Annotated in this window: 49 protein-coding genes (1 of these 49 running past the window's edge); 22 read left to right on the top strand and 27 right to left on the bottom strand. The window is 65.4% G+C overall.

The window, feature by feature from the left end; all coding sequences use genetic code 11:
• Positions 1-83: the 5' portion of a YajQ family cyclic di-GMP-binding protein gene (locus E8M83_RS23090; RefSeq protein ID WP_137175702.1), read on the bottom strand. 403 nt of this gene lie to the left of the window's left edge; 83 of the gene's 486 nt are visible here — the first part of the coding sequence; the start codon lies at positions 81-83; its stop codon lies beyond the left edge, outside the window.
• Between the two features lie 304 nt (positions 84-387).
• On the opposite strand from E8M83_RS23090, the gene murB reads away from it, so the two are divergent.
• The 5 genes from murB to bla all read left to right on the top strand — a co-directional run bounded on the left by murB (position 388) and on the right by bla (position 5,921).
• Positions 388-1,416: a UDP-N-acetylmuramate dehydrogenase gene (gene murB / locus E8M83_RS23085; RefSeq protein ID WP_137175701.1), complete on the top strand. Its 1,029-nt coding sequence runs from the start codon at positions 388-390 to the stop codon at positions 1,414-1,416.
• Positions 1,417-1,426: 10 nt separating this feature from the next.
• Complete coding sequence (locus E8M83_RS23080; RefSeq protein WP_137175700.1) at positions 1,427-2,149, top strand: SDR family oxidoreductase; 723 nt, start codon at positions 1,427-1,429, stop codon at positions 2,147-2,149.
• A 62-nt stretch (positions 2,150-2,211) separates the two neighbouring features.
• Positions 2,212-2,595 (top strand): BlaI/MecI/CopY family transcriptional regulator, encoded by a 384-nt coding sequence (locus E8M83_RS23075; RefSeq protein ID WP_137175699.1) that lies wholly within the window; start codon positions 2,212-2,214, stop codon positions 2,593-2,595.
• Entirely contained in the window at positions 2,592-4,307 is a 1,716-nt protein-coding gene (locus E8M83_RS23070; RefSeq protein ID WP_137175698.1) for a M56 family metallopeptidase, read from the top strand. Before E8M83_RS23075 ends, E8M83_RS23070 begins: the two co-directional genes overlap by 4 nt.
• Before the next feature lie 21 nt (positions 4,308-4,328).
• On the top strand, positions 4,329-5,921 hold the full coding sequence (gene bla / locus E8M83_RS26150; RefSeq protein ID WP_206077510.1) for a subclass B3 metallo-beta-lactamase: 1,593 nt from the start codon (positions 4,329-4,331) through the stop codon (positions 5,919-5,921).
• 9 nt (positions 5,922-5,930) lie between these two features.
• On the opposite strand, the gene E8M83_RS23055 is transcribed toward bla, so the two are convergent.
• The 4 genes from E8M83_RS23055 to E8M83_RS23040 are packed head-to-tail and all read right to left on the bottom strand — an operon-like array spanning position 5,931 to position 9,671.
• Positions 5,931-6,845: an amidohydrolase family protein gene (locus E8M83_RS23055; protein ID WP_137175697.1), complete on the bottom strand. Its 915-nt coding sequence runs from the start codon at positions 6,843-6,845 to the stop codon at positions 5,931-5,933.
• A 9-nt stretch (positions 6,846-6,854) separates the two neighbouring features.
• A complete protein-coding gene (gene ligK, locus E8M83_RS23050; RefSeq protein ID WP_137175696.1) occupies positions 6,855-7,550 on the bottom strand; it encodes a 4-carboxy-4-hydroxy-2-oxoadipate aldolase/oxaloacetate decarboxylase in 696 nt (231 codons plus the stop codon).
• Positions 7,551-7,557: 7 nt separating this feature from the next.
• A complete protein-coding gene (locus tag E8M83_RS23045; protein WP_137175695.1) occupies positions 7,558-8,583 on the bottom strand; it encodes an amidohydrolase family protein in 1,026 nt (341 codons plus the stop codon).
• On the bottom strand, positions 8,580-9,671 hold the full coding sequence (locus E8M83_RS23040) for a 4-oxalomesaconate tautomerase (RefSeq protein WP_137175694.1): 1,092 nt from the start codon (positions 9,669-9,671) through the stop codon (positions 8,580-8,582). Before E8M83_RS23040 ends, E8M83_RS23045 begins: the two co-directional genes overlap by 4 nt.
• Positions 9,672-9,778: 107 nt before the next feature.
• Between E8M83_RS23040 and E8M83_RS23035 the strand changes: the two genes are divergently transcribed.
• The 3 genes from E8M83_RS23035 (at position 9,779) to E8M83_RS23025 (ending at position 12,902) form a co-directional block, all read left to right on the top strand.
• Positions 9,779-10,678 carry a LysR substrate-binding domain-containing protein gene (locus E8M83_RS23035; RefSeq protein ID WP_137175693.1) on the top strand — a complete coding sequence of 300 codons (900 nt, stop codon included), beginning with the start codon at positions 9,779-9,781 and terminating at the stop codon, positions 10,676-10,678.
• A 145-nt stretch (positions 10,679-10,823) separates the two neighbouring features.
• Positions 10,824-11,795: a tripartite tricarboxylate transporter substrate binding protein gene (locus E8M83_RS23030; protein ID WP_137175692.1), complete on the top strand. Its 972-nt coding sequence runs from the start codon at positions 10,824-10,826 to the stop codon at positions 11,793-11,795.
• 99 nt (positions 11,796-11,894) lie between these two features.
• The gene (locus tag E8M83_RS23025; protein ID WP_170976900.1) at positions 11,895-12,902 is read left to right on the top strand and encodes a porin; all 1,008 of its coding nucleotides are present in this window, start codon (positions 11,895-11,897) and stop codon (positions 12,900-12,902) included.
• A gap of 96 nt (positions 12,903-12,998) precedes the next feature.
• Here E8M83_RS23025 and E8M83_RS23020 read toward each other — a convergent pair whose 3' ends face one another.
• The 5 genes from E8M83_RS23020 to E8M83_RS23000 form a co-directional block, all read right to left on the bottom strand.
• A complete protein-coding gene (locus E8M83_RS23020) occupies positions 12,999-14,231 on the bottom strand; it encodes an argininosuccinate synthase (RefSeq protein ID WP_137175690.1) in 1,233 nt (410 codons plus the stop codon).
• Positions 14,232-14,345: 114 nt separating this feature from the next.
• Positions 14,346-15,269: an ornithine carbamoyltransferase gene (gene argF, locus E8M83_RS23015; protein WP_137175689.1), complete on the bottom strand. Its 924-nt coding sequence runs from the start codon at positions 15,267-15,269 to the stop codon at positions 14,346-14,348.
• A gap of 73 nt (positions 15,270-15,342) precedes the next feature.
• Positions 15,343-16,257, bottom strand: a complete 915-nt coding sequence (gene rsgA / locus E8M83_RS23010) for a ribosome small subunit-dependent GTPase A (protein ID WP_137175688.1) — start codon at positions 16,255-16,257, stop codon at positions 15,343-15,345.
• Positions 16,254-16,586 carry a 4a-hydroxytetrahydrobiopterin dehydratase gene (locus E8M83_RS23005; protein WP_137175687.1) on the bottom strand — a complete coding sequence of 111 codons (333 nt, stop codon included), beginning with the start codon at positions 16,584-16,586 and terminating at the stop codon, positions 16,254-16,256. Before E8M83_RS23005 ends, rsgA begins: the two co-directional genes overlap by 4 nt.
• On the bottom strand, positions 16,583-17,845 hold the full coding sequence (locus E8M83_RS23000; protein WP_137175686.1) for a M48 family metallopeptidase: 1,263 nt from the start codon (positions 17,843-17,845) through the stop codon (positions 16,583-16,585). Before E8M83_RS23000 ends, E8M83_RS23005 begins: the two co-directional genes overlap by 4 nt.
• A 59-nt stretch (positions 17,846-17,904) precedes the next feature.
• Here E8M83_RS23000 and orn point away from each other — a divergent pair, with 59 nt between their 5' ends.
• From orn to E8M83_RS22980, 4 genes are all read left to right on the top strand, one after another.
• A complete protein-coding gene (gene orn, locus E8M83_RS22995) occupies positions 17,905-18,489 on the top strand; it encodes an oligoribonuclease (protein WP_137175685.1) in 585 nt (194 codons plus the stop codon).
• A gap of 53 nt (positions 18,490-18,542) precedes the next feature.
• Positions 18,543-21,038: an ATP-binding protein gene (locus tag E8M83_RS22990; RefSeq protein ID WP_229491838.1), complete on the top strand. Its 2,496-nt coding sequence runs from the start codon at positions 18,543-18,545 to the stop codon at positions 21,036-21,038.
• 117 nt (positions 21,039-21,155) lie between these two features.
• Entirely contained in the window at positions 21,156-22,226 is a 1,071-nt protein-coding gene (locus E8M83_RS22985; protein ID WP_137175684.1) for a glycoside hydrolase family 43 protein, read from the top strand.
• A gap of 96 nt (positions 22,227-22,322) precedes the next feature.
• Complete coding sequence (locus E8M83_RS22980; protein WP_229491837.1) at positions 22,323-23,453, top strand: HPP family protein; 1,131 nt, start codon at positions 22,323-22,325, stop codon at positions 23,451-23,453.
• 60 nt (positions 23,454-23,513) lie between these two features.
• Here the strand turns inward: E8M83_RS22980 and E8M83_RS22975 are convergent, their stop codons facing one another.
• Positions 23,514-24,206 carry a UPF0149 family protein gene (locus E8M83_RS22975; protein WP_137175683.1) on the bottom strand — a complete coding sequence of 231 codons (693 nt, stop codon included), beginning with the start codon at positions 24,204-24,206 and terminating at the stop codon, positions 23,514-23,516.
• Between the two features lie 174 nt (positions 24,207-24,380).
• On the opposite strand from E8M83_RS22975, the gene E8M83_RS22970 reads away from it, so the two are divergent.
• Positions 24,381-25,388 (top strand): serine/threonine protein kinase, encoded by a 1,008-nt coding sequence (locus E8M83_RS22970; RefSeq protein WP_137175682.1) that lies wholly within the window; start codon positions 24,381-24,383, stop codon positions 25,386-25,388.
• Between the two features lie 119 nt (positions 25,389-25,507).
• Positions 25,508-27,892: a hypothetical protein gene (locus E8M83_RS22965; RefSeq protein WP_137175681.1), complete on the top strand. Its 2,385-nt coding sequence runs from the start codon at positions 25,508-25,510 to the stop codon at positions 27,890-27,892.
• 75 nt (positions 27,893-27,967) lie between these two features.
• On the opposite strand, the gene E8M83_RS22960 is transcribed toward E8M83_RS22965, so the two are convergent.
• Both E8M83_RS22960 and E8M83_RS22955 read right to left on the bottom strand, forming a co-directional pair.
• On the bottom strand, positions 27,968-28,393 hold the full coding sequence (locus E8M83_RS22960; protein WP_137175680.1) for a hypothetical protein: 426 nt from the start codon (positions 28,391-28,393) through the stop codon (positions 27,968-27,970).
• 125 nt (positions 28,394-28,518) lie between these two features.
• Positions 28,519-29,577 carry a DUF475 domain-containing protein gene (locus E8M83_RS22955; protein WP_137175679.1) on the bottom strand — a complete coding sequence of 353 codons (1,059 nt, stop codon included), beginning with the start codon at positions 29,575-29,577 and terminating at the stop codon, positions 28,519-28,521.
• A 133-nt stretch (positions 29,578-29,710) separates the two neighbouring features.
• Between E8M83_RS22955 and E8M83_RS22950 the strand changes: the two genes are divergently transcribed.
• The 4 genes from E8M83_RS22950 (at position 29,711) to E8M83_RS22935 (ending at position 39,179) form a co-directional block, all read left to right on the top strand.
• Entirely contained in the window at positions 29,711-30,133 is a 423-nt protein-coding gene (locus E8M83_RS22950) for a divergent PAP2 family protein (protein ID WP_137175678.1), read from the top strand.
• A gap of 228 nt (positions 30,134-30,361) precedes the next feature.
• On the top strand, positions 30,362-31,501 hold the full coding sequence (locus E8M83_RS22945) for an efflux RND transporter periplasmic adaptor subunit (protein WP_137175677.1): 1,140 nt from the start codon (positions 30,362-30,364) through the stop codon (positions 31,499-31,501).
• A gap of 28 nt (positions 31,502-31,529) precedes the next feature.
• Positions 31,530-34,736, top strand: coding sequence for an efflux RND transporter permease subunit (locus tag E8M83_RS22940; RefSeq protein ID WP_137175676.1), 3,207 nt, complete (start codon positions 31,530-31,532; stop codon positions 34,734-34,736).
• A 270-nt stretch (positions 34,737-35,006) separates the two neighbouring features.
• Complete coding sequence (locus E8M83_RS22935; protein WP_229491836.1) at positions 35,007-39,179, top strand: ATP-binding protein; 4,173 nt, start codon at positions 35,007-35,009, stop codon at positions 39,177-39,179.
• A 112-nt stretch (positions 39,180-39,291) separates the two neighbouring features.
• Here E8M83_RS22935 and E8M83_RS22930 read toward each other — a convergent pair whose 3' ends face one another.
• From E8M83_RS22930 to E8M83_RS22915, 4 genes are all read right to left on the bottom strand, one after another.
• The gene (locus E8M83_RS22930) at positions 39,292-39,678 is read right to left on the bottom strand and encodes a hypothetical protein (protein WP_137175675.1); all 387 of its coding nucleotides are present in this window, start codon (positions 39,676-39,678) and stop codon (positions 39,292-39,294) included.
• A 256-nt stretch (positions 39,679-39,934) separates the two neighbouring features.
• Positions 39,935-40,936, bottom strand: a complete 1,002-nt coding sequence (locus tag E8M83_RS22925) for an NAD(P)H-hydrate dehydratase (protein ID WP_229491835.1) — start codon at positions 40,934-40,936, stop codon at positions 39,935-39,937.
• A gap of 9 nt (positions 40,937-40,945) precedes the next feature.
• On the bottom strand, positions 40,946-41,710 hold the full coding sequence (locus tag E8M83_RS22920; RefSeq protein WP_137175674.1) for a histidine phosphatase family protein: 765 nt from the start codon (positions 41,708-41,710) through the stop codon (positions 40,946-40,948).
• Positions 41,711-41,819: 109 nt separating this feature from the next.
• Entirely contained in the window at positions 41,820-43,220 is a 1,401-nt protein-coding gene (locus E8M83_RS22915) for an L-cystine transporter (protein ID WP_137175673.1), read from the bottom strand.
• A 257-nt stretch (positions 43,221-43,477) separates the two neighbouring features.
• Here E8M83_RS22915 and E8M83_RS22910 point away from each other — a divergent pair, with 257 nt between their 5' ends.
• Positions 43,478-45,211: a methyl-accepting chemotaxis protein gene (locus E8M83_RS22910; RefSeq protein WP_137175672.1), complete on the top strand. Its 1,734-nt coding sequence runs from the start codon at positions 43,478-43,480 to the stop codon at positions 45,209-45,211.
• Between the two features lie 121 nt (positions 45,212-45,332).
• Here E8M83_RS22910 and E8M83_RS22905 read toward each other — a convergent pair whose 3' ends face one another.
• The 5 genes from E8M83_RS22905 to E8M83_RS22885 form a co-directional block, all read right to left on the bottom strand.
• On the bottom strand, positions 45,333-46,685 hold the full coding sequence (locus E8M83_RS22905) for a DUF3526 domain-containing protein (RefSeq protein WP_137175671.1): 1,353 nt from the start codon (positions 46,683-46,685) through the stop codon (positions 45,333-45,335).
• A complete protein-coding gene (locus tag E8M83_RS22900; protein WP_137175670.1) occupies positions 46,682-48,118 on the bottom strand; it encodes a DUF3526 domain-containing protein in 1,437 nt (478 codons plus the stop codon). The genes E8M83_RS22905 and E8M83_RS22900 overlap by 4 nt, the downstream gene beginning before the upstream one ends.
• Positions 48,115-48,855: an ABC transporter ATP-binding protein gene (locus E8M83_RS22895; protein WP_229491827.1), complete on the bottom strand. Its 741-nt coding sequence runs from the start codon at positions 48,853-48,855 to the stop codon at positions 48,115-48,117. Before E8M83_RS22895 ends, E8M83_RS22900 begins: the two co-directional genes overlap by 4 nt.
• A 160-nt stretch (positions 48,856-49,015) precedes the next feature.
• Positions 49,016-49,330, bottom strand: a complete 315-nt coding sequence (locus E8M83_RS22890) for a hypothetical protein (RefSeq protein WP_137175668.1) — start codon at positions 49,328-49,330, stop codon at positions 49,016-49,018.
• 75 nt (positions 49,331-49,405) lie between these two features.
• A complete protein-coding gene (locus E8M83_RS22885) occupies positions 49,406-49,600 on the bottom strand; it encodes a hypothetical protein (protein WP_137175667.1) in 195 nt (64 codons plus the stop codon).
• 797 nt (positions 49,601-50,397) lie between these two features.
• Here E8M83_RS22885 and E8M83_RS22880 point away from each other — a divergent pair.
• Genes E8M83_RS22880 through E8M83_RS22870 form a run of 3 tightly spaced genes read left to right on the top strand, consistent with a single transcriptional unit; the run spans position 50,398 to position 53,341 of the window.
• Entirely contained in the window at positions 50,398-51,567 is a 1,170-nt protein-coding gene (locus tag E8M83_RS22880; RefSeq protein WP_137175666.1) for a CmpA/NrtA family ABC transporter substrate-binding protein, read from the top strand.
• A 28-nt stretch (positions 51,568-51,595) separates the two neighbouring features.
• Positions 51,596-52,513 (top strand): nitrate ABC transporter permease, encoded by a 918-nt coding sequence (gene ntrB / locus E8M83_RS22875; protein ID WP_137175665.1) that lies wholly within the window; start codon positions 51,596-51,598, stop codon positions 52,511-52,513.
• 15 nt (positions 52,514-52,528) lie between these two features.
• Entirely contained in the window at positions 52,529-53,341 is an 813-nt protein-coding gene (locus E8M83_RS22870; protein WP_137175664.1) for an ABC transporter ATP-binding protein, read from the top strand.
• Between the two features lie 62 nt (positions 53,342-53,403).
• Here E8M83_RS22870 and E8M83_RS22865 read toward each other — a convergent pair whose 3' ends face one another.
• The 5 genes from E8M83_RS22865 to E8M83_RS22845 all read right to left on the bottom strand — a co-directional run bounded on the left by E8M83_RS22865 (position 53,404) and on the right by E8M83_RS22845 (position 55,770).
• Positions 53,404-53,682: a PAAR domain-containing protein gene (locus E8M83_RS22865; RefSeq protein WP_137175663.1), complete on the bottom strand. Its 279-nt coding sequence runs from the start codon at positions 53,680-53,682 to the stop codon at positions 53,404-53,406.
• A 561-nt stretch (positions 53,683-54,243) separates the two neighbouring features.
• Positions 54,244-54,420 (bottom strand): PAAR domain-containing protein, encoded by a 177-nt coding sequence (locus E8M83_RS22860; protein ID WP_137175662.1) that lies wholly within the window; start codon positions 54,418-54,420, stop codon positions 54,244-54,246.
• A 143-nt stretch (positions 54,421-54,563) separates the two neighbouring features.
• The gene (locus E8M83_RS22855) at positions 54,564-54,839 is read right to left on the bottom strand and encodes a hypothetical protein (RefSeq protein ID WP_137175661.1); all 276 of its coding nucleotides are present in this window, start codon (positions 54,837-54,839) and stop codon (positions 54,564-54,566) included.
• 94 nt (positions 54,840-54,933) lie between these two features.
• Positions 54,934-55,173 carry a hypothetical protein gene (locus E8M83_RS22850; protein ID WP_137175660.1) on the bottom strand — a complete coding sequence of 80 codons (240 nt, stop codon included), beginning with the start codon at positions 55,171-55,173 and terminating at the stop codon, positions 54,934-54,936.
• A gap of 138 nt (positions 55,174-55,311) precedes the next feature.
• Positions 55,312-55,770, bottom strand: a complete 459-nt coding sequence (locus tag E8M83_RS22845) for a hypothetical protein (RefSeq protein ID WP_137175659.1) — start codon at positions 55,768-55,770, stop codon at positions 55,312-55,314.
• Positions 55,771-56,699: the final 929 nt, after the last annotated feature.

The raw sequence follows: 56,699 nt of genomic DNA, 5'->3' as shown, positions 1-56,699 counted from the left end.
GTCGTGATCTCCTTGTTCGATTGCTCGACCGCGTTCTTGACTTCGACCATGTCTGCTTCGCAGACGACATCAAACGATGGCATGGAGTGTGTCCTTAATTGATACAGTGTGGAGAGCCTGTCCCGATAGGTGGGAGTCGCTCCTGGCGCGCCTGGCGAGCGTGTACTGCGTTGCTCGTCGTTGCATGGCTCGCCATGCGGCCTCCTCGCGCCTTGCCCACGCCCGCCATGCATCGCCATGAGCTTCCCCCCACCTACCGGCACAGGCTCTAGATTAATCCCTCTATTTTAACGGACAACGGCCCGGATCGCGACCGTTTTGCCAGGCTGGAAAGTCGGGAATGCGTGAACCACTATAATGAAACGACATTTTTTTATCCGTTAAGTCATGCACCCAGACCTGCCCATCGTCCACGACCAGCCGCTCGCCGGCTTGAACACCTTCCGCATCCCCGCCGTGGCGCGTCAATACCTGCGCGTCACCGGCGCCGGGCAATTGACGGCGGTGCGCGCCGATCCCGCCCTCGCCGCCTTGCCGCGCCTGGTGCTTGGGGGCGGCAGCAACCTGCTGTTCACGCAAGACTTCGATGGCCTGGTGCTGCACATGGCCGGCCAGGGGCGCGAGGTCCTGGGCGAGCAGGGCGGCAAGATCCTGGTGCGGGCCCAGGCTGGCGAGAATTGGCACGCCTTCGTCCAGTACACGCTGGAACAGGGCCTGGGCGGTCTCGAAAACCTGTCGCTGATCCCCGGCACCGTGGGCGCCGCGCCTATCCAGAACGTGGGGGCGTATGGCGTAGAAACCAAGGATGTATTCCACAGCCTCACGGCCTTCGACATGGCCAGCGGAGAGATCCGTACCCTGGACGCCGCCGCCTGTCGCTTCGGCTACCGCGACAGCATCTTCAAGCAGGCCGACGGCCGCGAGCTGATCGTGCTGGATGTGACCTTCGCCCTGCCGGCGGCTTGGCAGCCGAACCTGCGCTATGCCGAACTGGCCAACGCGGTGCAAGAGGCGGGTCTGGCCGCGCCCACGCCCCGCGATGTCGGCGCCATCGTCGAAGCGATCCGCCGCCGCAAGCTGCCCGATCCGCTCGAGATCGGCAATGCCGGCAGCTTCTTCAAGAATCCGGTGGTGTCGGGCGAGGAATGCCGGATCCTGCTCGAGACGTATCCGAACCTCGTCCACCATGCCCAGCCGGACGGCAGCGAGAAGCTGGCGGCGGGCTGGCTGATCGACCAGTGCGGCTGGAAGGGGCGCCATATCGGCCCGGCCGGCGTCTACCACAAGCAGGCGCTGGTGTTGGTGAACCTGGGCGGCGCCGAGGGGGCCGACGTGGTGCGCCTGGCACGGGCGATCCAGTCCGACGTGGCGGCGCGCTATGGCGTGGCGCTCGAACCCGAACCCGTATTCATTTGAGGAACCCAGGATGAAGAAAGCCATCGTCACCGGCCACACCCGTGGCCTCGGGGCCGCGATCGCGGCCGAATTGCAGGCGCGCGGCGTTGCCGTGCTGGGCCTGGCGCGCGGCCGTTCGCCACTGGCGGGCATCGACCAGGCCGAGGTCGACATGGCCGACCCGGCCGCCTTGCAGGCATGGCTGGCGGGCGCCACCTTGCGCGAATTCCTGGCCGACGCCAGCCAGGCGCTGCTGGTGAACAATGCCGGCGTCGTCACCCCGGTCGGCCCGCTCGCCGCGCAAGATCCCGCAGAGGTGCTGCGCGCGGTGTCGCTCAATGTCGGGGCGCCGCTGGCGCTGGCCGCCGCCTTCGTCCAGGCCGCGCCCAAGGCCGAGCGGCGCATCCTGCACGTCTCGAGCGGCGCGGCGCGCAATGCCTATCCCGGCTGGGCCGTGTATTGCGCGACCAAGGCCGCGCTCGACCAGCATGCGCGCGCGGTGCTGCTCGATGGCGGCATGCGCGCAGGCGGCGCGCGGGTGCTTGCCTGCAGCCTGGCGCCGGGCGTGATCGATACCGATATGCAGGCCGCGATCCGCGCCACGCCGGATGCGGACTTCCCGCTGCGCGAGCGATTCGTTGCGCTGAAGGAGGGCGGCGCCCTCGACTCGCCCGCGGTTTGCGCGAAGAAGCTGGCCGACTACCTGCTGGCGCCGGGCTTCGGCAGCGAACCGGTCGACGATTTGCGCAACTAGTTGACAGGCATGCGACAGTTGTCGCATGATTGCGTCAATAGTCGCAAGATGGAGTCGTACCCATGCCTGTCCCCTCGATGTCCGAACTGAGTCTGCTCAAGGCCTTGTGGCGCCGGCAGCCGCTGAGCGCCCGCGAAATCCACGATGCCGTGGTCGGGGAACTGGCGTGGTCGTATTCGTCGACCCGCAAGACGCTCGAACGCATGCTGGAGAAAAACATGGTGCGCCAGGAGCTGCGCCATGGCGTGCAGGTCTACGAGGCGGCGAGCGACAAGGTCGACACCCTGGCCGCCTTCGCCCATGATTTCGGCCGGCGCGTGATGGAGATCGATACACCGCTGCCGGTCAATATGTTCACTGGCAGCAAACTGGTCGACGATGCCGAGCTGGCGCGCCTGGAGCAGCTCCTGAACGACTGGCCGGACGAGAAAGACGGCGCGCCATGACCGCGCTCGACCAGCTCGCGATCCGCTTCCTGTTCGCCAGCGCCGGCTGCCTGGCGGCCGGGCTGGCGGTATGGGGCGCGGCGTGGCTGGCGCGGCGCTGGCTGCCGGCGCTGGGCATGCAGCGCTCGACCTGGCTGCTGGCGCAAGTCGCGATCGCGGCCACTTTCGTGCTGCTGCTGATGCCGCCTGCCCAGCAGGCGCCCATGCGGCCGGTGTTCGAAGTCGATGTGAGCGCCGCGGCGGCGAATCAGTCCGTGGCTTCGACGGCGCCCGAGGGCGTCGCCGGCATGCTGGCCGACACCGTCCACCGGCGTTCGCCGCTGGCGTGGCTGGCCTGGACCTGGGTGCTGGCCTATGCGGCCGGCCTGGCGTGGATGCTCGGCCGCCTGTGGCGCGGCCAGCGGACGCTGGATCGGCTGATACGGGGCGGCGCGCACCAGGCGCATGCAGCGCAGCCGGCCATCGTCGAAGTCGACGCCCCGATCCCGCCGATGCTGGTCGGCCCGTTCAGGCCATGCCTGTTGCTGCCACGTGGCTTGCGCGACATCGACCCGCTGCAGCGCGAACTGATCGTGGCCCACGAACTGACGCACTGGCGCCGCGGCGACCTGTGGTGGCTGACCTTGGGCGCCATGCTGCAGGCGCTGTGCTGGTTCAATCCGGCGATGCGCAGCTTGCGCGAAAAACTCAGCTGGGCGCAGGAACTCGGCTGCGACCGCGACGTGTTGCGCGGCCGGCCGCCGCGCGAGCGCCGCGCCTACGCTGCGGCGCTCGTCGCCCAGCTGCGCATGCAGCACCACGCGGTGCACGGGGCGCTGGCGTTTGGCGGCGTCACCCCGGATACCCTGGCGGCCCGGGTCGAGCTGATCCGCGCCCCAGGCACCGCGCGCCATACGGCCCTGGCCCGCGGTGCGGGATGCGCGATCCTGGCGCTGGCCTTCGGCGCCAACCTGGCGCTGCAGCCGGCGCTGGCCTGGACCAGCCAGCCTTCGAGGCTCGATTGCACCCTGATGCTCGACGCCGCGAGCGGCGCGCGCCTGGTCGAGCAGGGCGACTGCGGCGTGCGCGCCACGCCGGCCTCCACCTTCAATATCGTCGTCAGCCTGATGGGTTATGACGCCGGCATCCTGGTCGACGCCCACACGCCGGCGCTGCCGTTCAGGCAGGGCTATATCGACTGGCTGCCGGCCTGGCGCACGACCACCGATCCCACCGGCTGGATCCGCAATTCGACCGTGTGGTATGCGCAGCAGGTCACGTCGCGGCTCGGTCTAGCCGCCTTGCAGTCCTACCTGGGGCGCTTCGACTACGGCAACCGCGACCTGTCGGGCGGCGTGACCGATGCCTGGATCGGTTCCTCGCTGCAGATCTCGGCAGGGGAGCAGGCGGCTTTCCTGCGCAAGGTCGTGAACCGCGAACTGGGCCTGTCCCCGCAAGCCTACGACACGACGGCGACCCTGCTGCGCCTGCCCACGCTGCCGAACGGCTGGGACGTGTATGCCAAGACCGGCACCGCCGTGCTCGAGCAGCCGGCCGGCACGCAAGAGCCGGCGCGCTCCTATGGCTGGTTCGTCGGCTGGGCCAGCAAGGGAGGGCGCACGATCGTGTTCACACGCATGACCCTCGACCGCCAGCACCCGGAGCGCGCGGCCGGGCCGCTATTGAAAGAAGCCTTCCTGCGCGAACTGCCGTCAAGGCTGGACGCGCTCTAAACTCCCACACAAGGACATCCCATGAAGATCACAAGCCTGGCATTGGCCGCGGCTGGCCTCGTCGCGTGCGTACATCCGGCAGCGGCCAGCGACTGGAATACGCCACAGGAACCGTTCGCGCTCTCCAGCGACAGCTATTACGTCGGCACCCGTGGGCTCAGCGCCGTGCTGATCACCTCGAAGCAGGGCCATATCCTGATCGATGGCGCCATTCCGGAAGCCGCAAGCCAGATCGCGGCCAATGTCCGCAAGCTCGGTTTCAAGGTCGAGGACATCCGCTTCATCCTCAACTCGCACGAGCATTTCGACCACGCGGGCGGGATCGCCGAACTGCAGCGCCTGTCCGGCGCCGAGGTCAAGGCCAGCCCCGCCGCGGCGCCGGTCCTGCGTACCGGCAAGGCCAGCCGCGGCGATCCGCAATACACGTCGCTGACCGACATGGCGCCGGTGAATCATGTCGGCATCGTGCGCGACGGCGAAACGATCGAGGTCGGCCCGCTGGCCGTCACCATGCACGCGACGCCTGGCCACACGCAAGGCGGCTCGACCTGGACCTGGACCTCGAACGATGGCGGCAAGCGCATCAATATGGTCTACGCCGACAGCCTGAATGCCATCGGCTCCGGCGGCTTCCGGTATGGCGGCGACCCGGCCTACCCGAACGCACGCAGCGACATCGAGCGCTCGATCGCCAAGGTCGCGGCGCTGCCATGCGATGTGCTGGTTTCGGCGCATCCGGAGGGAAGCGATCTGTGGCAGCGCCATGCCCAGCGCGCAAAGCTCGGCAATGCCGCCTTCATCGACAAGGCCGCCTGCCGCGCCTATGCCGACACGGGCCGCGCGCGCTTGGCCAAGACGCTGGCGGCCGAAGCAAAAACGCCGGCGATCGTATGGCGCGACAATGCGCGGATTACGGAGCTGTTCGACCAGGCCGGCGTGACCGGCACCTTGGTCGTGCACGATGTCGCCACCGGCAAATACACGGGCCACGATCGCCAGCGTGCCCATATCCGCTACGTCCCGGCCTCGACCTTCAAGATTCCGAACTCGCTGATCGGACTGAGTACCGGCGCGGTATCCAGCGTGGACCAGGTGCTGCCCTATGGCGGCGGCCCGACTTATTTGCCGCAATGGGCCAGGGACATGCCGCTGCGCGAGGCGATCCGGATCTCGAACGTTCCCGTGTACAAGGAGCTGGCGCGCCGCATCGGCATGCCGCGCATGCAGGAAAGCCTGCGCCGGCTCGATTACGGCAATATGGACGCGGGCGCCGTCGTCGACACCTTCTGGCTCGAGGGCCCGTTGAAGATCAGCGCGATCGAGCAGGCCCGCTTTTTGGGCCGCCTGGCGCAAGACAAGCTGCCGTTCCCGAAGCCGGCGATGGCGGCGGTGCGCGAGATCGTGCGCCAGGACGACAACGCCAACCTGTATGCCAAGACCGGATGGTATATGCCGGATGACCGCAAGAACCAGATCGGCTGGTGGGTGGGCTGGGTCGAAAAGGACGGCAAGGTGTATGCCTTCGCCCTGAACGTCGACATTACCGACGAGACTGCCGCCGCCAAGCGGGTCCCGCTCGGCAAGGCGGCGCTGCAGTTGCTCGGCCTCTTGTAGGCAGGACGCCTAGCGTTCTTCAGGCCAGTACAGCCGCATCGGATTATCGACCAGCAGCTTGCGCTGCAGCTCCGGCGTTGGCGCGATGTGGGGGATGAAGTCCACCAGCAGCCCGTCGTCCGGCATATGGTCCTTGAGGTTCGGATGCGGCCAGTCGGTCCCCCACAAGACGCGGTCCGGGAATTGTTCCACGATGCGGCGCGCGAACGGCGCCACGTCGCGATAGGGATGGGTCTCGCCGTCCAGCGCGGCCGGGCCCCGCAGCGACAGCCGCTCGGGGCAGCTCACCTTGGACCAGACGTTCGGATGGCGGCGCATGAATTCCAGGAATAACGCGAACTCAGGCCCATCGACCGGCTGGCCGACGTCGGGCCGGCCCATGTGGTCGACCACGACGATCGTCGGCAGGGCGGTGAAGAAATCCCATAGCTCGGGCAGGTCGCGGGCTTCGAAATAGATGACCACGTGCCAGCCCAGCGCGGCGATGCGGCCGGCGATGTCCATCAGGTCTTCCTTCGGCGTAAAGTCGACCAGGCGCTTGACGAAGTTGAAGCGCACGCCGCGCACGCCGGCCTCGTGCAGCGCCTTGAGCTCGTCGTCGCCGATGTCGCGGCGCACGGTAGCCACGCCGCGCGCGCGGCCGTTCGAGGCGCGGCAGGCGTCGACCAGGGCGCGGTTGTCGGCGCCGTGGCAGGTGGCCTGCACGATCACGTTGCGCGCAAAGCCCAGGTGGTCGCGCAGCGCGAACAGTTCGCGCTTGCCGGCGTCGCAAGGCGTGTACTTGCGCTCCGGCGCGTAAGGGAATTCGGCGGCCGGGCCGAACACGTGGCAGTGGGCGTCGACCGCGCCCGCCGGCAGCGCGAAGCGCGGCCTGGAGGGCGCCGGATGCCAGTCGAGCCAGCCCGGGGTCTTGGTGGCGTGCATGGTCGTCCCCTAGTCGATGTAGACCAGCCCGGCCTGCTCGAGCGGGCCGCGCATGGCGTACATGTCCAGTCCCAGCACGCCGGCCGCGAGCTGTGCGCGCTTGCCGGCTTCGAGGGCCTCGCGTTTCGCGGCGGCCTCGCGCACGCGCTCCACGTCGGCGGCCGGCACCACGACCACGCCATCGTCGTCGGCCACGATCGCGTCGCCTGGCTGCACGAGGGCGCCGGCGCACACCACCGGCACGTTGACCGAGCCGAGCGTGGCCTTGATGGTGCCCTTGGCGCTGATCGCCTTGCTCCAGACCGGGAAGCCCATGGCGCCCAGCTCGCGCACGTCGCGCACGCCGGCGTCGATCACCAGCGCCTTCGCGCCGCGCGCCATGAAGCTGGTCGCGAGCAGGTCGCCGAAATAGCCGTCGCTGCAGTCGGCCGTGATGGCGGCCACCACGATGTCGCCGGGCCGGATCTGTTCGGCCACCACGTGCATCATCCAGTTGTCGCCCGGGTGCAGCAGCACCGTCACGGCAGTGCCGGATACCTGCGCGGAATGGATCGGGCGCATATACGGTTTCATCAGGCCCATGCGGCCCATTGCCTCATGCACGGTGGCGCTGCCGAAGCGGGCCAGCGCCTCGGTGGCGGCGGCGTCGGCGCGCACGATATTGCGGCGTACGACGCCCAGCTGGGTGTGGAGTGGAGTCGGCATGTTCATGTCATAGTCCTTTCGCCGCAAGGAGGGCGTCGAGCCGTGGATACACGCGGCGCGCATTGCCCTCGTAGATCTGGTGGCGCTCGGCAGGGGTGATATTGGCCGCGTCGATGTAGCGCCGGGTGTCGTCGTAATGGTGGCCGGTCTCGGGGTCGATGCCGCGCACGGCGCCGATCATTTCCGAGGCGAACAGCACGTTCTGCACCGGGATCACCCTGGTCAGCAGGTCGATGCCCGGCTGGTGGTAGACGCAGGTATCGAAGAACACATTATCGAGCAGGTGGTCCTGCAGCAGCGGTTTCTTCATTTCCTGGGCCAGGCCGCGATAGCGGCCCCAGTGATAGGGCGCGGCGCCGCCGCCGTGGGGGATGACGAACTTCAGGGTCGGAAAGTCGGCGAACAGGTCGCCGCTCAAGAGCTGCATGAAGGCCGTGGTGTCGGCATTGATGTAGTGCGCGCCCGTGGTGTGGAAGCAGGCGTTGCACGAGGTCGAGACATGGATCATCGCCGGGATGTCGTACTCGACCATCTTTTCGTAGACCGAATACCAGTGGCGGTCGGTCAGTGGGGGGCTGGTCCAGTGGCCGCCCGATGGATCCGGGTTCAGGTTGATGGCGACGAAGCCATACTCCTTGACGCAGCGTTCCAGTTCCGGGATGCAGCTGGCCGGATCGACGCCGGGCGACTGCGGCAGCATGGCGGCGCCGACGAAGCTGTCCGGGAACAGCCGGCTCACGCGGTGGCATAGCTCGTTATTGATCGCGGCCCAGGCGGCGCTGGTCTCGAAGTCGCCGATGTGGTGGGCCATGAAGCTCGCGCGCGGCGAGAACACGGTCAGGTCGATGCCGCGTTCGCGCATCTTGCCGAGCTGGTTGCTGGCGATGCTCTCGCGCAGTTCGTCGTCGCCGATGCGCAGCTCGGCGGCCGACGGGGCCAGCGCGCGGTCGTGCAGGCCGGCGATCTGCCGTTTGCGCCAGGCTTCCAGTGCCGGCGGCGCGGTGGTGTAGTGACCGTGGATATCGATGATCAAGCTGTGTTTCCTTTCTTCCAAACCGTTTGGGGCACCATGACGTCGCCGCGCATGATGAGGCGTGCGGTGCGCAGCAGCGCGGCCCGCTTGACGTTGCGTGGGTCGGAGGGATCGACTTCGAGGTCGACCGAGAATTCGCCGCCCGGATGCTCGACCGAGATCCGTCCGCCGCCGGCCGGCGCGACGGCGATGCCGTCGGCCACCGAGCCCTCGAGCATGCAGGCGGTGGCCACCGTGACGGCGGCCAGCACGCCGATCGCGTCGTGGCAGACGTGGGGGATGAAGCTGCGCGTGCTCACGCTGCCCCCAAGGCGGGGCGGCGCGACCAGGGTCATCTTCGGGTAGTTCTTGTCGCCCACGTCGCCCAGTCCCATGGCATGGCCGCAGGCCAGGCGCAGGCGCTCGAGCCGCGTCTTGAGTTCGGCGTCGGCGTTCAGTTCGGCCACGCCTTCATAGCCGCTGCGGCCGAGCGCCGCGGCGGGAACCAGCACCAGGGGCATGCCGTTGTCGATGCAGGTGACCTCGATGCCGTCGATGACGTCCTTCACCTTGCCGGTCGGGAGCAGGCTGGCGCAGACCGAGCCGGCGGTATCGAGGAAGTCGATATCGACCGGGGCGGCGGCGCCGGGCACGCCGTCGATGCGGGCGGTGCCTTCGTAATTCACCTGGCCATTCGGCGTCTGCACCGTCATATCGCACTGCATGCCGGTGTTGAGGGTCAGGACGCGCAGCGTGGTGGTGGCGCCGGTCGGCGCGGCCAGGCCGGTTTCGAGCGCGAACGGCGCGACCGCGGCCAGCATATTGCCGCAGTTCGCGCTGGTGTCGACCCGCTCGCTGTCGGGCTGCAGCTGGACGAACAGGAAGTCGATGTCGACGCCCGGCGTGGCGCTCTTGCGCACGATGCCGGCCTTCGAGGTCAGCGGATGGGCGCCGCCCAGGCCGTCGATCTGGCGCCGGTCGGGCGAGCCGAGGACGGCCAGCAGCACGCGGTCGCGCGTCGCGGGGTCGGCCGGCAGGTCAGATTCGAGGAAGAACGGACCGCGCGAAGTGCCGCCGCGCATGAACAGGGTAGGGATGGCAGTCTGCATGGACAGATTGTGGAGGGCCGGCCAGGCGCTGGACAGGGCGGCCTCCATCTAGCAGCTATAGCGGATTGCTATATCATTGCGCGAACACGCAACATTCTTGGGGTCGAATGGATATCAAGCAATTGACGTATTTCGTGCGGGTGGCGGAACTGGGCAGTTTTACGCGCGCCTCGATCGTGCTCGACATCGCGCAGCCGGCCCTGAGCCGCCAGGTGCGCCTGCTCGAAGTGGAGCTGCGCCAGAACCTGCTGGTGCGCAACGGCCGCGGGATCACGCTGACCGAGGCCGGCAAGGTCTTGCTCGAGCATAGCCGCGGCGTGCTGCACCAGATGGAACGCCTGCGCGAAGAGCTGTCGCGGGTTCGCGGTTCGCTGGCCGGCAGCGTGGCGGTCGGGCTGCCGCCCACGCTGGGCCGGATCCTCGCGGTGCCGCTCACGCGCGCCTTCAAGGCGGCGATGCCGGACGCCAGCCTGTCCATCCTGGATGGCCTGTCGAAGACGATGCAAGAGTCGCTGCTGACCGGGCAGCTCGACATCGCCCTGGTCTACAACGCCCTGCCGACGCCGGGCATCGAGCTGCGTCCGCTATTGCAGGACGAACTGCTGCTGGTGCAGGGCGGCGGCGAAACGGGCGGCGACGGCGCGATCGCGCTGGCCGACCTCGCGCGCCACCCCTTGATCATCCCGGCGCGGCCGAACGCGCTGCGCATGCACGTGGAGACCGCGCTGCTGAACATCAGCGCCCAGCCGCGCATCGCGATGGAGGTCAACAGCGTCGCCACCATCCTCGACCTGGTGGCCGACGGCGTCGGCAGCGCGGTGCTGTCGCGCCACGCCGTGCTGACCGCGGCCCAGCCCGAACGGTTCACCCTGCGCCGCATCGTCGATCCGGGCCTGTTCCCGCTGCTCTCGATCGCCACCGGCGCCGACCGCCCGGCGACCGGCACCCAGCGGGCCACGCTGGACATCCTGGAGCGGGTGGCGCGCGACGTGCTGCGCCGGCCTTGAATGCGAGCTATAACGGTTTGCGATAGCTGTTAGGTGGCAGACATGGTTGTTGGGCAATGGACGGAAATTAATAATAGTCACGCAGCTTCCATCCACAACAGGCACTGCCAAAAGTGCCGATCCACAACCGAGACACGCTATGATCATGCAAAAGAAGAGGTGGCTGGCCGTCGGCCTGGCCGCACTGTCGCTGACCATGTCGCTGGGCGCCAGCGCCCAGGACTATCCCCAAAAACTGATCACCATCATCGTGCCGTTCGGTCCGGGCGGCGTGGCCGACCTGACGGTGCGCCTGGTGGCGCAAAAGATGGCCAAGTCGATGGGCCAGCCGATCATCGTCGAGAACCGTCCCGGCGCGGGCGGCATCGCCGCCGCCAATGCGGTGGCCAAGGCCAGGCCCGATGGCTACACGCTGTTCTTGATGAGTAACGGCACCGCCGTCAGCGCCAACCTGTTCAAGAAGCTGCCGTTCGATACGCAGAAGGATTTCGCGCCGATCTCGACGCTCGGCTATTTCGACCTGGCGCTGCTGGTCAACAAGCAGGTGCCGGTCAAGTCGGTGGCCGACTTCATCGCCTATGCCAAGGCCAATCCGGGCAAGCTCAATATCGGCACCATCAACCGCGGCAGCACGCAGAACCTGGCGGCCGAACTGTTCGTCTCAATGGCCGGCATCGACGCCCTGATCGTGCCCTATAAAGGGTCGCCCGAAGTGCTGACCGCGACCGGCACCGGCGAACTGAATGCCTCGTTCGAGATCTTGAGCCCGGCGCTCCCGCAGATCAAGTCGGGAGCCTTCAATGCGATCGCAGTGACTTCGGCCAAGCGCTTTGGCGGCTTGCCGAACGTGCCGACCGTGGCCGAGAGCGGCCTGCCGAACTACCAGGCGACCAGCTGGAACGCGCTGGCCGCGCCGGCGAAGACGCCGCAACCGGTCATCGACCGCCTGGCGCGCGAGATCAATGCCGCCGTCGCCGACCCCGACGTCAAGGCGCGCCTGCTGGCGCTGGGCATCGTGGCCCAGGGCGGCACTCCCGCATCGACCAGCAAGCTGCTGGCAACCGATACCGCCAAATGGGGCGCGGTGATCGCCAGGGCGGGCATCGAGAAGCAGTAAGCCGTTCCACGGCGCCAGCAGCACCCGCAGCACCCGCGGCATGGCGGCGCCATGCCCTCTCCACTCCTACAACTACAATACATGAGAACTTCACACATCATGCGCCAAGGCGCAGGCCTGCTGCTGGCCGGCGCATCCCTGGGGGCGGCCGCCCAGGACGCGACCTCGCTCCAGCTGTATGGCCTGGTCGGCGCCTACGGCGCCCGGATCGAACGCAGCGGCGACCCGCAAGCCGTGAACCAGGTGGGCCACGGCGGCCTGACCACCTCGTACTGGGGCATTCGCGGATCGGAAGGGCTGGGGGACGGCTACAAGGTGATCTTCGCGCTGGAGAGCTTCTTCCAGACCGATACCGGCGCCCAGGGCCGCAACGTCAACGACCCGATGTTCTCGCGCAATGCCTACATCGGCATCGAGGGCGGCTTCGGCAAGTTCACCGTGGGACGCCAGACCAACCCTACCTATATCAATATGGGCATGGTGAGCCCGTTCGGCATCTCGGTGGCGTTCTCGCCGCTGGTGCTGCATTCCTTCGTGGCCAGCTATAACGGCGCGCTGGTCGGCGACACGGTCTGGAACAACGCGATCCAGTACGCCACGCCGCGCACCAACGGCTTCGCGGGCAATGTGATCTATGGCCTGGGCGAGGTGGCGGGCAGCAGCGGCACGGCCAACCTCGGGCTGCATGCCAATTATGTGAAAGGTGCCTTCACGGCGGTGCTCTCGGCCCAGCGCTTCCGGATCCCGGTGACGGCGCCGCTGGCCGCGCAGAAAGGCTACCTGGCCGGCGCCGCGTATGACTTCAAGGTCGTCAAGCTGCATGGCGCGATGGTGAAATCGCAGGCCGAGGGCACGCTCAACGACACGCTGACGCGCGATGTCGGGATCAAGATCCCGGTCACGGCGCAAGGATCGGTGCTGGCCGAGTTCGCTCGCACCAGGCGCGAGCGCGCCGCCGTGGCGGACAATGTGCGGCGCACGTTCTCGCTCGGCTACGACCACTTCCTGTCGAAGCGCACCGACGTCTACGCGATCTATATGCGCGACAAGCAGACCGGCTTCGACGCCGGCGACAGCGTCGCGCTGGGACTGCGCCACCTGTTCTAGTATCGTCCTGAATACAAAAAGCCGCCCGGCTTGCGCCGGGCGGCTTTTTGTCGTTCACGCGTCGCCGCGTGAAAGGCCTGCGCTTACTAGCCGCGCTTATTGCCCGCGCTTGGCGCGCGCCTTGGCGGCGATGCGCATGCGCAGGGCGTTGAGCTTGATGAAGCCGCCCGCATCGGCCTGGTTGTAGGCGCCGCCGTCTTCGTCGAAGGTGGCGATGTTCATGTCGAACAGCGAATCGGTCTTCGAATCGCGCGACACGACGATCACATTGCCCTTGTACAGCTTGATGCGCACCCAGCCGTTGACGGTCGCCTGGGTGTGGTCGATCAGGGTCTGCAGCGCGACGCGTTCCGGCGCCCACCAGTAGCCGTTATAGATCAGCGAAGCGTAGCGCGGCATCAGGTCGTCCTTCAGGTGCGCCACTTCGCGGTCGAGCGTGATCGACTCGATCGCGCGGTGCGCGCGCAGCATGATGGTGCCGCCCGGGGTTTCATAGCAGCCGCGCGACTTCATGCCCACATAACGGTTTTCCACCAGGTCCAGGCGGCCGATGCCGTGCTTGCCGCCCAGGCGGTTCAGCTCGGTCAAGACGGCAGCCGGCGACAGGCGCTTGCCGTTCAGGCCGACGATATCGCCTCGTTCGTATTCGAGGTCGAGGTATTCGGCTTCGTCCGGCGCCTGTTCTGGCGACACGGTCCAGCGCCACATCGATTCCTCGGCTTCGGCGCTCGGGTTTTCCAGGTGGCGGCCTTCGAAGGAGATGTGCAGCAGGTTGGCGTCCATCGAGTACGGCGCGCCGCCGTTCTTGTGCTTCATGTCGACCGCGATGCCGGCATCTTCGGCGTACTTCAGCAGTTTTTCACGCGACAGCAGGTCCCATTCGCGCCATGGGGCGATGATCTTGACGTCGGGTTTCAATGCATAGGCGCCCAGCTCGAAGCGCACTTGGTCGTTACCCTTGCCGGTCGCGCCGTGCGAGACGGCGTCGGCGCCGGTCTCGTTGGCGATCTCGATCAGGCGCTTGGCGATCAGCGGACGTGCGATCGAGGTGCCCAGCAGGTATTCGCCTTCATACACGGTGTTGGCGCGGAACATCGGGAACACGAAGTCGCGCACGAACTCTTCGCGCACATCGTCGATATAGATATTCTCTGGCTTGATGCCGAATTTCAGCGCCTTGGCGCGCGCCGGTTCCAGTTCCTCGCCTTGGCCGAGGTCGGCGGTGAAGGTGACGATTTCGCAGTTGTAATTGTCCTGCAGCCATTTCAGGATGACGGAGGTGTCGAGACCGCCGGAATAGGCAAGGACTACTTTCTTGATGTCGCTCATGGGAGTTCCAGTGATGGAGGGATGGTAGAGGAGTAATGGTCAGCTGGCGCGCAAATCCATCCCGTCATTACAACAGGATGGACGGCCAACGATCAAGCTTCAGGGGTAAAAAAATCAATCTTCAATACGACCGAGCAGCAGGTACTCGATCAGGGCTTTCTGCACGTGCAGGCGGTTTTCGGCTTCGTCCCAGACGACCGATTGCGGGCCGTCGATGACGCCGGCCGAGACTTCCTCGCCGCGGTGCGCCGGCAGGCAGTGCATGAACAGGGCGTCGTCGGCCGCGCGCGCCATCTTGGCTTCGTCGACGATGAAGCCGTCGAAGGCTTTCAGGCGTTCTGCGTTTTCCTTCTCGTAACCCATGCTGGTCCAGACGTCGGTATTGACCAGGTGCGCGCCCGCGCAGGCGTCGGACGGATTGTCGAACAGGGTGTAGCGCGCGGTGTTCACCAGGCCCGGATCCATCTCGTAGCCCTTCGGCGTCGAGACGTTCAGGTGGAAGCCGAATACCTCGGCCGCCTGCAGCCACGAGTACAGCATATTGTTGGCGTCGCCGATCCAGGCGACCGTCTTGCCGGCGATCGAGCCGCGGTGTTCCCAGAAGGTGAACACGTCGGCCAGCACCTGGCAGGGGTGGTGTTCGTTGGTCAGGCCATTAATCACCGGCACGCGCGAATTGGCGGCGAAGCGCTCGATGATGTCCTGGCCGAAGGTACGGACCATGATGATGTCGCACATGCGGCTCATTACCTGGCCGGCGTCTTCGACCGGCTCGCCGCGGCCCAGCTGGCTGTCGCGGGTATTGAGGTAGATGGCGGCGCCGCCCAGCTGGTGCATGCCCGCCTCGAAGCTGAGGCGGGTACGGGTCGAGCTCTTTTCGAACACCATCACCAGGGTGCGGTCGACCAGCGGATGGTAGACCTCATAGGCCTTGAACTTGCGCTTGATGATCGCCGCGCGCTTGATCACGTATTCGAACTCGTCGCGCGTGAAGTCGGAGAATTGCAGGAAGTGCTTGATCGGAGTGGTGCCTGGCATAGTGGTGTCTACTCGATTGTTGTCCCTTGAATTATAAGGGTTTTTGCTTTCCGTTAGGGAAGCCGGCGGTTTACTAATACAGCGTCTGCGCCGATTCGTGCAGCAGTTGTGCGTACAACTCATGCCGCATGCGCGCGATCTTGCCCTCGGCCACCGCGTCCAGCACCGCGCATTGCGGCTCGGCCAGGTGGCGGCAGTTGTAGTACTTGCAGCCGCCCAGGTAGGGCTTGAATTCGACGAAGGCGCGCTCGAGCATGCCTTCGGTCAGGTGGTACAGGCCGAATTCCTGGAAGCCGGGCGAATCGATGATCGTCGCGGTCTTGCCGTCTGCTCCCGGCAGCCAGTACAGGCGGGTAAACGTGGTGGTGTGCTTGCCGGTATCCAGGGCGGCCGAGATTTCGCGCACCGCGATGTCGGCGTCCGGTACCAGCAGATTGATCATCGACGACTTGCCCATGCCCGACTGGCCGATGAAGATCGACGAATGGCCCGCCAGCAGCGGCGCCAGGGTGGCCACGGTCTGCTCGGGCTGGCCGGTGGCCGACACCTCGTGCACCGGGTAGCCCAGCGCGGCGTAGGGCGCGACCCGCTCGCGCGCGCGCGGCAGCAGATCTTGAACGTCGGTCTTGTTCAGGATGAGATGGGGCTCGATGCCGGCCGCCTCGCAGGCCACCAGCGCGCGCGAGACCAGGTCGTCGGTGAAGCCCGGTTCGGTGGCGACGACGATGAACAGGCGCGAGATATTCGCCGCCAGCAGCTTCGATTTGTACTGGTCCGAGCGGTACAGCAGGGTGCTGCGATCGGCGATGTTCTCGATCACGGCCTGGTCGTTCGAGGTGCGCTTGAGGTGCACCACATCGCCCACGGCCACATTGGTCTTCTTGCCGCGGGTGACGCATTGCAGCTTTTCGCCGTCCACGTCGGCCAGGTAGTGACGGCCGTGGGCCGCGATGATGGTGCCGGTCAGTCCGGGGTTCTTGTCGCTCATGCGCTGGTCAGTCCAAGGTAAAGCGCATTCACTTTCGCGGCGCAGATAAAATCGTTTTCGGTCAATGCGCCGCCGGCCGAATGGGTGCTCCAGGTGACGCGGCAGGTGGCATGGCCGACCGTCAGTTCGGGATGGTGGTCCTGCGCTTGGGCGACCTGCGCCACCGCATTGACGAAGGCGATGGTGGCGCGATAATCCGGCAGCCGGAATTCGCGGTACAGGATGCCGTCGATCGCGGTCCAGCCAGGGACGTCGTTCAACAAGGCATCGATCGCCCAGGGATCGAGCGCCCTGGCGTGGTGGAGGCAGTCGCGGTGCTCGAGCTTCATGCGCCCGCCATCGTCAGGTGTTTCACGCGCACCGAGGCCGGCGGATGCGAATCGTAGAAGGCCGAGTGCAGCGGGTCTGGCGTCAGGGTCGAGGCGTTATCCTCGTACATCTTGACCAGGGCCGACACCAGGTCGCGGTAATCGGTATGCTTGGCGGCGAAGGCGTCGGCCTCGAATTCGTGCTTGCGCGAGGTGATCGAGGACAGCGGCGCCAGCGGGAAGGTAAACACCGGCAGCACCAACATGAACAGGATCAGGGCCATGCCGTCATTGGAGGCGTTCATGAAAGGCAGCACGCCCAGGCCCGTATAGAACCAGGCCTGGCCCTTCAGGTAGCCGAGCAGGGCCAGGAAGGCCAGCGACATGGCGAACATCACGACCACGCGCTTGACGATGTGGCGCAGCTTGAAGTGGCCCAGTTCGTGGGCCAGCACGGCCTCGATCTCTTGCGGTTCGAGGCGCGACAGCAGGGTGTCGAAGAACACGATGCGCTTGGCGCGGCCGAAGCCCGAGAAATAGGCGTTGCCGTGGGCGCTGCGCTTGCTGCCGTCCATCACGAACAGGCCGCGCGAAGCGAAGCCCACGCGCGCCATCAAACCTTCGATGCGCTGCTTGAGGCTGGCGTCTTCGAGCGGGGTGAACTTGTTGAACATCGGCGCGATCACGCTCGGGTAGATCGCGATCATGAGCAGCTGGAAGCCGCTCCACACCAGCCAGGTATAGAACCACCACAGCTCGCCCGACTGTTCCATCAGCGCGAGCACGACCCACAGCAGCGGCAGGCCGATGACGGCGCCGACCACGGTGCCCTTGGCCAGGTCGCTGAACCACAGGCGCGGCGTCATCTTGTTGAAGCCGAAGCGCTGCTCGAGCACGAACTGGCGGTACCAGTCCAGGGGCAGGTCGAGCAGGCTGGAAATCACGCCGAAGGCCACCACCAGCGCCATCTGGTGCCACAGGCCCGGGCCGGTGAGCGGCAGGATCGCCAGCGACAGCAGCTGCAGGCCGCCCAGCAGGGTAAAGCCGATCAGGACCGCGCCGCCCCACAGCATGCCGACCAAGCCGAGACGGGTCTTGGCGACGGTATAGTCGGCCGCTTTCTGGTGCGCCGCCAGCGGCACCTTTGGTGCAAACTCGGCCGGCACGCTGGCGCGATGGCGCGCGATGTGCCGGATATGGCGCGCGGCCAGCCAGGTGCGCAGCGCCATGGTCAGCACGAAGAAAACGACGAACAAAACCGAGAACCCGAATGAAGACATTCTGTGCCTGTGAGAAAATGCAGGATTAAAGTAAAACACGCCTAGGCAAAGAGAGAATTATGTCACAAGCTACACCAACTACCGAGTCTGCCGGCGCGCAGCGTCCGAACGAGTTCAACCTGGTCTGGGTCGACATGGAAATGACCGGCCTGGACCCGGACAACGACCGCATCATCGAGGTGGCGGTCGTGGTCACCGACCCCGAGCTGAACATCATCGCCGAAGGCCCGGTGTTCGCCATCCACCAGTCGGACGCCACGCTGGACAAGATGGACAACTGGAACAAGGGCACTCACGGCAAGTCGGGCCTGATCGACCGCGTGAAAGCGTCCACCGTCACCGAAGCGCAGGCCGAGCAGGAATTGATCGCCTTCCTCAAGAAATACGTACCGTCGAACAAATCGCCGATGTGCGGCAATTCGATCTGCCAGGACCGCCGTTTCATGGCGCGCGGCATGCCGAAGCTGGAAGCCTTCTTCCATTACCGCAACCTCGACGTGTCGACGCTGAAGGAATTGTGCCGCCGCTGGAAGCCTGAACTTGCGAGCGGCTTCAAGAAGCACCAGAAGCACACGGCCCTGGCCGACATCACCGAATCGATCGAAGAGCTGCGCTATTATCGCGAGCACTTTATCCAGAAATAATTCAGTAAAAGCAGCATAAAAACTGCATTGTATTGACAAGAAGGTATGCGAGAATGACCAGTATGGTCCCGTTCACGCATACCGCTTTCCTGGGTGACAGCCAGACTGCCGCACGCCTGCGCGCTCACGACTGGCATATGTCACTGCTCGGCCCACCGGAGGGCTGGCCGCCGTCCCTGCGTACGGCGGTCGACATGATGCTGCACTCGTCGTTCCCGATGTTCATCGCCTGGGGACCGCAGCTCGCATTCCTGCACAACGACGCCTATATACCGATCCTCGGCGCGCGCCATCCGGCCGTGCCTGCGATGCCGTTTGCGCAGCTGTGGGCGGAAGTCATGCCCGAGTTGTCGCACCTGATCGAACGCACGCTGGCGGGCAATTCGGTCTTCCTCCAGGATATGGAGCTCAATCTTCTGCGTAACGGCTATCCCGAGCGCGCCTGGTTCACCTTCTCGTATGCACCGTTGCATGATGCCCGCGGCGAAGTCGCAGGACTGACCTGTACCGTCATGGAGACCACGGGCCACGTGCTGGCCGCGCGTCGCGCCGCGTTCCAGTTGAAAGTATCGGACGCATTGGCGCCGCTGGAAGACCCGGGCGAGGTCATCGCGACCGCCAGCGCCTTGCTGGGTGTCGAGCTCGGCGCCGGGCGCGTACTGTATGCCGAGATCGATCCGTTCAGCGGACGCCTCGAGGTGCCGCGCTTGTGGGCATCGGAAGGGACGGTGCGGTTGGCGTCGGGCATGCCGCTCTCCGATTTCAGTCCCGCCATCGTCGCCGAGCTGGGAGGCGGCGCGGTAGTGCGGATTCACGATGCCGCAAACGACCCCCGCACCGCGCACTTGCGTGCCAGCGGAATCGACGACCGGGTCGGCGCAGTGCTGGTGGTGCCGATCGTGAAGTCCGGGCGCCTGACCGCCTGCCTCGGCGTCGACACCCCGACGCCGCGCTCGTGGAGCGAATACGACGTCCAGCTCGCGCGCGACGTGGCCGAGCGCACCTGGGCCGCGGCCGAGACCGCACGCGCCCAGGCGGCCTTGCGCGAAGAACGCGACCGCAGCCGCGACATCTTCGACAATATCTCCGAAGGCTTCGCCCTGTTCGACCGCAACTGGATCATGCAGCGCATGAATGCCGAGGGACTGCGCATCTGCGCCGTCACGCGCGAAGAGGTGATCGGCCGCAACCACTGGGAAGTGTTTACCGCCATGGCCGACAGCGAGGCCGGCCGCATGTACCACCGCGTGATGGACACGCGCCGCGCCGGCGCCGCCGAGCAATGCCACGTGTTCCCGGACGGGCGCCGCATCTGGACCGATATCCGCGCCTATCCGACCCAGGACGGCGGCATCGCCAGCTTCTTCCGCGACATCACCGACCGCAAGCTGGCCGAAGAAAAGCTGATGGACGCCGACCGCCGCAAGGACGAATTCCTGGCCATGCTGGCGCACGAGTTGCGCAACCCGCTGGCGCCGATCAGCGCCGCCGCCGAGCTGCTCAGGCTGGGCAATATGGACGAGCGCCGGGTACACCAGAGCAGCACCATCATCGGGCGCCAGGTGCGCCACATGACGCGCCTGGTGGATGACCTGCTCGACGTGTCGCGCGTCACGCGCGGCCTGATCACCCTGGGCCAGGCGCGGGTGGCGGCGCGTGGCGTGGTTGAAGAAGCGGTCGAGCAGGTGCGGCCGACGATCGACGCCCGCTCGCAACAGCTCGGGGTGCGCCTGCCGCCAGACTCCGCCGCGGTGCGCGGCGACAAGGCGCGCCTGGTGCAGGTAGTGGCCAATGTGCTGGGCAATGCCGCTAAGTACACGCCCCCCGGGCGCGGCATCGACCTGCGCGCCGAAGTGCTGGGCACGCGCCTGGTGCTGAGCGTGCGCGACGAGGGCATCGGCATGGACCGCGAACTCACCGGCCGTGTATTCGACCTGTTCACCCAGGCCGAGCGCTCGTCCGACCGCTCGCAGGGCGGCCTTGGGCTGGGACTGGCCCTGGTCAAGCACCTGGTCGAGCTGCATGGCGGCACGGTCGGCTGTTCCAGCCCGGGCCTGGGCAAGGGCAGCACTTTCGTGATCAGCCTGCCGCTGCTGCAAGAAGAAGCGGCGGCGCCCGAGCCGGCCGTCCCGGTCACGGGCGGCGCGGCGCCGCTGCGGGTGCTGGTGGTGGACGACAACCATGACGCCGCCGAGACGCTGGGCCTGCTGCTCTCGGCCCAGGGCCACGAGGTGGCGATCGAGCACGCGTCGCTGCCGGCGCTCGAACGCGCGCGCGGCATGCGGCCAGACATTTGCCTGCTCGACATCGGCCTGCCCGAGATCGACGGCCGCGAACTGGCGCGCCGCCTGAAGGCCGACCCGGCCACCAGCGGCGCGGTGCTGGTCGCGATCACCGGCTACGGCCAGCAGCAGGACCGCGACGCCGCGCTGGCCGCCGGCTTTGCGCATTACCTGGTCAAGCCGGTCAATGTCGACGTGCTGCTGCGGGTGCTCGATGGCGTGCGCGGAAGTGCCGGAACGGCCGATCGGCTGCTGTCGATCGGCTAGCCGGCGTCAATCGGCTGCGCTGCTCTTCTCCGGTAACGTTTTTCTCCAGGCACTAAACGACGGCATGAGATGCTCTTCGTGATTGGCGCTGGTTCGAGCATGTGCTGTAATAAGGACATGAAAAAGACGCCATCCATCATCGCCCGATCGCTCGCGCTGGCCGTATCGATCGCCTGGGCCATGCCGCTGCAGGCCGCCAACCCGATCGTCCCCGGCTGGTACGCCGACCCCGAAATCCGCATCTACGGCAACACCTACTGGATCTACCCGACCTATTCGGACCACTATGGCGCCCCTCGCCAATCGCGCGGCTTTACCCCCGAGCAGCAAGCGATGCGCGCCAAGTCCGACCTGATCTGGGAGCCCTACCTCAAGCAGACCTTCCTCGACGCTTTCTCGTCGACCGACCTGGTCAACTGGACCAGGCACCCTCACGTGCTCGACGTCGAAAACGTGTCGTGGGCCGCGTACGCGGTATGGGCCCCATCCGCCATCGAGCACAACGGCAAGTACTACCTGTTCTTCGGCGCCAACGACATCAAGGCCAACGGCCAGCTGGGCGGCATCGGCGTGGCGGTCAGCGACCGTCCCGAAGGCCCGTTCAAGGATGCGCTGGGCCGGCCGCTGATCGACAAGATCCACAACGGCGCCCAGCCGATCGACCAGATGGTGTTCAAGGACGACGACGGCCAGGTGTATATGTATTACGGGGGCTGGAAGCACGCCAACGTGGTCAAGCTGGCGCCCGACCTGCTGAGCGTCGTGCCGTTCCCCGATGGCACTACCTACAAGGAGATCACGCCCGACCCGGCCTATGTGGAGGGTTCGTTCATGGCCAAGCGCAATGGCGTGTATTACTTCATGTGGTCGGAAGGCGGATGGACGCGCCCCGACTACCGGGTCGCGTATGCGATGAGCAAGTCGCCGTTCGGCCCGTTCAAGCGCATCGGCACCATCCTGCAGCAGGACACGACCATCGCCAACGGCGCCGGGCATCACTCGGTGGCCAATATTCCCGGCACCGACGACTGGTACATCGCCTATCATCGCCGGCCCCTGGGCGACAAGGATGGCCACCACCGCGAAACGGCCATCGAGCACCTGTACTTTAATCCGGATGGCACGATCAAGCCGGTGGTCATGACGAAGGAAGGTGTTGCGAAAAGGGTAATTCCAGTATCTGATTAGCCTCTTATTTGGTTTTTCGCACCATTTTTGGGTGGCGCCGCACCTGTTCTGTGCAAATATGCTGTAATAACACTCTTTGCGCTCAACCTTGGTGCAATGCCACCTTTACTTCTTTCCATCCTGCGGCGGCCGCACCCGGTCGCCTTGCCACCGATCGGCCAGGCGCGGGCCGCGTTCGGCGCCTTGTTCGGCCTGATGCTGTCCGGCGTCCTGAGCCAGGTCGTGCTGGCCTGGAGCGCGCCCGGCGCCCATGTCGCCTGGCTGGTCGCTCCCATGGCGGCGTCGGCCGTGCTGCTATTCTGCGTGCCCGCCAGTCCCCTCGCGCAACCCTGGCCCGTCATCGGGGGCAATGTGGTGTCGGCCCTGGTCGGCATTGCCTGTGTCCAGCTGCTGCCCGATCCCTTGTTCGCCGCGCCCTTGGCCGGCGGCCTGTCGATCGCCATGATGTTCCTGCTGCGCTGCCTGCATCCGCCCGGCGGGGCGGTGGCCATGACGGCGGTGCTGGGCGGGCCGGCGGTGCACGAGGCCGGCTTCGCGTTCGCACTGGCGCCGGTCGGCTTGAACACGGTGCTGCTGGTGCTGGCGGCGCTGCTCTACAACCGCATCACCGGTGCCCACCATGTGCACAAACCGGCCCCGTCGTCTGCCGCGGAGCCGTCCGCCGTGGCGGCAGAGGACATCGACGCCGCGCTGGAACACTTCGGCGAAGCGCTCGACGTCTCGCGCGACGACCTGGCCGTGATCGTCAACGATGCCGAGCACCACGCGGCCGAGCGTCGTGCGCGCGCGCTGCATGCGCGCGACGTGGTGGTGCCTCCGCTGGCGCGCCTGGCGCCCGACATGCCGCTGGGGACGGCGCGCGCCATCCTGCTCAGGCATGGCCTGCCATCGTTGCCGGTGGTGGACGACGCAGGGCGGCTGCTCGGCGTGCTGGCACTCAAGGGCCTGCTGGGGGCCGCGGCCGAACTCGAAGCGCGCAGCCTGGGCGTGCGGGCGCTCGGCGTCTTCGGTATATCGGGGAGCAGGAAAGAGGCGGAGCGGGTCGCCGACCTCATGATGACCGGGATCGCGGTGCAGGCCGCGCAGCCGGCGACGGTCGCTGTCGGATTGTCAAGGCGTCATGGCCTGGCGCGGGTGCCGGTGGTCGATGCCTCGGGGATGTTGCTGGGCATGGCGGGGCCGGTCGAAGTACTCGACGCCTTGCACAGGGCGGAGATGGTGGCTTGATCCGGTAGAACGCGCCCAGGCTCGAGGTACGGTTGGCGGCAGGGCCGCCAACCGTCAGCATCACGCGGTTTCAGCTCCGCAGCACTTCTTGTACTTCTTGCCGCTGCCGCATGGGCAATCGTCGTTACGCCCGACCTTCGGCTCCTCGCGCACCACGGTCTCGACCGCGGCCTTGCGCAGCGGCAGCCAGTAGCGGTACAGCGCCGGGATATTGGCTTCGATCTCCAGCGCCAGCGCGTGGATCTTGTGCGGATTGTCGACCAGGGCCAGCTCTTCTTCCTCGATCTCGTCGGCGCCGAGCAGGTAGACCGGGCGGATCAGTTCGGCCACGTCCGAGCTCCAGATCCGCTCCCAGGAATCGGCACGCAATTCGACCCCTTCCCAGAAGCCCCAGCACCAGGCTTCCGGATCGATCAGGGTCTTGCCTTCGAACTCATGTTCGACGAACAGCGGCTCGAATTCCTTCGGCGAGACTTCGAAGGTGATCAAGACTTCGTTCATGAAGCGCATGATCAGGTTGATGATCTTTTCTTCTTCGCGCTTGTTCTTCCACTTCGGCGCATCCGCCTCGTCCTGGCCCCACACCAGCGGCAGCCATTCGGCCGGCATGATGGTTTCCGGACCGATCGCGATCGCGGTCAGGTAGCCGTGCAGGGTGTCCATCGTCATCGCGGCGTCGGAGCAACGGTCGGACAGGAGGAACTGGTCGAGTTCGTCGAATTCTTTTTCGGAGAGGGGTTGTTCGAGATGCATGGGAGTATCTAATGGGTGGCGCGCGCGCCGGTTGTGCGTAAAGGCGCCAGTGTAACGCCTGCGCCGCCGGGCGGCACGAAAAATCAGCGCCTGGCGTGGAGCGCCTTGTTCAGCTCGCCTGCAGCCGGATCCGGGACATTCCCGCTTCGCCGTGCGCCGCCGTACAATGCACACATGGATAACCTGACCACCGGCGACGACACGCCCGACCACCCCTTTTCCCGCCTCGATCCCGCCCTGGTGCTCGATGCGCTCGACAGCGTCGGCATGCACGGCGACGGCCGCCTGCTGGCGCTGAACAGCTACGAGAACCGGGTCTATCACGTGGGGCGCGAGGAGGGCGGGCCGGTGGTGGTCAAGTTCTACCGCCCGCAGCGCTGGAGCGAGGCCGCCATCCTCGAGGAGCACGGCTTCGTCGCCGAGCTGGTCGAGCGGGAAATCCCGGTGGTGCCGGCCCTGGCCATCGACGGCAGGACACTGCACGCCTTCGAGGGTTTCCGGTTTGCCGTCTTCCCCAGCCGCGGCGGCCGCGCGCCCGAGCTGGGCGACCCGGCGGTGCTGGAATGGATCGGCCGCTTCATCGGCCGCATCCATGCGCAGGGAGCCGTCAAGGCCTACGAACACCGCCCGGCGCTCGATCCGCTCACCTTCGGCCGCCAGCCCTACGATTGGCTGCGCAGCCACGATTTCGTGCCGCCCGAGCTGATGGCGGCCTGGTCGAGCGTGGTCGAGCAGGCGCTCGATGGCGTGGCGCGCTGCTACGAGCGGGCCGGCAAGCTGCCGTTGTTGCGCCTGCACGGCGACTGCCATGGGGGCAATGTGCTGTGGACGCCCGACGGCCCCCATTTCGTCGACTTCGACGACAGCCGCATGGGCCCGGCGGTGCAGGACTTGTGGATGCTGCTCTCGGGCGAGCGCCACGAGATGGTGCACCAGATGGGCGATGTGCTGGCCGGCTACGAGGATTTCTGCGAATTCCACCCGCGCCAGCTTTACCTGGTCGAGGCCCTGCGCACCCTGCGCCTGATCCATTATGCGGCGTGGCTGGCGATGCGCTGGGACGATCCTGCCTTCCCGGCCGCCTTCCCCTGGTTTAATACCCAGCGCTACTGGCAGGACCGGATCCTCGAATTGCGCGAACAGGTGGCGCTGATGGACGAGCCGCCGCTGTGGCCGGTTTGAAGCCGAACCTTGAACCTGATCGAATGGATGAGTTGAGCCAATATTGCCCCCCAGTTCCGCGTAGCGGTCGGCGCGGTTTTGCCGGATAATCGAAGCGACCGCCGCCATTGAGACCTCGCATGGAACAAAACCCAGCCAAGCAAGACGACGCCGACTTCTCGATCGACCTGACGCAGGCCGCCGGCCTGACGCCGGGCGCGCCATCCGCCCCTGAACCGGCCGCCCCCGAGCCCATGCCAAAGGCCCCCGCGCCCCGCAAGCCGCTCGAGATGCACGAAATCCAGGAGGCGATTGCGCGCGTGGAAGCCGAGGCCAAGGCGAATGTCGCCTTTGAAAACCGCCAGACCGCCGAATCGCGGGCCCGGACGCTGGCCGACGAGCGCGCCGCGATCGATGCCGCTGCCGCAGCCGCGGCGCTGGCCAATTCCCAGGCTTCCGAAGACGCGATCGTGGCCAACCGCGACCGCCTGGAGTCGCTGCGCGCCGCGGCCAAGGCCTCGGGCGAGCGGCTGGAAGCGATCCGGCAAGAAACCGCCGAGTTGCGCGCACGGGTCAAGAGCGATACCGAGATCCGGCTGGCGACCGAGGCCCGTTCGCGTTCCGAAGAAGAAGCGCGCCGCCGCGCCGCGGCGCAGATGGAAGCCGAGGCCGAATTGTCGGCCAAGGCGGCGCGCGCCGCCGACGAGCTGGTGGTACACACCGAACAGGCGCGCCTGCAGGCGGCCGAACGCATGGCGGCGGTCGAGGCGGCCAAAGAGGAGGTGCTGCACAACGCCAGCGCCGACGCCCGCATCGCGATCTTGGCGCGCGAGCGCGAGCGCGCCGAAAAGGCCGCGCGCCAGACCGCCGAAAAGCTGGCCCAGGCCGAGGCCGAGGCGCTCGAACTGACGCAAGAGCGCGAGCGCGCCGACCAGGTGGCGCTGGCCTCGGCTTTCGCGCGCGCGGCGGCCGAGGCGCGGGCGCTGGAAGAGGCGCGCGCCTTTGCCCACATCGAGCAGGAACGCGAGGCGATCGCCCAGGCCCAGGCCGAATCCGAGCGGGTCGCGGCCCAGTCGCTGCGCATGCGCCTGCAGACCGAGAAAGAGTTGCGCGACGCCGCCACCCACCGCGAGCGGCTGGAACAGATGGCGGCCGCCAGCGCCGAGGCGCGGCGCGAAGCCGAGACCCGCATCCTGGCCGCGACCGAGGCCCGGATCGAGACCGACCGCAAGCTGCGCCTGGTGGCCGACGACCGCGCCCGCGCAGAAGAGGAGGCGGACGAACAGGTGCAAGCCCGTCTGGAGGCCGAGGCCGAGATGGCGCTGGACGCGCGTGCGCGCCGCGCCGCCGACGAGGCGGCGGTGGCCGCGGCCCAGCGCGAGGCCGAGGAACACCGCCGCGAGCAGGCCCTGGCCGAAGAAAAAGCAGCCCTGTCACTGGCCGCGGCCGAGGTCCAGGCCGCGCGCAATGCCGACGAGGCCGAGGCGGTGGCGTTCGAGGCCGAACTGGTCGAACTGCAGCGCCAGGCGGCGCAACTGGCCGAACAAAAGCGGCAAGAGACCGAACGCCTGGCCCAGACCGAGCGCGAGCGGGTGGCGGCCGAGACCGAGGCCCTGGCCCAGCTCCAGAAAAAAGTGGCGGCCGAGCGCGAATTGCTGCTGGCCGCCCAGGCGCGCAGCGAAGCCGAAGCCGCCGCGGCGGCGGCGCTGGCCGCCAAGGCCCAGGCCGAGCGGCGGCTGGAAGAAGCCCAGCGTGCGGCCTTCGAGGCGCAGCAGGCCCAGGCCGATGCCGTGTCCGAAGAAGCGGCGCAGGCCGAGTCGACCCGCGACGCCCAGCAGGCACATGCGCGCCGCGCGCAAGAGCTGGCCGAGGCCCAGGTCGAGCGCACCGAGGTCGAGCGCCAGCAGGTGACGCTGACCGAGCAGGCGATCGGCGCCGAGCGCGAAGCCACCCAGGCCGCGCGCGAATCGCTGGCCCTGGTCGAGCGCAAGCTGGCCGCCCAGCGCGCGCAGGCAGCGGCCGACGCCCGCGCCAATGAAGCGCAGGCGGCGCGGCTGGCGTCGGAACATGCCGCTGCCGAAGCCGCCGAAGCGCGCGCCGAGGCCGAGGAAGCGCAGGCCCGCCTGGCGCGCGAACGCGAGCTGGTCGAGCAGGCGGCGGTGCAGTCGGCGGTGGAAAAACGCGAAGCCCAGCGCGCCTTGCTCGAACACGCCCAGGCCCACGCCGAGATGCAGCGCAAGGCGGCGCACGCCACCCTGCAGATGGCCGATGCGCGCAAGCACCTGGTCAATTTGGAGAGCAAGCGCCAGGACGAGCAGGCCGCCGAGCTGGCCGCGACCGAGCGCGTCATCGGCGAGCGCAAGGTGGAGGCCGGCCAACGGTCGGTGTCGGCCGACCTGACGCGCGAGGTGCTGGGGCGGTTCAAGCAGTCGCAGGCCCGGGCCGCCGATACCTCGGCCGCGCAGGCGGCGGCGAGGCTGGCGGAAGTGATTGCCGCTCAGCGAGACCTGGACCGCGACAAGTAGGGTTGGCGGCTCCGCCGCCGACTCGTCGATTGTTATCGGCGCCGATGTCGTGCCGGATGATCTCGCCGCAAACGATCACCGCGTCGGCGGGGAACCCGCCGACCCTACCGCCTGGCTCGGCGACACCGGATCCACCGGCCCGGTAACCGCGCGCTTCACGAAATATTCGGTATCCCCGAAGCAGCTGGTCGGCACGCCCTTGTGCTGCTCGTACGAGATCTGCACGCGGCGGCCGATATTGCTGTTCAGTTGCTGCACGACCGTCTCATCGCGTACGGTGAACGCGAACCGTTCGGGAATCGCCCCCGGCATGCTCGACAAGAGAATCTCGCCTTCCCAGGTCTTGCACAGCCAGCCTTTCTTGGAGAAGGTCTGCAGGTAGCCGGCGCGGTCGCCCTCGGAATAGGCCCAGGTCAGGGTGAACCAGGTATACAGGGAACCAAGCACCGCCACGACAGCGATGACGGACAGCAGGATGGCGGAAGAACGGGCTTTGGGCATGGTCGGGCAGGGCGATCAAAAAAGAAAGTTGGCAAGGTTGTCATTCTTGCAGCGCTTGAGCGATGCGCGCCCATTCTGCCATGCCTTGCCGTAATCGCAAACCGCAATTCTCAGCGGCCGCCGATTCAGCCCGTCCGCGCCGCCGTGGCCGCCTCCTGGGCCGCGATCTTCCTGCGGTAGCGTATGGACGACCATAGCGACACCAGGATGAAGGCCAGCCCCGACAGCCCGGTAAACCATTCCGGTATGTGGTAGTGCACGCTGGCGAACATGATCAGGGCCAGGATGCCGATCGCATAATGCGCGCCATGCTCGAGATAGACGAACTCCTGCAACGTCCCTTTATAAACAAGGAACACGGTCATCGACCGCACGAACATGGCGCCGATCGCCAGGCCCAGCATGATGATGACGACGTCGTTGGTGATGGCGAAGGCCCCGATCACGCCGTCGAAGCTGAACGAGGCGTCCAGCACCTCGAGATATAAAAAGCCGCCGATGCTGCCCTGCGAGATCATGGCGCCGACGGATGGATCTTGTTCCTTCTCTTCGAGCAGGCTGCTGAGCCACTTGACCGCGATATAGATCAGCACCCCGGTCACGCCGGCGATCAGCACCGCCAGCTTGCGCACTTCGGGCATCAGGCTCATGGCGCCGATCACGCCGAGCAGGGTGAGCAGCACGGCCAGCCCCTCGGTGCCGTATTTGCCTACTTTCTCTTCGAACCAGCTGAACCAGTGCAGTTCCTTTTCTTCGTCAAATAAAAAGTTGAGGAACACCAGCAGCAGGAAGGCGCCGCCGAAGGCCGCGACCTCGGCGTGGTGCTCGGTCAGGTGGCGCGAGTATTCATTCGGGTTGTCGATCGCCATATGCCAGACGTCGAACAGGCCCAGGCCGGTGGCGGCGGCCACGATCACCAGCGGGAACAGCAGGCGCATGCCGAACACCGCGACCAGGATGCCGACGGTCAGGAACAGCTTGCGCCAGAATTCGTTCCAGTGCTTTAACACCGAGGCGTTGACGACGGCATTGTCGAAAGAAAGCGACACTTCGAGTACGCCCAGGATGGCGGTGATCCACAGGGCCTGCAGCAGGCCGGGCCAGCCCCGGTGCTCGTAGCCCCACCAGCCGGCGAGGGCCATCAGGACTGCCGTGACGATGAACGACCAGCGGAAATGGCGCATACATACCTCTTGTCTGTATTGACTCGTTGCGTCAATATTACCGTTTCCGGGCTTGTTGCGTCCGTCCCAAAAGTCGCCCGCCGCGCCTTGCTTCTGAGATAATTCCGCCCAGCATTTTCACCTATAAGACATCATGGAAATTATCTACCTCGTGACGCCGGTGCTGACCTGGATGGTGGTCGGCCCGATCAAGTTTCTCATTTCGAGCGTCCGCCTGCGGCGCTGGGCCTTCGACCTGGTCGGCAATGGCGGCTTTCCCAGCAACCATAGTGCGGTCGTGTCGAGCATGGCCACCCTGATCGCGCTGCGCGAAGGCATGGGCGATCCGGCCTTCGGCGTCGCCTGCGCGCTGGCCTTCGTCGTCATGATCGACGCCAACAGCCTGCGCCAGCACGTGGGCCGCCACGCGGTCTCGCTCAACCGCCTGCACGACGGCAAGGCCGACTACGTGATCCTGCGCGAACGCATGGGCCATACCAAGGTCGAGATCGCCGGCGGCGTCGTGACCGGCATCGGCATGGGCTTCCTGATCAATGCCCTGCTGGGCGGTATCTAGCATGTACATACAGCTGGCGTCCGTATCCCGGACGTCCGGCTGTCCGTTTTTGGCTGCATTTCATCCGGGCTGGAATGCAGCTCATCGCCAAAAAACGCAGTTCATCCATCGAATTCGGCGTTATACAGGTTCGTCAATTGACGCTATCGAGGCCCTCCTGAATACTGCGCGCTGAGTATCCATTCTCATTTTTATAAAAACGATCAAGTCCCACTCTGGAGAATCACTATGCTGCGCAAATCCCTCCTCGTTCTAGCCATCGCAACGAGCCTCGTCGCCTGCGGCAAGGACGCCGCCAAGGCGCCTGGACAGGCCAAGGACAACAAGCCGACGCAGTTGACCGTGGCGCCCGAGGATGTATTGACGATCCAGAGCGATTCGATCTCGTCGGGCCCGGTGATCACCGGCTCGATCCAGCCAGAGCGCCGCGCCGACTTGCGCGCCGAGGTGTCCGCCATCGTGCTGCAGGTGCTGAAGGAGAACGGCGAGCCGGTCAAGCGCGGCGACGTGCTGGTGCGCCTCGATGAAACCTCGATCCGCGACACCCTGACCTCGGCCGAGGATGCGCAGCGCGCCGCCACCCTGGCGCTAGAGCAGGCCAACCGCCAGCTCGAGCGCCTCAAGACCCTGACCGCCTCGGGCATGACCTCGGCCAAGGCCCTGGACGACGCCGAGATGGCGCGCAACAACGCCCTGAGCGAGCTGTCGGCGTCGAAGAGCCGGGTCGCCACTGCGCGCCAGCAACTGGCCCGCACCACGGTGCGCGCGCCGTTCGACGGCATCGTCTCCGAGCGCAAGGTGTCCAACGGCGACACCGCCACCATCGGCAAGGAGCTGGTGAAAGTCATCGATCCGACCAGCATGCGCTTCGAAGGCGCGGTGTCGGCCGACTCGGTCAGCACCGTCAAGGTCGGCCAGAAGGTCAACTTCCGCGTCAACGGCTATGGCGAACAGCAGTTCGCCGGCGTTGTCAAGCGTATCGACCCCGCAGCGAACCCGGTCACCCGGCAGGTGGAAGTGCTGGTCGGTTTTGCCGATAAGTCGCAGCCGCGCGTGGCCGGCCTGTACGCCGAAGGCCGGGTCGACGCCTCGGCCACCGACGCCCTGATGCTGCCCGAATCGGCGCTGGTGCGCGTCGGCGACAGCAGCCACACCTGGCGCATCAAGGACAAGACGCTGTCCAAGGTCAACCTGGTGGTCGGCGCGCGCGACCCGCGCACGGGCAACCTCGAAGTCAAGCAGGGCCTGGCCGCCGGCGACATCGTGCTGCGCGCCCCGACCTCGAACCTGAAGGATGGGCAAAAAGTCGACATGCCGGCCGCACGCGTTGCCAGCGCGGCCACCGGCACTGCCGCCCAAGGCAAGTAATACGGGAAACACATAAGGAAAAACAACCATGTTCCTGTCCAATTTTAGTGTCAAGAAACCGGTCGCGACGATCGTCATCATCGTCGCGATGATGGCCATCGGCCTGCTGGCCCTGTCCAAGCTGCGCGTCAACCAGAATCCCGACGTCGACATCCCGGTCATCGTGGTCGACATCCCGTATCCGGGCGCCTCGCCCGAAACGTCGGAACGCGAGATCACCAACCGCCTCGAGAAACAGATGCAGGCGATCCAGGGCGTCACCGAAGTCAATTCCAATTCCTATGAAGGCGGCGCCTCGATCTGGATGGAGTTCGACTTCGACCGCAACCTGATCGAAGCCTCGGACGATGTGCGTAACGCCATCGCCGCGGTGCGTTATAAATTGCCGATCGAGATGCGCGAACCGGTGCTGCGCCGGATCGACCCGGCCGCCGAACCTGTCATGTCGCTGGCGCTGTCGTCGAGCACCCAGAGCCATGCCGAGATCTCGCGCTATGCAGAGGACGTCCTTGCCGACCAGTTCCGCGCCATCGACGGCGTCTCGACGGTCGCCGTCAACGGCGCCTTGCGGCGCGAGTTGTCGGTGCTGCTGCGCGCCGAGAAGCTGCGTGAATTCAATGTCTCGGTAACGGAAGTTACCAACGCCCTGCGCAGCGGCAACACCAATGCGCCGGTCGGCAAGCTGCGCAGCGAGCTGGACGAGAAGGGAATCCGCCTGGTCGGCCGCATCGAGCGTCCCGAAGACTTTTCGCAGATCGTGGTCAAGCGCAATGCCGACACCATCGTGCGCCTGAACCAGGTGGCCGAGATCCAGGACGGTTTCGCCGACATCAACAGCCTGTCCATGCGTAGCGGCAAGCCGAACGTCGGCCTGCAGATTTCCCGCTCGCGTGACGCCTCGACCGTGTCGCTGGCCAAGAAAGTCCACGAAGTGGTCAAGGAAGCCAGCAAACACCTGCCGGAAGGCACCAAGCTGGAAGTCACCCGCGACGGCGGCGAAGATGCGCAATCGAGCCTGAACAATGTGATCGAGGCACTGGTGCTGGGCGCCGTGCTGACCGTGTTCGTCGTGTATGCCTTTCTCAATTCCTGGCGCTCGACCCTGATCACCGCGCTGGCCCTGCCGACCTCGGTGCTGGCGGCCTTCATCGCGGTCTGGCTGTGCGGCTTCACGCTGAACTTCATGACCCTGCTGGGCCTGTCGCTGGCGATCGGCGTGCTGATCGACGATGCGATCGTGGTGCGCGAAAACATCGTGCGCCATATGGAAATGGGTTCGGATCGCCGCACCGCGGCCCTGGAGGGCACCGCCGAGATCGGCATGGCGGTGGCCGCCACGACCTTCTCGATCATGGCCGTGTTCGTGCCGGTGGCCTTCATGCCGGGCGTGTCCGGCGAGTGGTTCCGTCCGTTCGCGCTGACCGTGACCTGCTCGGTGATCGTGTCGCTGTTCATCTCGTTCACGCTCGACCCGATGCTGTCGGCCTACTGGGGCGACCCGCCGGACCACCACAGCGCGCCGAAGAAAGGCATCGGCCGCGTGCTGGACCGTTTCAACCACTGGTTCGACCGCCAGGCCGACCGCTATGGCCACGTGATCGCCTGGGCGCTGCACCACCGCCGCTGGATGGGCTTCATCGCCCTGGCAAGCTTCGTCGGCGCGATCGCCCTGCACAGCATGTTCGGCGGCTCGAGCTTCCTGCCGAAGATGGACTCGGGCACCATCATGGTCGAGGTGCGCGTGCCGGCCTCGTCGAGCGTCGAGTATGCCCGCCGCAAGGTCGAGGCGGCCGCCGAACTGGCGCGCACCCTGCCTGAAACCGAAGACACCAACAGCAACGTCAACCTCAATGGCGGCCGCGTGTATGTCGACATCGGCAAGCGCCGCCAGCGCGAGCGCAGCGCCTCCGAGGTCGCGGTCGAGCTGCGCGAGAAGATCAGCCGCCTGGTCGGCGCCGAGTACGTGGTCATGGATGACCTGAGCGGCAACGGCAAGCCGGTGCAGATCGAATTCAGCGGCCCCGACTCGCGCAAGCTGATGGAACTGACCAATGCCTTCATGGCCAAGCTGCGCGAAGTGCCGGGCGCGGTCGACGTCACCCTGTCCGAACAGGATCCGAAGAACGAGCTGCAGATCGTGCTCGACCGCGGCCTGGCGAACATGATGGGCATCTCGGTCAACGACGCCGCCCAGTCGCTGCGCGTGGCCTTCGCCGGCATCGAGGTGGGCGACTGGGTCGACCCGACCAGCGAGACCCGCGACGTCGCCGTGCGCCTGCATCCGGACGACCGCGTCAATACCGAGAGCATCGAGCGCCTGCCGATCTCGGTCGGCGGCACCGGCATGATGGTGCCCCTGGACCAGATCGCTTCGATCACCATGGGCAAGGGCCCTTCGGCGATCCGCCACAAGAACGGCGAGCGCATGATCACCGTGTCGGCCAATGCCCAGGGCCGTTCGCCGGGCGAAGTCACGGCCGACGCCATGAAGCTGGCGCGCACCTTCGACTTCCCACCGGGCTATGGCCTGGCGCTGGGCGGCTCGGGTGAAGACCAGCAGGAACTGTTCACCGAAATGGTGATCTCGCTGGTGTCGGGCATCGCGCTGATGTACCTGATCCTGGTGATGCAGTTCGGCTCGTTCACCGCGCCGATCGGCGTCATGATGTCGCTGCCGCTGTCCCTGATCGGCGTGGTGGTGGCCCTGATCATCACCGGGCACACGCTCAACCTGATGAGCATGATCGGCATCATCATGCTGATGGGTCTGGTTGCCAAGAACGCGATCCTGCTGCTGGACGCCGCCCGCGCCCTGGAGCACGAAGGCATGGACCGCGAGGAGGCCCTGATGGCGGCCGGCCGCAAGCGCCTGCGTCCGATCCTGATGACGACCTTCGCGCTGATCGCCGGCATGCTGCCGGTGGCGCTGGCCTTCGGCGACGCGGGCGAGTTCTACCAGCCGCTGGCGATCGCCATCATCGGCGGTACGATCACCTCGACCGTGCTGACCCTGCTGGTGGTGCCGACCTTCTACGACAGCATCGAGATCGCCCGCGACCGCATGGTGGCCAAGTACGGCCGCCGCGCCGAGCGTTTCAATACGCTGCCGGCCTTCCTGATGACCTTCGTCGAAGCGATCCTGACCCTGACCTTCGTGCGCCTGGTCTATCGCACCATCGTGCGCATCGGCCGCTTCGTCACTGGCCGCGGCCGCGACAAGGCCTTGACGGCCTGAACGATCGGGCAGGATTCATCCTGCCTGTTTTCTGATTGGTAACACGGCCAGCGTCGCGCTGGCCGTGTTGCTTTCGGTAGTCACCTGATCTGACGCTGCGTACGTCATTGTTGACTTTCCGTATAGTCAGAAAGCTTCCGGGCAGGCGAATTTCCTGTCGGTATGTTCTAATGGCGGATGCTTTGTGGGGTTTTCGTCAACGATTCTCTTGCAATGCAGTGGACGGTGCTGCTCCGGCCTCCCTCATTCATCTCCCACGAAGGTTTCTGTATGTCCTCATCCCCATTTCCTGCATCAGCCGATTCCGACCTGAACTGGCTCGCCGGCGGCGGCGAGATGGGCGAACTGATCCGTAGCATGGACTGGTCGACCACGCCGCTGGGACCACTGTCCGACTGGCCGCAAAGCCTGCGCACCTCGGTCAGCCTGTGCCTGTCCTCGACTTTCCCGATCCTGGTGTGCTGGGGCCCGGACGACATCCAGATCTACAACGACGCCTACCGCCCGATCTGCGGCGACCTGCATCCGGCGTCGATGGGGGCGCCGTTCAAGGTGGTGTGGGCTTCGGCCCTGCCGGTGGTGGGGGCGGCCTTCGAGCGTGCGCACCAGGGCGAGGGCGCCTACATCAAGGACCAGCAGATGTTCCTCGACCGCAGCGGCTATCTCGAAGAGGCGAACATGACCTTTTCGTTTTCGCCGATCCGCGACGAGTCGGGCGCGGTGGGCGGGGTGTTCCACCCGATCACCGAGACCACGGCCCAGGTGCTCGGAGCACGGCGCAGCCAGGCCTTGCGCGACCTGACCGCCAGCCTGGCCTCGACCCGCTCGATCGCCGAGATCGGCCAGCAGTTGACGGCCCACGCCGAGCGCATGAAGGCGGACGTCCCCTTTATCCTGTTCTACCAGGTCGATCCGGACAGCGGCGAGCTGCGCTTGCGCGGCGGCGGCGGGCTGCCGCCCGGCAGTGCGCTGGCGCCGGCGTCGGTGCGCCTGGACGATGCCTGCTGGCCGTTCGCGCGCTGCGCCGCCGACCATGCGGCCGCGCAGGCCGACGATGTCGCCACGCGGCTTGCGGGGCTGGCCTGCGGGCCCTACGAGGAGCCGCCCCGTTCGGCCCTGGTGCTGCCGCTGTCGCTGCCGGGCCAGCAGGAGCTGTTCGGCTTCGTGGTCGCCGGCGTCAGCGTGCGCCGCGCGCTGGACGCCGAATACCGCAATTTCTATGAATTGCTGGGCGCGGCGGTGAACACGGCGGTCGGCAATGTGATCGCCTACGAGCAGGAACAGCGCCGCGCCGAAGAACTGGCCAAGATCGATCGCGCCAAGACCGCCTTCTTCTCGAACGTGTCGCATGAATTCCGTACGCCGCTGACCCTGATCCTGGGGCCGCTCGACGACGCCCTGGCCGATGGCCAGGACAGCATGAGTGCGGCCCAGCGCAAGCGCATCGAGGTCACCCACCGCAATGCGCTGCGCCTGCTCAAGCTGGTCAATTCGCTGCTCGACTTCTCACGCATCGAGGCCGGCCGGGTGCAGGCCAGCTACGCCCCGGTCGACCTGGCGCGCCTGACGCTCGACCTGGCCGGCGTGTTCGAATCGGCGATGGCCAAGGGCGGCCTGGCGTATACGATCGACCTGCAGGACCTGGAGCGGACGGTCTACGTCGACCGCGATATGTGGGAGAAGATCGTCTTCAACCTGCTGTCGAACGCGTTCAAGTTCACCCTGCAGGGCGGCGTCACGGTGACCCTGCGCGAGCATGCGGGCATGGCGCGGCTGTCGGTGCAGGATACCGGCACCGGCATCCCCGAGCACGAGTTGCCGCGCATGTTCGAGCGCTTCCACCGCATCGAGGGCGCGCCGGGACGTACCTATGAGGGCACCGGCATCGGCCTGGCGCTGATCCAGGAACTGGTGCGCCTGCATGGCGGCGCGATCGCCGTCTCGAGCGTGTTCGGCGCAGGCACGCGCTTCGACGTCGACCTGCCGTTCGGCGATGCGCACCTGCCGCAAGACCGCATCCTGCACGCACCGGACGAGATGGTAGACCGCCAGCGCGTCGGTTCCGCCTTCGTGGAAGAAGCGCTGCGCTGGCTGCCGGACGCCGAGGCAAGCCCCCACCCCGACGGGCAGCCGGCGCCGGTCGACGTCGCCGGCGAAGCCCGTCCGCGCATCCTGATCGCCGACGACAACAACGATATGCGGGCCTACCTGAAGGCGCTGCTCGAGCCGCACGCCGAAGTGCGCGCCTGCGCCGATGGCGAGGCGGCCCTCGCGATGGCCCTGGAAGATCCGCCCGACCTGCTGCTGAGCGACGTGATGATGCCGAAGCTGGACGGCTTCGGCCTGATCGCGAAGATTCGCGCCAGCGAGGCGCTGCGCCTGCTGCCGGTGATGCTGCTGTCGGCGCGCGCCGGCGAGGAATCCAAGGTTGAAGGCTTGCAGGCCGGCGCCGACGATTACCTGGTCAAGCCGTTCTCGGCCAACGAGCTGCTGGCGCGGGTGCGCACCCAGGTGGCGCTGGGCCGCGAACGGCGCCAGATGGAGCACGATGCGCGCGCCCGCGAAGCCCATGTAAGGGCCCTGATCGACGCTTCGCCGTCCATGCTGTGGACTACCGATAACGACGGCCGGTGCACCTACCTGAGCCGGCGCTGGTACGACTATACCGGCCGCACGCCCGAGCAGGACCTGGGCCTGGGCTGGCTCGAGAACACCCATCCCGACGACCGCCAGCGCGCGCAGGAGGCATTCCTGGGCGCGAACGCGGCGCGCGAACCGTACTCGATCGACTACCGCCTGCGCTGCAACGATGGCAGCTACCGCTGGTTCATCGACTCGGGCCTGCCGCGCACGAATGCGCGCGGGGAGCCCGACGGCTATGTCGGCACCGTGATCGACATCCAGGTGCGCAAGACGCTGCAGGAGCGCTTCGAGCGGGTCTCCGAGGCGGGGGACATCGGCGTCTGGTATGCCGACGCGCCGTTTTCCGGGTTCCAGATCAATGCCGAGATGGCCGTGCACTTCGGCCTGGACGGCGCGCGCCTGGCGCCGGTGGCAGAACTGCTGGCGGCGGTCGATCCCGAGGACCGCGAGCGGCTGGCAGGCAGCGTGGCGCACGCGGTGCGCGCCGGCGCGCCGCTCGACCTGGAATTTCGCACCACGGCCGGCGGCGCGCCGCGCTGGCTGCGCGCGATCGGCTGGTGCGGCCTGGACGGGCACGGCCAGCCGGAGCGCTTCGACGGCGTGACCCTCGACATCGACAGCCAGAAACACGCCGAGCAGGAGCTGCAGCGCCTGGCCAACGAGCTGGGACTGAAGAACCGCGCCCAGAGCGACTTCTTGTTCACCCTGGCGCACGAGCTGCGCAATCCGCTGGCCCCGATCCGCTCGGGCCTGGAGTTGATGCACATCGGCGCCGCCGGCGACGACGTGCAGGCCATCATGCGGCGCCAGGTCGACCACATGGTGCACCTGGTCGACGACCTGCTCGACATGGCGCGCCTGGCCGAAGGCAAGGTCACCCTGAAGCTCGAAAGCGTGCTGCTGGCGGACGTGATGCGCGAGGCGGTCGACATGAGCATGCCGCTGGTGAAGGCGCAGAGACATGCGTTGGCCGTGCGCCTGCCTGAGGCGTCGCTGGTGCTGCGTGCCGACCGCCACCGCGTGGCGCAAGTGCTGAGCAACCTGCTCAACAACGCCGCCAAGTACACGCCGCAGGGCGGCGCGATCGAGATCGCGGCCCGGCTCGAGGCGGGCGAGGTGGCGATTACGGTCTCGGACAACGGCATCGGTATCGCCGCGCCGGCGCTCGAGACGGTGTTCGACATGTACGCCCAGGCCCATCTCGGCACCGAGATGGCGCAGGGCGGGCTGGGAGTGGGCCTGAACCTGGTCCAGCGCCTGGTCAGGCTGCACGGCGGCCGGGTGGCGGCCAGCAGCGACGGCGCGGGCATGGGCAGCCGCTTCACGGTGTGGCTACCCTTGCCGCTGGATGCCGACGCGCTGCTGCCCGCAACTGTGCCCGCACCGATATCCGGGACGCCGGCCGGCGCGCTGCGCATCCTGGTGGTGGACGACAATGTCGACGCGGCCGAGACCTTGCAGGCCCTTCTCGAGATGAACGAGCACGTCGTCAGCGTCGCCCACGACGGTGCGGCGGCGCTGCGGCTGGCCGGGGAAGACCTGCCGCAGGTCGTGTTCCTGGATATCGGCCTGCCCGACATGAGCGGCTTCGACGCGGCCGAGGCGATGCGCCGCATCGTGGGCATGCAAGACGCGACCCTGGTGGCGCTGACCGGCTGGGGTGCGGAGCAGGACCGCCGGCGCTCGAGCGAGGCGGGCTTCGACCATCACCTGACCAAGCCGGCCGATTTCGGGATGGTGGAGAACCTGATCCGCGCTGTGGCGGCACAGGAGCACGGCGCAGGGTCGGGGGAGCGCTGACAGCACGCGCCGGGCGCCCAAAAAAAACAACCCGGCCGTGAGGGACCGGGTGCGGTGTACGTCCCGAATGCGCCCCGCAAGCAGGGCGTCATTCGGCAGGGTGGCCAAGCGATTACTGGCCGGTGGTACCGGTTGGCGGCGTGGTGGTGGTGGTCGCCGGATCGGTGGTGGTGGTGCCGGTGGCGCCTTCGGCCGTGCCGGTGCCGGTAGTGCCACTGGTCCCGGTCGCGCCGCTGACGTCGCCCGCGGTGCCGGTTGCGCCGGTGGTGCCGGTGGTGCCCATATCGGTGGTGCCGGTGCCGGTGGTGCCGGTGCCGGTTGCGCCGGTGCCCACGTCACCCGTGGTGCCGGTGGCGCCCGAGGTGCTGCTTGGCGTGGTGGCCGAGGTGTCGGCCGGAACGGTCGTGGTGGCCGCGTCATCTTTCTTGCAGGCGCCCAGCAGGGTTGCCAGCACGGCGGCGGTCAGCAGGATTTTTGGTGCTTTGGTCATTGCATTCATTTTTAAACTCCTCGTTTACGTCTATCTTTGTGCCGAAGTTTCCAGGTGAGGCACTGGAAGGTCTGCGGCGCCAGTTAGTTCCGCCCAGTTGCAATTCAGGAGCGGAACACTCAGGGAACCGACGCAATACGCGGCCCCGGTGCGTACTTCAATCCAACTGTGCCCATTAGACCGGAAGCCCGGCCGCCGGTTCGTTAGATACCGCACTCTTGCGAAACTCCGTAACATTTTTTACAGAGTTTTCAGTTGCCGGGCGTCAGCCGCCCAGCTGTTCGTCGCCCGGCACATGCCGGGCGCCCGTGCCGTCAGGCACGTGCTTGCTGCCGTCGTTGCGGCCGAGTTGTTCCAGCAGCGCAGGCACTTCCATAGAAATTTCTCGCGCCAGATATCCGAGTGTTCCCATGCGCTGCGCCAGACGGTCGCCGGCGCGCGCATGCAGGGCCACGCCCCAGCAAGCGGCTTGTTCCGGCGGGGCACCGCGCGCCAGCAGGCCGACGACGATGCCGGCCAGGACGTCGCCCGAACCCGAGATGGCCAGGCCAATATTGCCCGCGCCTTCGTGCTGCCACAGCGTGCCGTCGGGCGCCGCGATCACCGTGCGTGCGCCCTTGAGCGCGATCACCGCGTTCCAGTCGCGCGCGGCCTGCAGCGCCGGCGTGTCGGGCTGGCCGACGATGCATTCTTTTGCGAGGCCGGTCAGGTGCGCCATCTCGCCGCAATGCGGGGTCATGACCACGGGCCGCGCGAAGCGCATCGGCTTGTCGTCGGGCCAGTCGTGCGGCATGTGCAGCATGACGTCCATGGCGCAGGCGTCCAGCACCAGGCCGACGCCGGCGCCGTCCAGGCGCGGCAGCAGCGCATGTACCAGGCGCGCGGTGCACGGCGCGTCACGCATGCCGGGGCCGACCAGCACCGCATCGACCTTGTCGGCCAGCGGATCGAGGCTTTCGAGTGCGTCGAGGTGGAAGCCGTCGGTGTCGTTCTCGCGCAGGCCGATCACGCGTGCCTCTGGCATGGCCAGCGCCACCAGCTGGGCCACGCTGTCGCCGGTCGCGATGGTCAGCTTGCCGGCGCCGGCGCGCAGGGCCGCGGTGGCGGCCAGGATGATGGCGCCCGGCATCTCGCGCGAGCCGCCCAGCACCAATACGTGGCCGCGCAATTCCTTGTCGCCCTCGGCCTCGGGCTGGGGCAGCGGCCAGGCCGCCAGATGCGCGGCGTCGAGGTCATGCACGGTCGCGGCTTGCGTGGTCGATTCCATGGTGGGGCCTCATGCCTTGGGGGCGGCGGGCAAGTCCTTGGCGACGGTGACCGGCGTGCCGGTGGCTTCGAGCGGCGCCACGAAGTTCACCAGGCGCAGCGCCAGGTCGCCGCGCTTGCCGTGATTGGGGTCGTATTCATAGGACGTGACCGAGCAGTTCGGCACGTCGCCGGCGCGGTCGAATTCCAGGATCTTCGCTTCGTCGAGATGCTCGAACAGGTAGCGGAAGCAATTGACGGTGACCTGGTGCGCGACGATCAAGACGCGCTCGCCGCAAAAGTCGCGCTCGAGGGTGTCCATCACGCTGCGCAGGCGCAGGATCACGTCGCACCAGCTCTCGCCGCCCGGCGGCCGGAAATAAAACTTGCCGACATGCTGGCGCTGCTCGTACAGGTCGGGGAAGTGATGGGCGATGCCGTGCGTGGTGAGGCGGTCGAGGACGCCGAATTCCTTCTCGCGCAGCCGTTCGTCGGACAGCACGCACAGCAATTCGTCGCGGTCCAGGCGCTGCATCAGGATGTTGGCGGTCTCGGCCGCGCGGATATACGGCGAATGCAGCACCACGTTCGGACGCCCGTGCGGCGGCAGGGCGGCGAACCAGGCGCCGAGGGCTTCGGACTGGCGCTCGCCCAGCTCGGACAGCGGAACGTCGACGTCGCGTTCGGCGATGTCGATGCGGTGCCCGGAGGCGGCTTCTGCAAGGTCACGCGCGACATTGCCCGCGCTTTGTCCATGCCTGACCAGCCAAATTTCCTGTGGCCATTTTTGTTCCATTGCCGCCCGCCGAAAAGTTAACATGCCGTCATCATGACGGATTCGGCAAGGCGTCAGCGCACGATTGCAGCGCTCGCGGCGGGTGTTTACACGGCTTGCGGCACGACTGTCAGACCGCCTGTTCCTCGCTGTCGAGGTTGATGTCGGCGTCGTCCTGGAACACCCGCATATCGGTCTGGCCGAGCGCCCGGCTGGTGACGGTGCCGGCCGCGATCGAGCCGCTCACGTTCAGCGCCGTGCGGCCCATGTCGATCAGCGGTTCGACCGAGATCAGCAATCCCGCCAGCGCCACCGGCAAGTCCATCGCCGACAGCACGATCAGGGCCGCGAAGGTGGCGCCGCCGCCGACCCCGGCCACGCCGATCGAGCCGAAGGCGACGATCGCCAGCAGCGGCAGGAGGAAAGCGACCGTGAACGGATCGATGCCGACCGTCGGCGCGATCATCACCGCCAGCATCGCCGGATAGATGCCGGCGCAGCCGTTCTGGCCGATGGTGGCGCCGAACGAGGCGGCGAAGTTGGCCGTCCCTTCCGGCGTGCCCAGGCGCGCGGTCTGGGTCGCGACGCTCATCGGGATCGAGCCGGCGCTGGTGCGCGAAGTAAAGGCGAATACCAGCACCGGGAAGATCTTCTTCACATAGCGCAGCGGATTGAGCCCGGCGCCGGAGACCATCGCCAGGTGCACGCAGAACATCAGCGCCAGCGCCGCGTAAGAGGCGACCACGAAATTAAGGAGGCCAAGGATGTCCTGCAGGCTGGAACCGGCCACCATTTTGGCCATCAGGGCGAACACGCCGAACGGGGTCAGGCGCAGCACCAGCGTCACCATGCGCATCACGATCACGTGGGCCACGTGGACGAAGCCGCCGAACGACTGGAACACTTCCGGCTTCTTGCCGGCGACGCCGACCGCCGAGATGCCGATGAAGACCGCGAACACCACCACCGCGATGGTCGAGGTCTTGCGCGCGCCGGTCATGTCGAGGAAGGGGTTGGTCGGGATGAAGGACAGCAGCAGCGACGGCAGCGAAAGTTGTTGCGCAGTCGCGAGATTGCCCTGCAGGTATTCGCCGCGCGCGATTTCGGCGCTCGATGCGGTCAGGCCGACCGCGGACAGGCCGAACAGCTTGGCCATGGCAATGCCGATCATGGCGGCAACGATGGTCGTGATGAGCAGGATGCCGATGGTGAGGGTGCTGATCTTGCCAAGCGCGGACGCGTCGCGCAGCTTGAGGATGGCCTGCACGATCGAGACCATGATCAGCGGGATGACGATCATCTGCAGCAGCTTGACGTAGCCGCTGCCGACCACGTCCAGCCAGGCGTTGGTGGCCACGATCTGGCTCGACCCGGCGCCATACACGGCTTGCAACCCGGCGCCGAGCACGACCCCGAGCCCGAGGCCGGCGAACACGCGCTTGGTGAACGACGCATGCCGGGCCTGCATGCCATAGAGAAGTGCGCAGGCGGCCAGGGCGAGGGCCAGGTTGAGGAGGACGGGAAGTGTCATGAAGATCGGGGTTGGGGCAAGGAATCGCGCCATTCTATCGGCAAAGTTGCCTTGCCGTAGTGCTTTTGTCACATTTGCTTATACGTCAAAAGCATATTGACCGGGGGATATCGCGATGTTCGTCAACTGTTGCTGCACTGCGACGGAAGACTGGCGATAACACAAGGAAATACTCAATGCTTCCCATAAATGGAACAATGTTTCTATAATTCAATGGATACCACATTTCTTACCCATGGGCTTAAGGCCAGCGAATCATGTTCAAACATCTCAGCATCAAGTCGCGCCTCATCTTCGTCATCGCCTTCCTGGCGGTCGAACTGATCGCCGGCGCGGTCATCGGCATCTATAACCTCGGCATCGCGAATACCGAGCTCAAGCAGATGTACGACCACCGCCTGGTGGGCCTGAGCCAGGTCGGCCAGGTCACCCAGCTGATCACCGCCAACCAGCTCGCCATCGCCAAGGCGGTCAACGTCGAGGATGCCGGCCAGCGCAATGCGGCCCTGGGCGCGATCGACGCCAATATCGCCGCGGTCAACAAGATGTGGAGCCAGTACACGCAGATGGTGAACAACGACGCCGAGCGCGCCCTGATCGAGCAGTTCGCGGCGGCGCGCAAGGCTTTCCTGGAGCAGGGCCTGCAACCGGCGGCAGCGGCGATCCGCGCCAACGATAACGTCCAGGCGATCGCGCTGCTGAACGGTCCCATGACCCGCCTGTATGCGCCGCTGAACGAGCTCGGCGCCAAGCTGATCAAGGAACAGCAAGACGCCGCGCTGAAGGAATACCAGGCCTCGCAATCGACCTTCGAGCTGGTGCGCGCGGTCTGCCTGGCCGGCCTGGTGTTCGGCCTGGTCATGGCCGCCTTCGTCGGCTGGGTGCTGGTGCGCGCCATCGTGCGTCCGCTGGAGCAGGCGGTGGCGATCGCCGGCGCCGTGGCCCAGGGCGACCTGACCCAGAACATCGAAGTGACCTCGAACGACGAAACCGGCCGCCTGCTGCAGGCGTTGAAGGACATGAACGATTCGCTGGTGAAGATCGTGAGCCAGGTCCGCACCGGCACGGACAATATCGCCACCGCCTCGAGCCAGATCGCGGCCGGCAACCTCGACCTGTCGTCGCGCACCGAGCAGCAGGCCGGCTCGCTGGAAGAAACCGCGTCGTCGATGGAAGAACTGACCTCGACCGTCAAGCAGAACGCGGACAACGCACGCCAGGCCAATGCCCTGGCAACCTCGGCCTCGGAAGTGGCGGGCAAGGGCGGCGCGGTGGTCGAGCAGGTGGTGCAGACCATGGGCGCGATCAATGCCTCGGCAACCCGCATCGTGGACATCATCGCCGTCATCGACGGCATCGCCTTCCAGACCAATATCCTGGCGCTGAACGCAGCCGTCGAGGCGGCGCGCGCGGGCGAGCAGGGCCGCGGCTTTGCGGTGGTGGCGGGCGAGGTGCGCAGCCTGGCCCAGCGCAGCGCCGCGGCGGCCAAGGAAATCAAGCTCCTGATCGACGACTCGGTCGACAAGGTGCACCACGGTTCCGAGCTGGTCGACCGCGCCGGTTCGACCATGGCCGAGATCGTGCAGAGCGTGAACCGCGTGACCGACATCATGGCCGAGATCACCGCCGCCAGCCAGGAACAGACCGCCGGCATCGAGCAGATCAACGGCGCCGTGGCCCAGATGGACCAGGTGACCACGCAGAACGCGGCGCTGGTGGAAGAAGCCTCGGCGGCGGCGGCGTCGCTGCAGGAAGAAGCGAGCGCGCTGGCGCAGACCGTGGGCGCGTTCAAGCTGGTCAATGCGGGCAGCAGCCGCGCTGCCGTCAAGGCTGCGGCACCGCGGGTGACCAGCACCTTGCCGGCAGTGGTGCCGAAGGCACCGGTAAAACCGGCAGCGAAGGCAGCCAAGCCAAAGGCAGAAGCTGCGCCAGCCGCAAAGCCGAAGAAGGCCGAAACCGCCGATGTGGGCGACGGCTGGGAAGAATTCTGAGGTAGGTTGGCGGCTGTGCCGCCGACGCGTCGATCGTTACCAGCTCCGATCTCGCGCCGGATGATCTGGCTGCCAACCATCACCGCGTCGGCGGCGAACCGCGGGGCCGCCGAGGCCAACTCTACGTGCGCAGCTTGCGCAGGCCGACCAGCATGATCACTGCGGCCAGTAGTCCCAGGGCCAGCAGTTGACCAAGCGGCAGCGTTCCTTCCGACACACCTCCCTCATACACCGGCAACTTCGCCAGATCCGCCTGCGTGAACGGCTGTTCGTCGAACAAGTAGGGATAGAAGAAGTTGCGCAGCTGCGTGTGATACGCGGCGATCCGCTCCTGATAGGCCAGTTGCGCCGCCAGGTCGGTATCGGCCAGCCGGTGCAGCAGCACCTGCACATTCACCGAGGCCAGCAACAGGCCGACACGCGCGGTCCAGCTTTCGCGCGCCGCCATGCTGGCGCGGTACTGCGCCACATCCTCAGCCACCGCCTGGTCGCCCGCCTGGTGCATCGCGTAATACCACTTCCAGTGAAAGCGCCCCTCGACTGGCGCCGTGTCTTTCCACTCAGGGTGGGTCTGGAAGAATTTGGCGAAGGTCTCGGGTTTCGGGATGTCCCAACCCGAGTGCACGGCCTGGCGCTGCGCCAGGGCCAGTTCGACCCCCTTGGAGACCGGCGACAGGCGCGCGATCGCGGCGTCGGCCAGGGTCGGCAGGATCATCGTCAGGCCGACCAGGCAGGCCAGGAGGATCGCCGCGCTGCTGCTCGAGGTGCGGGCGCGCGCCGCCACCCAGCTTGCCAGGCCGAACCAGAACGCCAGGTAGAGCGTCGCCACCAGCGCAATCGACGCCAGCCCCAGCAGGCCGGCGCCGGCCACCAGCGCGCCGCAGGCCACCGGCAACAGGGCCGCCAGCCACACCAGGCCATAGCGCAAGCCGACCCGCCGGCGCCAGGTATCGGCGGCGCGCGCCGGGAGCGATACCAGCAGCCGCAGGCGGCCCGCCTCGCGTTCGCTCGAGACCAGGTCGTGCATCAGCGCGATCACGAACAGCGGCGCCAGGAACACCAGCACGAAGGCGAAGTCGAAGCGGCCCGGCATCGCCAGTTCCGGGTTGATGGCCTCGGAATCGTATAGCTGGGCGTGCAGGCCGAGCAGGCGCACGCGCAGCGCTTGCGGCTGCAGGTCGCGCTGGCCGATGGCCACGAAGGCCAGCGGCGACGGCGGGTTGACCGTCAGGTGCGGCAGGTAGTAGCCGACCGAGCCGGCTTCGGCCTTGCCGCCCTTGAGCTGCTTGGCGGCGATGGCGGCGTAGTCCTGGGCGTGACTGGCGGCGATGCGCTCGAGCGCGGCGCGTTGCTGGCTGACGGCTTGCAGGCCGGTCCAGACCGAGAGCGCGGAGAGCAGCGCCAGCAGCACGATGGCGCCGACCGCCAGCCTGGAGTGCACGACCTGGCGCAGTTCGAATATGAGCGACTTCATTTGGCATTCCTTTCAAGGCGTTTCGCGACCAGGCGGCCGGCGCCGAACAGCGCCAGCAGCCAGCCCCCGAGCAGGGCGAAGGCTGGCCAGGCGTGGCGCGCCGCGACCTCGGCATAGGGCGTCGGTTGATAGCCGAAGCGCGGCGTATCGTCCCAATGGTGCTTGTCGATGCGCTCGTCGCCGGCGCCCTGGGGCGAGACGACGTTGGCGTGCAGGCCGTTGAGTGCCTGCACGAAGGCATAGCGATATTTTTCGCCCTCGACCAGGAATTGCGCGTGGCTGTCCAGGTTGGTGCCGGCCAGCGCGGTCGACATGCGGCGCAGCGCGATCACGGGGCTCAACAGGCTGGCCGAGTGCACGATGGCGTTTTCCTGGCGCTGGCGCGCGAAGTCGGCGCGCATGAATTCGTCGAACAGTTCGCTGGTCATGCGTTCGCCCTCGGCCATCAACAGGCCCCCGTAGTTGACCGGCAGGTCTTCGACCCGCTGCACGCCGTATTTCTCGAGGGTGCGCGCGCGAAATGCGTTGAAATAGGGATCGTCGGGATTGTGGCTGTCGCCGATCGCGGCCAGGCGCTCGTGGATGGCGACCTCGGTCTCGATGCGGCTCGGGCGGCCCACGTCGTCGGCGGCGAAGTCGGGCATCACGCGCGGCAGCAGGATCGCGGTGACGATCCAGCCGGCCACCAGCGCCAGCAAGGCGTCGCGCGCACGCGGCAGGCTGGACGAGACCAGCACCGCTGCGACCACCCACAGCAGCAAGTAGAGCGCATACCCGAGCAGCATCGTCAGCGCCTGCGGCGCCACGGCCGGATGCAGCACCGCGATCGCCACCAGGGCGATGAAGGCGGGCAGCCCGAGCAGCAGCGCCACGCCGGCGTGGGCGGCCAGCTTGCCGAGCAACAGGGTCGAACCAGGGATGCCCTGCACGATCTGCAGGCGCAGCTGGCCGCGTTCGCGTTCGCGCGCCACGCTGCCAAAGGCCAGGAACACGATCAGCAAGGGCGTGAGCACCTGCAGCACGAAGGCGGGCGTCAACTGGCCGAAGCGCAGCAGCACCGACGACTGGCCGGCATCGCTGAAGTTGGCGCTGTTCTGGCGGTGGCCTTCGAGGAACAGCGTGTTGCCGGTAAAGGGATCGACGCCGAAGTCGAAGAAGGCGAGGGGACTCAGTGGGCGAAACACATAGTGGCCGTAGTGGACCACGCGGTGCGGGTGACGGTCGGGCTGGTTGTGCCACTGCGCGTCGGCCGTTTCCTGGTGCCGCTCGCGCTCGGCGTTCACGGCCTGCATGCGCTCATGGCTGACCAGGATTGCGGCCAGGGTCAGCGCCAGCATCAGGATGCCGGCGGCCACCGCGACCTGGTTGCGCAGCATGGCGCGCCACTCGCTGCGGGCGATGGCGGGCAGGGCTTGCATCAGGGAGGCGCTCATGCCACTTCCCTGGCCTGGGCGGTTCCCGCATAACGCCGGTACAGGTCGCGCACGTCGTAGCGTTGTTCTCCGCTGGCCGCGACTTCGTGGCTGATGTGGCCGCGCTCCAGAAAGCCGATGCGGTCGGCCACTTCGGCCGCGCCGAGCAGGTCGTGGGTGACCATGAAGATCGCGCTGCCGCGCGCGCGCAGGTCTTGCAGCAGGGCGTTGAATTCGCTGGTGGCTTGCGGATCGAGGCCGGTGGTGGGCTCGTCGAGCAGCAGCACCGGCACCTGGCGCGCCACGGCCAGCGCGATCGCGACCTTCTGGCGCATGCCTTTCGAATAGCCGCCCAGGCGACGGGTCCAGGCCGCGGGGGCGAGGCGCACGGCGTTCAATGCCTCGTCGATGGCGGCGTCGTTCCAGGCGCTGCCGGCCAGGCGCAGGAAGTATTCGATGTTCTCGCGCGCGTCGAGGTGTTCGTACAGCGCGACGTTCTCGGGCACATAGGCCAGTTGGGCGCGCGCCGCCAGCGGATCGGCCGCGACGTCGATCCCGCACACCCGCACGCTGCCCGCCTGGGGGACCGTGAAGCCGAGGAAGGTGTTCATGGTGGTCGACTTGCCGGCGCCGTTGCCGCCCAGGAGGGCATAGATCTCGCCGCGCGCGACGCGCAGCGACAGCTCGCGCAGCACGGGCGTGGATTGTGACTGGTAAGCGACGGTCACGCCGGTCGCTTCCAGGGCAGGGGTATTCATGGTCATCGTGGTCCTTTCTGGTGATGCTGGAGCAGGGGGCAAGGCCAGGCCGCGGGCCGGGACGGCCGACGGCAGCGCATGCGCAAATGCACGCCATGCGCGAATGCGCAAGCGCGCTTGCAGGCAGACGCGGGCCGGCCTGCAAGAATTCAGGGACGGATCAGTGGCGCGGAGGCGCCTGGCGGGAAGGAATCAGGTAGCGGCGCAGGAAGACCGGCGCGGGGCGCGGCAGGCGCGCGAGGATGAAGGCGATGACGAGGAAGACCGCCAGCAGTTGGGGCGACACAGCGGGAAGATCCGCGCTGGAATGGGACGCTATCTGGCAGCCGACGCAGTCGGGCAGGTGCTCGGACAGGTCATGGTCGTGGAACGTGGCGCCCACGAGCTGCAGGGCCAGGATCAGCGCGCACAGGCAGGCCAGCACCCGCAGCAGCGGTGCGCGGACTTGCTGGAAGCTGGTGGCCTTGAACTGCATGCGATCCCGATTGGCGATGATGCGGGGCAGTATAGCCCAGCGCTGATCGAATCGACAACCGGGTCGCACCATTACTTATTCGAAGGCGATCAGCAGCGCGGTCAGGCCGATGCAGGCAGCGGCGATGACGCCGATCCGGGTGCGCAGGCGGCGGCCGCTCGAGACGATGTCCTTGGCAATGCCGCGTTTCGGCGCGCGCGGGTTGCTGCGGTCGACGGCGGTCGCGGCATGGACGGGGGAATGGTGACGTTCGGTGTGTTCGGTGTTCATGGGTTAACTCCAACGCCGTCTCGCAAGGAGACTGGCAAATAAATAAATGGCCGGCGCGCGCCGGGCGGAAGTCGAAGATGGTTTGCCGGTCAGGCGCGCGGGGCGCGCTGGGCGGTAGCGGGAGCTGACTGACAACTGTGCCGCGCCGCCGCGCCGGTCAGGTGACGTTGGCTGGAATGAGGCGGGCGGCGGATGCGTGACATGCGGATGCCAGTACAAAAGCTTCGAATTCGGGATTCGGTGCGGTAGCGAGGCCTTCAAGCCTGGCTGCGTCCGAACGTTATTTATTTTACATGCATGCCACGTCTAGACAAGGGGGCGCACGATTGACGCAAATCGTGTTCTCCACGGGCAACAATTGATCCTAGCATGCCGTGGGCGGCAATAGAAGGGCTGTTGCATCGAGATCGGCTGGGGCCGTGGCGGACCGTCCAAAATGATGCACTGCGCAATCGCAGTGCGTCATGCGCGCCAGCGTGCGGTGCGCCGGCAGGGGCGTCGCCTGCGCCTTCCCTCTGCACGACCGCTGGCATGAACATTGCGTAATGAGCATGAGCGCAACGAAGCGCTGCGTGTGCCGCCAACGAGGGCCGTGCCCACCGAGACAACGACGTCTACCGGAACATGAATGCGTTCATGTCGGGTATGCGTCTTTTTTTTTGCCTGACTACATTGGGATTGCAATGAAAAATCAGCAGCTTGAAGCGAAGATCGGATCCACGGCCGGCGTCGGCGAAGTCGATGCGACGCGCAGGAAAGTCATTCATGGCGCGAGTCTGGTAGCGGGAGGAAGCTTGATGGGGCTGGCGACGGGCGGCGTGTGGGCAGCGGGATCGGACAAGCCGGAGAAGGCCGAGATCAGGATCGGCTTCATTCCACTGACCGATTGCGCATCGGTGGTGATGGCCTCGGTACTCGGCCTGGACAAGAAGTATGGCGTCAAGTTCGTGCTGAGCAAGGAAGCCTCGTGGGCCGGCGTGCGCGACAAGCTCGCCAATGGCGACCTCGATGCGGCCCACGTCCTCTATGGCCTGCTGTATGGCGTGCAGATGGGCATCGGCGGCCAGCGCAAGGACATGGCGGTGCTGATGGGCCTGAACAACAATGGCCAGGCGATCACGCTGTCGAAGCAGTTGGCGGGCAAGGGCGCGGTCGACGGACAGTCGCTGGCAAAACTGATGCGCGCCGAAAAACGCGCCTTCACCTTCGCCCAGACCTTCCCGACCGGCACCCACGCGATGTGGCTCTATTACTGGCTGGCCGCCAACGGCATCAATCCGATGAAGGAAGCGAAAGTCATCACGGTGCCGCCGCCGCAGATGGTGGCCAATATGCGGGTGGGGAATATGGATGGCTTCTGCGTAGGCGAGCCGTGGGGCCACCGGGCGATCATGGACGGTATCGGCGTCACGGCGATCACCACCCAGGACATCTGGCGCGACCATCCAGAGAAGGTGCTGGGCTCGACCCTGGAGTTCGCGAAGAAGCACCCGAATACCTGCCGCGCGATGATGGCCGCCATCATCGAGGCCGGCCGCTGGATCGATGCCTCGATGGCCAACAAGAACAAGATGGCCGAGGTCATCGCCGCCAAGTCGTACGTGAACACCAGCAAGGATGCGATCGACCAGCGCATCATGGGGCGCTACCAGAATGGTCTCGGCAAGACCTGGGATGACGCGCATGCGATGAAGTTCTACAACGATGGCGTCGTCAACTTCCCTTACCTGTCGGACGGCATGTGGTTCATGACCCAGCACCGGCGCTGGGGCTTGTTGAAGCAGGATCCGGACTATCTCGCCGTGGCAACGGCAGTCAACCAGGTCGCGCTGTACAAGGACGCGGCGACATTGGCGAAGGCGCCGCTGCCGGGCAGCCCGATGCGCAGCTCGAAGCTGATGGACGGCAGCGTCTGGGACGGCAAGGATCCGAAGGCCTATGCCGCGTCGTTCAAGGTTCGGGTCTGATTTTCATTCGTTTGAATAGGGGAATGCCATGAACGCCATCCTGAAATCCGAACAGACGGCGCCGGCCGGTGGCGGCGCGACGATCGTCAAGCTGCCGGTCGCTGCCGATGCCGGCAGCGCCGCGCCTCCGGTTCGCAAGCCGGCGCCCAGCGTGCGCGGCACGCAGCCGTTTGCCCGGGCCGTGAAGGCAGTCTTGCCGCCGCTGGTGGGCATCGCCTTCGTGGTGCTGGTGTGGCAGCTGATCGCGACCCGCAACGAGACCTTCCCGTCGCCGCTGGCGACCTTCCACGAAGCGCTCAAGTTGTTCGCCGATCCCTTCTATCACAACAGCCCGAACGACCAGGGTGTCGGCTGGAACGTGCTGGCCTCGCTCCAGCGCGTTGCCGTCGGCTTCGGGCTGGCGGCAGCGGTCGGCATTCCGCTGGGCTTCGTCATCGGCCGGGTGAAGTTCGTGGCCGGCATGTTCGGGCCGATCATCAGCCTGCTCAAACCCGTGTCGCCGCTGGCCTGGCTGCCGATCGGCCTGCTGGTGTTCAAGTCGGCCGATCCGGCGGCGATCTGGTCGATCTTCATTTGCTCGATCTGGCCGATGATCATCAATACCGCGGTCGGCGTGCAGCGCGTGCCGCAGGACTACATGAACGTGGCGCGGGTGCTGAACCTGTCGGAGTGGAAGATTTTGACCAAGATCCTGCTGCCGTCGGCGCTGCCTTATATCCTGACCGGCGTGCGCCTCGCGATCGGCACCGCCTGGCTGGTGATCGTGGCGGCCGAGATGCTGACCGGCGGCGTGGGCATCGGCTTCTGGGTGTGGGACGAGTGGAACAACCTGAATGTGGCGAACATCATCATCGCCATCGTCGTCATCGGGGTGGTGGGGCTGCTGCTCGAGCAGGCGCTGGTAGCGCTGGCACGGGCGCTGACGCACGAACAAGTAGCTAACTGATTAGGGAGCGCGATCATGGATGACCTTCAAACCAGATTCATCGACATCACCGGTGTCGAGATGGCGTTTCATACGAAGAAGGGCGTGTTCCAGGCCTTGCAGGGGATTGACCTTGCGGTGCGCAAGGGGGAGTTCATTACTTTGATTGGGCATTCGGGATGCGGCAAGTCGACCTTGCTGAACCTGATTGCCGGCTTGTTGAAACCGACGGCGGGCGTGCTGCTGTGCGCGAATCGCGAGATCGCCGGGCCGTCGCCGGAGCGGGCGGTGGTGTTCCAGAATCACTCGCTGCTGCCGTGGTTGACCTGTTACGAGAACATCCACCTGGGTGTCGAGCGGGTGTTTGGTGTTAGTGAGACCCGTGCCCAGCTGCGTGAACGCACGCTGGCTGCGTTGGTGCTGGTGGGGCTGTCGAGTGCGGAAGGCAAGCGGCCGCACGAGATCTCGGGCGGCATGAAGCAGCGGGTCGGCATCGCGCGGGCGCTGGCGATGGAGCCGAAAGTCTTGTTGATGGATGAACCGTTCGGCGCGCTCGATGCGTTGACGCGGGCGCATTTGCAGGACGAGCTGCTCAAGATCGTAGCGATGACCAGGTCGACCGTGGTGATGGTGACGCATGACGTGGATGAGGCGGTGCTGCTGTCGGATCGGATCGTCATGCTGACCAATGGGCCGGCGGCGAGCATTGGCGAGATCGTCGAAGTGGAACTCGAGCGGCCGCGGGATCGGGTAGCGCTGGCGCAGGATACGCGCTATACCGAGCATCGCAAGGCGGTGCTCGAATTCCTGTACCGCAAACAGGCGCATCCGGCTGCCGAGGCCGCGTGATGGTGCTGTCAGTGTGAGCTGGAGAGTGTTCGTCGACTGGCGCGGCGGTGCTCACACGGCATTCAATCGACTGTTGCGGGGGCGCTGCCGATCAGCTTGCAGCCGCACTCGGTCTTGCAGCCCTCGACCGCGATGGGTACGCCGTTGATCGTTAGTGTGTCGTGGCCGGTGATGATCTTGTTGATGCCATGCGGCTTGCCGCCGGGGTAGGGGAGCGGGCAGTCGACTTTGTCGCCCAGTCGGGCAATTGCTTTTCCCCTGATGTCGTGGTCGGGTGAACCGCTGATTACGGTGCCACCGTGGTCGGTTTTGTCGCCGACTGTGATGATTTTCAATGACATTTGGCTCTCTAGTGGAAACGATAACGGATTGCGGTTGCTGCGGCCGCATATTCATATCTTTGAACGAAGAATGGTCAGAGCTGCCTGAACCTTGTCAATTGCCTCCGGTCTCAACTCTCCCTGATTGTTTCCAATGCGCTGCCAGTAGAGAAAGTACCGCAACGCCACTGTAGACCATGTGTCAGATGGTGTTGCGTTCGCAGGTACCTGATTGGACTCATCTGTAGCCTCAGACAGAGGATCAAACGTCAATGAAAATTTTGAGAAGGTAGACTAGTAGAAATCTCCTTGTGGCACATCGGCTTTCTTTAGATCGCGAGTCGAAACAATTATCATGGCAGCCGGGATTGCTGAGCCCAGCAATTAGGTTATCTAGCATAGCTTTTGCATGGAATAAAGGGCAGCTACGACGAGAGGAATAATCGCACGAAACTAAATAACGATATTCAGTCGGTGCTGATGCTAAGAGCGTGGCACCTAAAACATAAATATATCTACTTCGAATTTTTAATCGTACATCTCCGCTTGAGATGTGAGCGATTTAAAAAAATAGTACATCACCTACTGATTAATCTTATTTAAGCTATGCGGCTTTCCGTTGGGGTAAAACTGCGGGCAGTCAAATTTATTACCCAGTCGAGCGATCGCCTTTCCCCTAATGTCGTGGTGGGGCGAACCGCTAATGACTGTGCCGCCATGATCGGTTTTGTCTCCGATTGTAATAATCTTCAATGACATTTCGCTTTCATGCGGAATGGATGACGGTGGTAGATCGGTGGACCTTTCGGCTCGGACCTATGTAAAGTGCGCCGTCTGGAATTTAATGCCGGTATCGGTTGTACGTGAATCTTGGTCCGCCTCCTTATGCTGTCTTGGAACTGTCAAATAGACTGCATATATTTCTTGGTTGATCTACAAAGTTTTTCAAGCCTTCCCCACCAATCTTTTTGAGATAAATGATGCAAGTAAAAATCCCCGAGCCACTTCACGTGGCAACGCATCTCAATCTGTTTCAAAACATTTTTGCGAGTCCCTGCCAGCAGAGTTTGTTCTAACGCCGAATTGGCCGACTGCTGCAACTCATTAGCATCTTTGTTAAATCCTCCTTGATGTAAGTCGGCGATGATGCTAGTAATTAATTCTATGAACAAAGTCATCGCTTGATTACTCCTGTGTATTTGCCTCCTGTGATTACGACTTGCCACCTCCCTCTCTCACGATGAAAATTCCAACATTTATTTCGTTATTGCCTCATTGCAGTGCTTTTTCTAGGTGATTCAGAAGTGTCTGTGCAAGATGTATTGCATCACCAGATAGGTTGGGTTGAGCTAAAGATTTCTTTGCTGCCACTCGCAATAGCATGAAGATTTCTGTCCCTGTTGAGCCAGTAACCATTGCATCCAGCAATTCTTTTGAAATTGCGGCAGCTCCATCACGTGCAAGTAACTTAGCTAATTCTCTCGCCTGAGAGTAGTGATCATATGAACTCATTTTGGCTACCTCGTGCCAGCGTCGGCGGGGTCAGGTCTGACATTTAGACACGGCCTCTGCAATTGTCCTCAGTGACACAGTTGAGGTTGTGGTCAGATGTCAGATCTGACCCTGATTTCGCGCTAACCGAGGTTGTATCTAAATATCAGCCCTGACCCCACTATGCTGAGGTTTCATGTAGATGTCTGCCTGGTAGGCACGTGGCTCATAGCTCACTTCAACATCCCCCCACTTGAACCGCCACGCACGCTTTCTATTTCCTTCATTGTCCGATGGACCTCCAACCGTCTTTTGTACGAAATTCGATAGCAGACGATACTCATTTTTCATCGCGCCTTCACTTACGTCATCCCACCCTTTAACAGGACTGTCCAGCCAGCTCAATCGTAGCCAGTCAATCTTTTTCTCTCGCAGGCTGATGAAAACGCCAAATCTCATGTTGTCCGCCTGAGTTTCGAAATAGTAGTAAATTCTGCCGCCACTGATTTCTCGTTTCTCAATCAAACCTTCTTCAGCGAGCACCTTTAAGTCTCCATTAGAAGCAGCAAGAATATTTTTCTCGCCGATGTTTATTTTCCCTTCAATGAAATTTATCATGGACCTGTCAACTCTGTAATTGTGCCCTTCTCCATGTGCATTCGATCTTTCGCAGCGATGTAATATTGCGTTCCGCCACCCGGGCCATATTGGTCATTAGCCAGCGCGTAAGCTTTCCCTACGCAGAGATCTTCTTTTAATGTAAATGCCTGTACCTTTTGCCTTGCGCCGAACCTGAAGTGCTCGGAATTTCCAGCGTGGCCCACCTGTGTTGTCTCGTGATATGCGTTGACTGACTTCTTCGATGCAGTAAGAGTAGACTCGTCAGCAAAGAACCCGCCTGGTTTCGGCCCGTAAGGATACAGTGTGTAGACAATGGTTCCTTTAGGTAGGATCACATTTGACCAGCGGTCTTTATTTGGGTAGGCATTGGAGCTCTGGAATCCTGCTGCACCGCGCGAAGGGTTTCTCGTACCTCGACATGGCGTTCCGCTACATACGGGACAAGCTGCTTTCTCGTTTTTACGTGTAGGCGGGGTCAGGTCTGACGTTTAGACACGGTCTCTGCAATGGTCCTCAGTGACACAGTTGAGGTTGTGTCCAGAAGTCAGATCTGACCCTGATTCCGCGATTATCGGCTCGGCTTAATTTTGGATATCGTGCCGTCAATTTCACTTATTGTAGGCGGGGTCAGGTCTGACATTTAGACACGGCCACTGCAATGGTCCTCAGTGACACAGTTGAGGTTGTATCCAGAAGTCAGATCTGACCCTGATTTCGCGATTATCGGCTCGGATTAATTTTGGAAATCGTGCCGTTAATTTTACTTATGATAATCGAAAGTCAGCCAATGATCCTGATAAGAAGAAGCATAGCTGTCGAGTCCCGTTTGATCATAAACGCGTTTAACGAATAACTCAGGTCGCTTCTGTTGCCATTCCTTGAGCGCGAGGACGGGCGTTTTGCTGCCGATGGCGCGTTGCGGAATA

This window comes from Massilia sp. HP4, from assembly GCF_005222695.1.
Lineage (GTDB): Bacteria > Pseudomonadota > Gammaproteobacteria > Burkholderiales > Burkholderiaceae_D > Telluria.
The sequence above is the reverse complement of the archived record's forward strand: the minus strand, read 5'-3'. Positions and strand labels throughout refer to the sequence as shown.

Bases quoted from the DNA above. Each gene is read 5' to 3' on its own strand.
- murB (WP_137175701.1), top strand. From the start codon at position 388: ATGCACCCAGACCTGCCCATCGTCCACGACCAGCCGCTCGCCGGCTTG.
- E8M83_RS23080 (WP_137175700.1), top strand. From the start codon at position 1,427: ATGAAGAAAGCCATCGTCACCGGCCACACCCGTGGCCTCGGGGCCGCG.
- E8M83_RS23075 (WP_137175699.1), top strand. From the start codon at position 2,212: ATGCCTGTCCCCTCGATGTCCGAACTGAGTCTGCTCAAGGCCTTGTGG.
- E8M83_RS23070 (WP_137175698.1), top strand. From the start codon at position 2,592: ATGACCGCGCTCGACCAGCTCGCGATCCGCTTCCTGTTCGCCAGCGCC.
- bla (WP_206077510.1), top strand. From the start codon at position 4,329: ATGAAGATCACAAGCCTGGCATTGGCCGCGGCTGGCCTCGTCGCGTGC.
- E8M83_RS23055 (WP_137175697.1), bottom strand. From the start codon at position 6,845: ATGCACGCCACCAAGACCCCGGGCTGGCTCGACTGGCATCCGGCGCCC.
- ligK (WP_137175696.1), bottom strand. From the start codon at position 7,550: ATGCCGACTCCACTCCACACCCAGCTGGGCGTCGTACGCCGCAATATC.
- E8M83_RS23040 (WP_137175694.1), bottom strand. From the start codon at position 9,671: ATGCAGACTGCCATCCCTACCCTGTTCATGCGCGGCGGCACTTCGCGC.
- E8M83_RS23035 (WP_137175693.1), top strand. From the start codon at position 9,779: ATGGATATCAAGCAATTGACGTATTTCGTGCGGGTGGCGGAACTGGGC.
- E8M83_RS23030 (WP_137175692.1), top strand. From the start codon at position 10,824: ATGCAAAAGAAGAGGTGGCTGGCCGTCGGCCTGGCCGCACTGTCGCTG.
- E8M83_RS23025 (WP_170976900.1), top strand. From the start codon at position 11,895: ATGCGCCAAGGCGCAGGCCTGCTGCTGGCCGGCGCATCCCTGGGGGCG.
- E8M83_RS23020 (WP_137175690.1), bottom strand. From the start codon at position 14,231: ATGAGCGACATCAAGAAAGTAGTCCTTGCCTATTCCGGCGGTCTCGAC.
- argF (WP_137175689.1), bottom strand. From the start codon at position 15,269: ATGCCAGGCACCACTCCGATCAAGCACTTCCTGCAATTCTCCGACTTC.
- rsgA (WP_137175688.1), bottom strand. From the start codon at position 16,257: ATGAGCGACAAGAACCCCGGACTGACCGGCACCATCATCGCGGCCCAC.
- E8M83_RS23005 (WP_137175687.1), bottom strand. From the start codon at position 16,586: ATGAAGCTCGAGCACCGCGACTGCCTCCACCACGCCAGGGCGCTCGAT.
- E8M83_RS23000 (WP_137175686.1), bottom strand. From the start codon at position 17,845: ATGTCTTCATTCGGGTTCTCGGTTTTGTTCGTCGTTTTCTTCGTGCTG.
- orn (WP_137175685.1), top strand. From the start codon at position 17,905: ATGTCACAAGCTACACCAACTACCGAGTCTGCCGGCGCGCAGCGTCCG.
- E8M83_RS22990 (WP_229491838.1), top strand. From the start codon at position 18,543: ATGACCAGTATGGTCCCGTTCACGCATACCGCTTTCCTGGGTGACAGC.
- E8M83_RS22985 (WP_137175684.1), top strand. From the start codon at position 21,156: ATGAAAAAGACGCCATCCATCATCGCCCGATCGCTCGCGCTGGCCGTA.
- E8M83_RS22980 (WP_229491837.1), top strand. From the start codon at position 22,323: ATGCCACCTTTACTTCTTTCCATCCTGCGGCGGCCGCACCCGGTCGCC.
- E8M83_RS22975 (WP_137175683.1), bottom strand. From the start codon at position 24,206: ATGCATCTCGAACAACCCCTCTCCGAAAAAGAATTCGACGAACTCGAC.
- E8M83_RS22970 (WP_137175682.1), top strand. From the start codon at position 24,381: ATGGATAACCTGACCACCGGCGACGACACGCCCGACCACCCCTTTTCC.
- E8M83_RS22965 (WP_137175681.1), top strand. From the start codon at position 25,508: ATGGAACAAAACCCAGCCAAGCAAGACGACGCCGACTTCTCGATCGAC.
- E8M83_RS22960 (WP_137175680.1), bottom strand. From the start codon at position 28,393: ATGCCCAAAGCCCGTTCTTCCGCCATCCTGCTGTCCGTCATCGCTGTC.
- E8M83_RS22955 (WP_137175679.1), bottom strand. From the start codon at position 29,577: ATGCGCCATTTCCGCTGGTCGTTCATCGTCACGGCAGTCCTGATGGCC.
- E8M83_RS22950 (WP_137175678.1), top strand. From the start codon at position 29,711: ATGGAAATTATCTACCTCGTGACGCCGGTGCTGACCTGGATGGTGGTC.
- E8M83_RS22945 (WP_137175677.1), top strand. From the start codon at position 30,362: ATGCTGCGCAAATCCCTCCTCGTTCTAGCCATCGCAACGAGCCTCGTC.
- E8M83_RS22940 (WP_137175676.1), top strand. From the start codon at position 31,530: ATGTTCCTGTCCAATTTTAGTGTCAAGAAACCGGTCGCGACGATCGTC.
- E8M83_RS22935 (WP_229491836.1), top strand. From the start codon at position 35,007: ATGTCCTCATCCCCATTTCCTGCATCAGCCGATTCCGACCTGAACTGG.
- E8M83_RS22930 (WP_137175675.1), bottom strand. From the start codon at position 39,678: ATGAATGCAATGACCAAAGCACCAAAAATCCTGCTGACCGCCGCCGTG.
- E8M83_RS22925 (WP_229491835.1), bottom strand. From the start codon at position 40,936: ATGGAATCGACCACGCAAGCCGCGACCGTGCATGACCTCGACGCCGCG.
- E8M83_RS22920 (WP_137175674.1), bottom strand. From the start codon at position 41,710: ATGGAACAAAAATGGCCACAGGAAATTTGGCTGGTCAGGCATGGACAA.
- E8M83_RS22915 (WP_137175673.1), bottom strand. From the start codon at position 43,220: ATGACACTTCCCGTCCTCCTCAACCTGGCCCTCGCCCTGGCCGCCTGC.
- E8M83_RS22910 (WP_137175672.1), top strand. From the start codon at position 43,478: ATGTTCAAACATCTCAGCATCAAGTCGCGCCTCATCTTCGTCATCGCC.
- E8M83_RS22905 (WP_137175671.1), bottom strand. From the start codon at position 46,685: ATGAAGTCGCTCATATTCGAACTGCGCCAGGTCGTGCACTCCAGGCTG.
- E8M83_RS22900 (WP_137175670.1), bottom strand. From the start codon at position 48,118: ATGAGCGCCTCCCTGATGCAAGCCCTGCCCGCCATCGCCCGCAGCGAG.
- E8M83_RS22895 (WP_229491827.1), bottom strand. From the start codon at position 48,855: ATGAATACCCCTGCCCTGGAAGCGACCGGCGTGACCGTCGCTTACCAG.
- E8M83_RS22890 (WP_137175668.1), bottom strand. From the start codon at position 49,330: ATGCAGTTCAAGGCCACCAGCTTCCAGCAAGTCCGCGCACCGCTGCTG.
- E8M83_RS22885 (WP_137175667.1), bottom strand. From the start codon at position 49,600: ATGAACACCGAACACACCGAACGTCACCATTCCCCCGTCCATGCCGCG.
- E8M83_RS22880 (WP_137175666.1), top strand. From the start codon at position 50,398: ATGGGGCTGGCGACGGGCGGCGTGTGGGCAGCGGGATCGGACAAGCCG.
- ntrB (WP_137175665.1), top strand. From the start codon at position 51,596: ATGAACGCCATCCTGAAATCCGAACAGACGGCGCCGGCCGGTGGCGGC.
- E8M83_RS22870 (WP_137175664.1), top strand. From the start codon at position 52,529: ATGGATGACCTTCAAACCAGATTCATCGACATCACCGGTGTCGAGATG.
- E8M83_RS22865 (WP_137175663.1), bottom strand. From the start codon at position 53,682: ATGTCATTGAAAATCATCACAGTCGGCGACAAAACCGACCACGGTGGC.
- E8M83_RS22860 (WP_137175662.1), bottom strand. From the start codon at position 54,420: ATGTCATTGAAGATTATTACAATCGGAGACAAAACCGATCATGGCGGC.
- E8M83_RS22855 (WP_137175661.1), bottom strand. From the start codon at position 54,839: ATGACTTTGTTCATAGAATTAATTACTAGCATCATCGCCGACTTACAT.
- E8M83_RS22850 (WP_137175660.1), bottom strand. From the start codon at position 55,173: ATGAGTTCATATGATCACTACTCTCAGGCGAGAGAATTAGCTAAGTTA.
- E8M83_RS22845 (WP_137175659.1), bottom strand. From the start codon at position 55,770: ATGATAAATTTCATTGAAGGGAAAATAAACATCGGCGAGAAAAATATT.